The organism is Pseudoalteromonas lipolytica, from assembly GCF_900116435.1.
In the GTDB taxonomy this organism is placed as follows: Bacteria; Pseudomonadota; Gammaproteobacteria; order Enterobacterales; family Alteromonadaceae; genus Pseudoalteromonas; species Pseudoalteromonas lipolytica.
This window is the reverse complement of the sequence record NZ_FPAZ01000002.1, coordinates 1-57,671: the sequence shown is the minus strand read 5'-3', so window position 1 is coordinate 57,671 and position 57,671 is coordinate 1. Positions and strand designations below refer to the sequence as shown.

53 protein-coding genes (1 of these 53 running past the window's edge) are annotated in these 57,671 nt (G+C 39.9%); 17 read left to right on the top strand and 36 right to left on the bottom strand.

Annotated features, from left to right (window positions below; all coding sequences use genetic code 11):
* The 5 genes from ggt to BM378_RS01805 all read right to left on the bottom strand — a co-directional run.
* Positions 1-1,281: the 5' portion of a gamma-glutamyltransferase gene (gene ggt, locus BM378_RS01825; protein WP_065979213.1), read on the bottom strand. The gene continues 417 nt to the left of window position 1, outside the view; the window shows 1,281 of its 1,698 coding nt (coding positions 1-1,281); it begins with the start codon at positions 1,279-1,281; its stop codon lies off the left edge, out of view.
* A gap of 115 nt (positions 1,282-1,396) precedes the next feature.
* Positions 1,397-2,209, bottom strand: a complete 813-nt coding sequence (locus BM378_RS01820; protein ID WP_074988428.1) for a substrate-binding periplasmic protein — start codon at positions 2,207-2,209, stop codon at positions 1,397-1,399.
* Between the two features lie 29 nt (positions 2,210-2,238).
* Entirely contained in the window at positions 2,239-2,607 is a 369-nt protein-coding gene (locus BM378_RS01815) for a response regulator (protein WP_036972586.1), read from the bottom strand.
* A gap of 74 nt (positions 2,608-2,681) precedes the next feature.
* Entirely contained in the window at positions 2,682-3,221 is a 540-nt protein-coding gene (locus BM378_RS01810; protein ID WP_036972587.1) for a DUF6942 family protein, read from the bottom strand.
* Complete coding sequence (locus BM378_RS01805) at positions 3,218-3,670, bottom strand: YaiI/YqxD family protein (protein ID WP_036972589.1); 453 nt, start codon at positions 3,668-3,670, stop codon at positions 3,218-3,220. The genes BM378_RS01810 and BM378_RS01805 overlap by 4 nt, the downstream gene beginning before the upstream one ends.
* A 104-nt stretch (positions 3,671-3,774) precedes the next feature.
* Here BM378_RS01805 and BM378_RS01800 point away from each other — a divergent pair, with 104 nt between their 5' ends.
* Positions 3,775-4,308 (top strand): lipocalin family protein, encoded by a 534-nt coding sequence (locus BM378_RS01800; RefSeq protein ID WP_227006870.1) that lies wholly within the window; start codon positions 3,775-3,777, stop codon positions 4,306-4,308.
* 172 nt (positions 4,309-4,480) lie between these two features.
* On the opposite strand, the gene BM378_RS01795 is transcribed toward BM378_RS01800, so the two are convergent.
* Genes BM378_RS01795 through BM378_RS01785 form a run of 3 tightly spaced genes read right to left on the bottom strand, consistent with a single transcriptional unit; the run spans position 4,481 to position 6,752 of the window.
* Positions 4,481-4,816 carry a DUF3325 domain-containing protein gene (locus tag BM378_RS01795; RefSeq protein ID WP_036972590.1) on the bottom strand — a complete coding sequence of 112 codons (336 nt, stop codon included), beginning with the start codon at positions 4,814-4,816 and terminating at the stop codon, positions 4,481-4,483.
* Entirely contained in the window at positions 4,813-6,414 is a 1,602-nt protein-coding gene (locus BM378_RS01790; protein WP_074988427.1) for a PepSY-associated TM helix domain-containing protein, read from the bottom strand. Before BM378_RS01790 ends, BM378_RS01795 begins: the two co-directional genes overlap by 4 nt.
* Positions 6,411-6,752: a hypothetical protein gene (locus tag BM378_RS01785; protein WP_036972593.1), complete on the bottom strand. Its 342-nt coding sequence runs from the start codon at positions 6,750-6,752 to the stop codon at positions 6,411-6,413. The genes BM378_RS01790 and BM378_RS01785 overlap by 4 nt, the downstream gene beginning before the upstream one ends.
* Before the next feature lie 206 nt (positions 6,753-6,958).
* Between BM378_RS01785 and BM378_RS01780 the strand changes: the two genes are divergently transcribed.
* Genes BM378_RS01780 through BM378_RS01765 form a run of 4 tightly spaced genes read left to right on the top strand, consistent with a single transcriptional unit; the run spans position 6,959 to position 9,363 of the window.
* Positions 6,959-7,651, top strand: a complete 693-nt coding sequence (locus tag BM378_RS01780; RefSeq protein ID WP_065979210.1) for an aspartate/glutamate racemase family protein — start codon at positions 6,959-6,961, stop codon at positions 7,649-7,651.
* A 9-nt stretch (positions 7,652-7,660) separates the two neighbouring features.
* Complete coding sequence (locus BM378_RS01775) at positions 7,661-8,023, top strand: VOC family protein (protein ID WP_036972597.1); 363 nt, start codon at positions 7,661-7,663, stop codon at positions 8,021-8,023.
* Positions 8,024-8,042: 19 nt separating this feature from the next.
* Positions 8,043-8,624 (top strand): uracil-DNA glycosylase family protein, encoded by a 582-nt coding sequence (locus tag BM378_RS01770; protein ID WP_074988426.1) that lies wholly within the window; start codon positions 8,043-8,045, stop codon positions 8,622-8,624.
* A 4-nt stretch (positions 8,625-8,628) separates the two neighbouring features.
* Positions 8,629-9,363 (top strand): phytanoyl-CoA dioxygenase family protein, encoded by a 735-nt coding sequence (locus BM378_RS01765; protein ID WP_074988424.1) that lies wholly within the window; start codon positions 8,629-8,631, stop codon positions 9,361-9,363.
* 45 nt (positions 9,364-9,408) lie between these two features.
* Here the strand turns inward: BM378_RS01765 and BM378_RS01760 are convergent, their stop codons facing one another.
* Complete coding sequence (locus BM378_RS01760) at positions 9,409-9,969, bottom strand: short-chain dehydrogenase (RefSeq protein ID WP_074988422.1); 561 nt, start codon at positions 9,967-9,969, stop codon at positions 9,409-9,411.
* Positions 9,970-10,080: 111 nt separating this feature from the next.
* Between BM378_RS01760 and arfB the strand changes: the two genes are divergently transcribed.
* Together arfB and BM378_RS01750 are read left to right on the top strand one after the other, a co-directional pair.
* Positions 10,081-10,494, top strand: coding sequence for an alternative ribosome rescue aminoacyl-tRNA hydrolase ArfB (gene arfB, locus BM378_RS01755; protein ID WP_065979207.1), 414 nt, complete (start codon positions 10,081-10,083; stop codon positions 10,492-10,494).
* A 133-nt stretch (positions 10,495-10,627) separates the two neighbouring features.
* The gene (locus BM378_RS01750) at positions 10,628-10,951 is read left to right on the top strand and encodes a hypothetical protein (RefSeq protein ID WP_036972603.1); all 324 of its coding nucleotides are present in this window, start codon (positions 10,628-10,630) and stop codon (positions 10,949-10,951) included.
* A 30-nt stretch (positions 10,952-10,981) separates the two neighbouring features.
* On the opposite strand, the gene BM378_RS01745 is transcribed toward BM378_RS01750, so the two are convergent.
* The 6 genes from BM378_RS01745 to BM378_RS01720 all read right to left on the bottom strand — a co-directional run bounded on the left by BM378_RS01745 (position 10,982) and on the right by BM378_RS01720 (position 15,675).
* Entirely contained in the window at positions 10,982-12,016 is a 1,035-nt protein-coding gene (locus BM378_RS01745) for a DUF2955 domain-containing protein (RefSeq protein ID WP_065979206.1), read from the bottom strand.
* Between the two features lie 13 nt (positions 12,017-12,029).
* Positions 12,030-13,091 carry an HlyD family secretion protein gene (locus tag BM378_RS01740; RefSeq protein WP_074988420.1) on the bottom strand — a complete coding sequence of 354 codons (1,062 nt, stop codon included), beginning with the start codon at positions 13,089-13,091 and terminating at the stop codon, positions 12,030-12,032.
* Between the two features lie 4 nt (positions 13,092-13,095).
* Complete coding sequence (locus BM378_RS01735; RefSeq protein WP_074988419.1) at positions 13,096-13,572, bottom strand: MarR family winged helix-turn-helix transcriptional regulator; 477 nt, start codon at positions 13,570-13,572, stop codon at positions 13,096-13,098.
* A gap of 131 nt (positions 13,573-13,703) precedes the next feature.
* Positions 13,704-14,180 (bottom strand): TlpA disulfide reductase family protein, encoded by a 477-nt coding sequence (locus BM378_RS01730; RefSeq protein ID WP_074988417.1) that lies wholly within the window; start codon positions 14,178-14,180, stop codon positions 13,704-13,706.
* Entirely contained in the window at positions 14,177-15,064 is an 888-nt protein-coding gene (locus BM378_RS01725) for a spermidine synthase (RefSeq protein WP_074988416.1), read from the bottom strand. The genes BM378_RS01730 and BM378_RS01725 overlap by 4 nt, the downstream gene beginning before the upstream one ends.
* Complete coding sequence (locus BM378_RS01720) at positions 15,049-15,675, bottom strand: fused MFS/spermidine synthase (protein ID WP_036972611.1); 627 nt, start codon at positions 15,673-15,675, stop codon at positions 15,049-15,051. The genes BM378_RS01725 and BM378_RS01720 overlap by 16 nt, the downstream gene beginning before the upstream one ends.
* Positions 15,676-15,865: 190 nt before the next feature.
* Between BM378_RS01720 and BM378_RS01715 the strand changes: the two genes are divergently transcribed.
* Complete coding sequence (locus BM378_RS01715; protein ID WP_227006868.1) at positions 15,866-16,324, top strand: GyrI-like domain-containing protein; 459 nt, start codon at positions 15,866-15,868, stop codon at positions 16,322-16,324.
* 70 nt (positions 16,325-16,394) lie between these two features.
* Here the strand turns inward: BM378_RS01715 and BM378_RS01710 are convergent, their stop codons facing one another.
* Positions 16,395-17,057, bottom strand: a complete 663-nt coding sequence (locus BM378_RS01710) for an FMN-dependent NADH-azoreductase (RefSeq protein WP_074988571.1) — start codon at positions 17,055-17,057, stop codon at positions 16,395-16,397.
* 118 nt (positions 17,058-17,175) lie between these two features.
* Between BM378_RS01710 and BM378_RS01705 the strand changes: the two genes are divergently transcribed.
* Complete coding sequence (locus BM378_RS01705; protein ID WP_074988414.1) at positions 17,176-18,030, top strand: LysR family transcriptional regulator; 855 nt, start codon at positions 17,176-17,178, stop codon at positions 18,028-18,030.
* A 242-nt stretch (positions 18,031-18,272) separates the two neighbouring features.
* Here the strand turns inward: BM378_RS01705 and BM378_RS01700 are convergent, their stop codons facing one another.
* On the bottom strand, positions 18,273-19,973 hold the full coding sequence (locus tag BM378_RS01700) for a bifunctional protein-serine/threonine kinase/phosphatase (RefSeq protein ID WP_074988570.1): 1,701 nt from the start codon (positions 19,971-19,973) through the stop codon (positions 18,273-18,275).
* 41 nt (positions 19,974-20,014) lie between these two features.
* The gene (locus BM378_RS01695) at positions 20,015-20,866 is read right to left on the bottom strand and encodes a formate/nitrite transporter family protein (protein WP_065979195.1); all 852 of its coding nucleotides are present in this window, start codon (positions 20,864-20,866) and stop codon (positions 20,015-20,017) included.
* 626 nt (positions 20,867-21,492) lie between these two features.
* Here BM378_RS01695 and BM378_RS01690 point away from each other — a divergent pair.
* Positions 21,493-22,680: a nitrate regulatory protein gene (locus BM378_RS01690; RefSeq protein ID WP_177222564.1), complete on the top strand. Its 1,188-nt coding sequence runs from the start codon at positions 21,493-21,495 to the stop codon at positions 22,678-22,680.
* A gap of 130 nt (positions 22,681-22,810) precedes the next feature.
* Here the strand turns inward: BM378_RS01690 and cobA are convergent, their stop codons facing one another.
* The 8 genes from cobA to BM378_RS01650 all read right to left on the bottom strand — a co-directional run bounded on the left by cobA (position 22,811) and on the right by BM378_RS01650 (position 32,927).
* Entirely contained in the window at positions 22,811-23,731 is a 921-nt protein-coding gene (gene cobA, locus BM378_RS01685) for a uroporphyrinogen-III C-methyltransferase (RefSeq protein ID WP_074988410.1), read from the bottom strand.
* A 36-nt stretch (positions 23,732-23,767) separates the two neighbouring features.
* Complete coding sequence (gene nirD / locus BM378_RS01680; protein WP_065979192.1) at positions 23,768-24,130, bottom strand: nitrite reductase small subunit NirD; 363 nt, start codon at positions 24,128-24,130, stop codon at positions 23,768-23,770.
* Between the two features lie 9 nt (positions 24,131-24,139).
* Positions 24,140-26,671, bottom strand: coding sequence for a nitrite reductase large subunit NirB (nirB, locus tag BM378_RS01675; RefSeq protein WP_074988409.1), 2,532 nt, complete (start codon positions 26,669-26,671; stop codon positions 24,140-24,142).
* Positions 26,672-26,707: 36 nt separating this feature from the next.
* Positions 26,708-27,886, bottom strand: a complete 1,179-nt coding sequence (locus BM378_RS01670) for an alginate export family protein (RefSeq protein WP_074988408.1) — start codon at positions 27,884-27,886, stop codon at positions 26,708-26,710.
* Between the two features lie 581 nt (positions 27,887-28,467).
* On the bottom strand, positions 28,468-30,795 hold the full coding sequence (locus BM378_RS01665) for a S9 family peptidase (RefSeq protein ID WP_074988406.1): 2,328 nt from the start codon (positions 30,793-30,795) through the stop codon (positions 28,468-28,470).
* 88 nt (positions 30,796-30,883) lie between these two features.
* Positions 30,884-31,684, bottom strand: a complete 801-nt coding sequence (locus BM378_RS01660; protein ID WP_074988404.1) for a DODA-type extradiol aromatic ring-opening family dioxygenase — start codon at positions 31,682-31,684, stop codon at positions 30,884-30,886.
* A 112-nt stretch (positions 31,685-31,796) separates the two neighbouring features.
* Positions 31,797-32,429: a thiopurine S-methyltransferase gene (gene tmpT / locus BM378_RS01655; protein WP_074988403.1), complete on the bottom strand. Its 633-nt coding sequence runs from the start codon at positions 32,427-32,429 to the stop codon at positions 31,797-31,799.
* A 9-nt stretch (positions 32,430-32,438) separates the two neighbouring features.
* The gene (locus tag BM378_RS01650; protein WP_074988401.1) at positions 32,439-32,927 is read right to left on the bottom strand and encodes a DUF2938 domain-containing protein; all 489 of its coding nucleotides are present in this window, start codon (positions 32,925-32,927) and stop codon (positions 32,439-32,441) included.
* A gap of 94 nt (positions 32,928-33,021) precedes the next feature.
* Between BM378_RS01650 and BM378_RS01645 the strand changes: the two genes are divergently transcribed.
* A complete protein-coding gene (locus tag BM378_RS01645) occupies positions 33,022-33,906 on the top strand; it encodes a LysR family transcriptional regulator (RefSeq protein WP_083422850.1) in 885 nt (294 codons plus the stop codon).
* On the opposite strand, the gene BM378_RS01640 is transcribed toward BM378_RS01645, so the two are convergent.
* Positions 33,901-34,470, bottom strand: a complete 570-nt coding sequence (locus BM378_RS01640; protein WP_074988397.1) for a DJ-1/PfpI family protein — start codon at positions 34,468-34,470, stop codon at positions 33,901-33,903. The two genes, BM378_RS01645 and BM378_RS01640, sit on opposite strands and share 6 nt — an antisense overlap.
* Positions 34,471-34,595: 125 nt before the next feature.
* Between BM378_RS01640 and BM378_RS01635 the strand changes: the two genes are divergently transcribed.
* Entirely contained in the window at positions 34,596-35,300 is a 705-nt protein-coding gene (locus BM378_RS01635; RefSeq protein WP_074988395.1) for a hypothetical protein, read from the top strand.
* A 59-nt stretch (positions 35,301-35,359) separates the two neighbouring features.
* On the opposite strand, the gene BM378_RS01630 is transcribed toward BM378_RS01635, so the two are convergent.
* The 4 genes from BM378_RS01630 to BM378_RS01615 form a co-directional block, all read right to left on the bottom strand.
* Positions 35,360-36,826 (bottom strand): DNA recombination protein RmuC, encoded by a 1,467-nt coding sequence (locus tag BM378_RS01630; RefSeq protein ID WP_074988393.1) that lies wholly within the window; start codon positions 36,824-36,826, stop codon positions 35,360-35,362.
* A gap of 226 nt (positions 36,827-37,052) precedes the next feature.
* On the bottom strand, positions 37,053-40,193 hold the full coding sequence (locus tag BM378_RS01625) for a DEAD/DEAH box helicase (protein ID WP_036972623.1): 3,141 nt from the start codon (positions 40,191-40,193) through the stop codon (positions 37,053-37,055).
* Between the two features lie 416 nt (positions 40,194-40,609).
* Positions 40,610-41,572, bottom strand: a complete 963-nt coding sequence (locus BM378_RS01620) for a transcriptional regulator (RefSeq protein ID WP_036972625.1) — start codon at positions 41,570-41,572, stop codon at positions 40,610-40,612.
* Between the two features lie 14 nt (positions 41,573-41,586).
* Complete coding sequence (locus BM378_RS01615; RefSeq protein ID WP_036972627.1) at positions 41,587-42,825, bottom strand: AAA family ATPase; 1,239 nt, start codon at positions 42,823-42,825, stop codon at positions 41,587-41,589.
* A gap of 770 nt (positions 42,826-43,595) precedes the next feature.
* On the opposite strand from BM378_RS01615, the gene BM378_RS01610 reads away from it, so the two are divergent.
* Complete coding sequence (locus tag BM378_RS01610; protein ID WP_036972628.1) at positions 43,596-44,810, top strand: hypothetical protein; 1,215 nt, start codon at positions 43,596-43,598, stop codon at positions 44,808-44,810.
* 66 nt (positions 44,811-44,876) lie between these two features.
* Here the strand turns inward: BM378_RS01610 and BM378_RS01605 are convergent, their stop codons facing one another.
* A complete protein-coding gene (locus BM378_RS01605; RefSeq protein WP_036972629.1) occupies positions 44,877-45,752 on the bottom strand; it encodes a DNA replication terminus site-binding protein in 876 nt (291 codons plus the stop codon).
* A 433-nt stretch (positions 45,753-46,185) separates the two neighbouring features.
* On the opposite strand from BM378_RS01605, the gene BM378_RS01600 reads away from it, so the two are divergent.
* Positions 46,186-47,535, top strand: coding sequence for a class II 3-deoxy-7-phosphoheptulonate synthase (locus tag BM378_RS01600; RefSeq protein WP_036972631.1), 1,350 nt, complete (start codon positions 46,186-46,188; stop codon positions 47,533-47,535).
* Positions 47,536-47,616: 81 nt separating this feature from the next.
* Here BM378_RS01600 and ppsR read toward each other — a convergent pair whose 3' ends face one another.
* Positions 47,617-48,426 (bottom strand): posphoenolpyruvate synthetase regulatory kinase/phosphorylase PpsR, encoded by an 810-nt coding sequence (gene ppsR / locus BM378_RS01595; RefSeq protein ID WP_036972633.1) that lies wholly within the window; start codon positions 48,424-48,426, stop codon positions 47,617-47,619.
* Positions 48,427-48,579: 153 nt separating this feature from the next.
* Between ppsR and ppsA the strand changes: the two genes are divergently transcribed.
* Entirely contained in the window at positions 48,580-50,955 is a 2,376-nt protein-coding gene (gene ppsA, locus BM378_RS01590; RefSeq protein WP_065979183.1) for a phosphoenolpyruvate synthase, read from the top strand.
* Positions 50,956-51,054: 99 nt separating this feature from the next.
* Here ppsA and BM378_RS01585 read toward each other — a convergent pair whose 3' ends face one another.
* Positions 51,055-51,264: a PGPGW domain-containing protein gene (locus tag BM378_RS01585; protein ID WP_036972636.1), complete on the bottom strand. Its 210-nt coding sequence runs from the start codon at positions 51,262-51,264 to the stop codon at positions 51,055-51,057.
* 147 nt (positions 51,265-51,411) lie between these two features.
* Here BM378_RS01585 and ydiJ point away from each other — a divergent pair, with 147 nt between their 5' ends.
* Positions 51,412-54,456, top strand: coding sequence for a D-2-hydroxyglutarate dehydrogenase YdiJ (gene ydiJ, locus BM378_RS01580; RefSeq protein ID WP_074988392.1), 3,045 nt, complete (start codon positions 51,412-51,414; stop codon positions 54,454-54,456).
* A 22-nt stretch (positions 54,457-54,478) separates the two neighbouring features.
* Here ydiJ and BM378_RS01575 read toward each other — a convergent pair whose 3' ends face one another.
* Positions 54,479-55,666: a cation:proton antiporter gene (locus BM378_RS01575; protein WP_074988390.1), complete on the bottom strand. Its 1,188-nt coding sequence runs from the start codon at positions 55,664-55,666 to the stop codon at positions 54,479-54,481.
* A complete protein-coding gene (locus BM378_RS01570; RefSeq protein ID WP_036972641.1) occupies positions 55,666-56,877 on the bottom strand; it encodes a tyrosine-type recombinase/integrase in 1,212 nt (403 codons plus the stop codon). Before BM378_RS01570 ends, BM378_RS01575 begins: the two co-directional genes overlap by 1 nt.
* Before the next feature lie 139 nt (positions 56,878-57,016).
* Between BM378_RS01570 and BM378_RS01565 the strand changes: the two genes are divergently transcribed.
* Positions 57,017-57,583 carry a lipid-binding SYLF domain-containing protein gene (locus BM378_RS01565; protein WP_036972643.1) on the top strand — a complete coding sequence of 189 codons (567 nt, stop codon included), beginning with the start codon at positions 57,017-57,019 and terminating at the stop codon, positions 57,581-57,583.
* Positions 57,584-57,671 lie beyond the last annotated feature (88 nt).

Here is a 57,671-nt window from a genome sequence, read left to right as displayed (position 1 = left end):
TTGGTTCATATGGCCTTTTTTAAGTGCAAACATTTCTCCTCGGTTTTGCAATACAAAGCCCAGTTTAGCGGGGGTCATACCTGAGCCCATACCACGATAATTACTTTGAATTAATGACACCATGTTGCCGTCTTTATCGGCCGTCGTCAGGTAAATAGTATCGCCTTCTACTGGGCCCGCATGATCACGTTTTGCCGCTTTATTTGGGTCAATCAGCTTGCGTCTTTCATCGGCATATTGCTGAGAAATCAAGGTCTGCACGGGAATAGTATTAAACGCAGGATCGGCGTAATATTTAGCGCGGTCTGCAAAGGCCAGTTTTTTTGCCTCGACAAACGTGTGAACATACTCAGGGCTATCAAAACCCATACCTTTAATATCGTATCCTTCTAATATATTTAGAATTTGCTGAGCGGCGATGCCTTGGCCGTTGGGCGGTAATTCCCATAACGTATAACCGCGGTAATCTGCACTGACAGGTTTAACCCATTCACTGTGGTGTGAAGCTAAGTCGTCATACGATAAATAACCGCCATTTTCTTTCATATAACGGCTAATTTCTTTTGCTATATCCCCTTTGTAAAAAGCATCACGTCCTTCCTTCGCTATTTTACGATAGGTATTTGCAAGGGCAGGATTTTTAAAAATATCGCCTTTTTCTGGCATCGCCCCATTTGGCATGTATACGTCTTTAAACCCAGGGTATTTTCCACGCGCATCAACACTTTTTTGCATGTAATAGGCAATCAATTCAGAAACGGGAAAGCCTTTTTCAGCATAATCAATTGCTGGCTGAAGTAAGGTTTTCATCGGTGTTTTACCGAACTTATTATGTAATTCAAACCAGCCATCCACAGCGCCTGGCACAGAAACAGGTAACGGGCCATAGGCGGGGATCATATCGCCTTGTGCCTTTAAGGTGTCAAATGTCAGGCTTTTCGGTGAGCGGCCAGATGCATTCAAGCCATATAACTGTTTGCTTTTATTGTCCCAAACAATGGCAAACAAGTCGCCACCTATACCACACCCTGTCGGCTCTACAAGCCCGAGTACGGCGTTGGCTGCAATTGCTGCATCAATGGCATTGCCCCCGTCTTTTAACACTTGTAAGCCAACCTGTGTGGCTAATGGCTGCGACGTTGCAACCATACCTGATTGCGCAATAACTTCTGAGCGACTGGCAAAGTTATGCCCTGTGATACGGTCGTAAGCCTGTGTCGTGCCAGCAGCGCCTAAGCATACCGCTAACACAAGCCCTTTTAGTAGTGGCGTTGGATTCATGGTTATTTCTCATTTTATTGTTTTATTCACTATAAAAAGCAAAGTCACTGTAAACAATGGTTTTGCTACCGAGGGCAAAAAAAACGCGATTGAATTCGTAAACAGCACCCGATTATTAATAAACAGCCGTACCGTAAAAACACCTATCAACCGTAGGAGAGGTTTGCACATGAGGGTACTTATTAGCAGGGACAAACTTTTCAACAATGGGGGCTATTTGCCCATTTTCTTTCATGGTATCGAGTGCGCGCTGAAGTGCGCTGACCACACTAGCTGGAGCAGATTTGTTTAAAGCCAAATAGTTTCCCCCTAAAGCAGGGTGGTTAAGTTCAAGCACAGGTATCACTTGATCAGGGTTTAAAGCCACTTTTTGTAATTGTGTTGCAAGCGTCATGGAAGAGCCAATTAATAAATCATGCTTACCACGTTTAAACATATTTAACTCTTCAAATTTACCTGAGTAGGTTAAAAAATGATGCCCTTCAACTAACTGTAAGTCTGTAAGTACGGCTTGATAAACATCGCCGCGTGATACGCCGATTGTGTAATTAGTTAATAAGCGTGAACTTGTCAGCTCAATGTCTGTGCGCTCACTTAACCTATATAAACAAGATTGCCCCGACACCAGTGGACCAACCCATTGAAACTGAGCTTCTCTTTGTGCTGTTCGAGACGTTGAAAAAATACCAGAATACGGCTGCTCAAGCGTTTTTGACATCGCTCGTCTCCAAGGCAACACCTGTATCACACATTTTAATTTTGCGTGCTTACAAAGCGTCTCAACTATTTCAGTATTAATACCCGTCGGTTGATTATGTTCCTCAAAATTATAAGGAGGAAATGATTCGGTATACAAGGTTAATGGCTGTGATTCAGCCAGTGCTGCCCATGTGAAAAATAAACAGAGTGTGGCTGGCCAGTTCTTCATCGTAATTAACTCCAGGCTTATTCGGTTTATTACGCAGGTTTAACGATTCTACTTAGCTGTTTTTGCAGCGTGTTGAGACAAAATGGCTTAATGATAAAACCACTGACTTTAGCGGCAATCATGTCAGTGACTGTTTGCTTGCTATCCTCACACGTCACCATAAGAACGGGTAAATCGTCAAACTCGGGGGTTTCGCGAATGTGATTAAGTAAACACTTTCCATCCATTTTAGGCATATGTAAATCAGTGATAACTAAATCAAAATGCTGCTTTTTTAACAACTCTAACGCTTGCGAACCATCCGTTGCTTCTGTTATGTCGTTGTAATCAAGGCTACGTAGCATGTTTATCAAAACATGACGCATTAAGGGCATATCATCAACGACAAGGATTTTCATATAAAGTGTAGTCCGTTTTACATTACCTTAAAGCTTAGTTTGCAAGCCAAATAACGCAATGATAAGGCAGACTTTTACGCGAAAATATCTGCAACCAACTGACTAAGCCGCGCAATTTTAATATTACTTAATTGCCTATAATCAAAATAGGGGCACACAATCACCTTATCTTGCTTATTAAAGGCAAACTCTTCATCAAGCCAAGTGAGCTGGCTAGATAATAAACCTAATTGAACAAGGCTTTTTGCATACGTGCGCCCAGCGATAATGTGTAATTTATCCGTGTTGTCAAATACAGGAGGGCTAAACAGCAACGCTGTGTGACTGTGTGCTTGGAGTAAGCGCGTATCACGATAGGTTTGCCAATTGGCAGAACATTTAGCAAACTGAAAATATTCGCTCGGCAGCGCAAACAGCACTTTTGCATACACATTAAAGACTTTTCGCCAACCATTTCCACAAGCCTGATTAATGTCATCTATTTGACCAATTTGCATAGCATGTAAATGATCAATATTGTGCCAAGGCACCATCGGCGGACGTTTTTCTATGTACACAGCAACGTTAAATGCACTGTCACCAAAGCCCTGTAAAGAGTGTTGTTGCTGAATCATGATGATTTTTGAGCAAGAATTCGATCTAAGTTATTAGCAAAATTCTGACGGTCAGCTTGGCTCAACGGTGGCGGCCCACCCGACATTTCGATACCACTTGAGCGCATTGTGTCCATAAAATCACGCACATTAAGGCGAGAACGTATATTTTCTGTTGTATACAGCTCACCGCGGGGATTTAACGCCTGTGCATTTTTTTCAATCACTTCGGCTGCCAACGGGATATCACCCGTGATAACCAAATCACCGGCTTCGACTCGCTTAACAATTTCGTTATCGGCGATATCAAAACCAGACGATACTTGCTGACGAAAAATGTACTTAGACGGCGGAACACGCATAGCATGATTAGCCACTAATGTAGTGACTGTTTGCGTTCGTTCTGCAGCACGAAATAAAATTTCTTTAATAACAACGGGGCAGGCATCTGCATCAACCCAAATCTTCATGGTTTTCTCTATTTAACTATTCTAAGCTTAGGTAGTTTAACGTAATTAAACTTATTTACCGCTATTAACGTATTAAATTCTTTAATTTTAAAAGGAGTGAGCATGTGCAAAACAGCATAAAATTTATATTTCTACTTTTCTTTACGACCCTGTTATCGGCTTGTACAGGAGTGCCTGACAACATACAACCCGTTAATGATTTTGAACTAAATAAGTACACCGGAACATGGTACGAAATAGCGCGCCTTGATCATTCATTTGAACGCGGTTTAGAAGGGATAACCGCACAGTACTCAGTCAACTCTGATGGCACTGTTAAAGTTATTAATAGAGGCTATAACACCTCTGATAAAAAGTGGGAACAAGCAGAAGGCAAGGCTAAATTTGCCGGTAAAAATGACATTGGTCATTTAGAAGTCTCATTTTTTGGCCCATTCTACAGCTCCTATGTCATTTTTGAGCTCGATAAGCAAAACTACCAATACGCGTATATTACTGGCTATAACAAAGAGTATTTATGGTTTTTATCAAGAACCCCGACAGTCACCAAAGAGCAGCTAGACGACTTTAAAAATACCGCCAGACAATATGGCTTTAAAACAGACGAGCTTATTTTTGTTGAGCATGAAGGGATGTAAAGGGGCTTTACACGCGTCTTTAAACTATCACGAATGTGCAACACAATTGTCATGGAAAAGAGGCACACTGTGCGACATTAAATTGAACATGACATGTGATCCCCAATTTAATCCCCTGCTCGGGTAGGCATTGCCTACCCTTTTTTTTGAGATCAGTTTTTTACTAACTTAACTAGAAAATCATCACTGAAAGCCCACTTAAAACCAAAACAGACACATTTATTGCGCTGATGTGTTTTACCCACGAGACCGTAAAACTATATAAAATCATAAGCATAAGAACACTTAGCGCCATATAACCACAAAATAATAATGCGCCGTATCCGCCTTCACTCATCACACTCAGTCCTAAACTTAGTAAAATAGTGATCCAGCCAATCGTTAAAAATCTATATCGCTGTTTTTCAGTAAGTTTCTTTTTAAATACATCGCGAAAATGATTAAACTTTGCAAGTGCAAAACAATTAAACGCTAAAAAGCAGAGACTAAATTGCAGTAATTCCATCATCCTTGTTGCTCCTTTAACTGCCTGTTTTTAAATAAATTGCCTTTTTCTTTTACGTTGTCATGGCTAGGTATTTTTCTGCTTTGAACAATAAACATCAAACCAGCGCAGATAAACGCACTATCAATGCCAAACAGCGCCCATTGCTGAGTTAGTAAATAGCTGATCCAATTTCCCTCTGTTGTAAATGCATTAATTAAAGGGATTGAAAAACATGCCACCGCATTTAACCACGCAGCTAAGCGCCAATGTGACTGAGTACGTCCAAACAAAGCCAAAACAGCAATGAATAACCACGCTAAGAAAAAGGCTAGAACCTCTTTATCGGCACGTGCGGCTAACTCTATAGGTAGTAATCGGTTCGCGATAAAAAATGCACACGTTGCAAAGGGCAAGCCCATTAATGTAGCTAAATTTAACGTTTCAACAAGCTTCAAGCCACGGTGTGCTGATTGTTCAGGCTTCATGCGCTCTCTTAAACGCTTCGCCCACATCATGCAACCAGTCGCAATCATGGCACAGCCAGCAACCCCACATAAAAAGTACAGCCATCGTAGTAATGGCTCAGCTAATCGCCCACTGTGAAGCGCGGTCATTGAGTCGTAAAATTGTGCCGATGCACTCCAGTCTTCACCTGATTGCGCGTCTATTTGCCCTGTTACACCATTAAATAAATAACGAGGACCATTATCGACCACCTCTTTAGCTGTCGCCAGATAGACAACGATTTGTGATGACGCCGTATTGGCATTACGAACGAATACATGGCTTATATCGGCATTAGGGTACTTAGTATAAATCTGATCTAAAACCTGATTTATTGCCACCATGGGGCGGTGTTCATCGGTTGGCGCCGCGCGCTTATTGACCGGTAAGGCTTCATTAAACATCTGACTTAATCCCTCTTCATACACGGTTTCTGCGGGGTAAGGGAACAACATAAAAATCAGTGTGATGATACCTGTGTAAGTAATCATAATATGAAAAGGAAGCGCCAAAACAGACGACACGTTATGCGCATCTAACCAGCTTCTACTGCCTTTATTACGACGAAAAGAAAACATATCTTTAAAAATACGCTTATGAATTACGACCCCCGTGACAAGCGCAACCAACATAAACATTGAAGCTAAACAAACAAGAATACGCGCAGTAAACACATCTATATAATGCAAATCAAAATGCAGACGATAAAAAAAACCGCCGCCTTTAGTATCACGTGGCTCAGGAACTGGTTCCAGTGTATTTGGGTCTATATGAGTGTAATTAAACGGAGCACGACGTTGACCTGGTTGCTTAGGTTCTGCATAGCCATAACTTAAAACGGGGTTTCGCGAGTCGGGCATGTTTATACGCCACGAAAGAGAGTTAGGTGCTTTTTGCTGTAAATCTGCAAACACATCGTTAATTTGCTTTGCTTGTGAAGCAACACGGTGATCTTGATGACGTATTTGATGGATTTCAGGCTTAGCCCAAAAACTAATTTCGTCTTTAAAGAAGCTCAACGTGCCTGCGAAAAAAATTAAAAATAAAAGCCAGCAAACTAATAAACCTACCCACGTGTGTAACCACGTCATTGAACGGAAGAAATTCTCTTTCATAGCCATCCCTTAATCAAAGCCAGTACGAATAATTGCAGACTTGTCGTTAGTAAAATGGTGATCCAAACGACCTTCAGTGACTTAACTGCAAACACCCATATGAACACGCAGCAATAAAAAAAGACCGATAAGGTTGTGGTCAACAACACACTGTCGAGTTTATTTAGCGGCAATAAGACCGCCAGTAATGAGATAAATACACTGGTAAAAACATAACCCCCTAAGATGGCAGCAACAAAACGAAAAAACACAGCAACACGATATGACAGGCTCTGTGAACGTTTTTTAGCGCCTCTTGGTTCTTTAGCTTGCCCAGCTTGTAAGGACTGAGAGTGCATGATAATCCCTTAAAAAAAAGTTAAACGAGAAGAAAACGCATTATTATATAGTGACAAAACCAAAAAGATAGTGATTATCATTTGCGTAACCGTATTTTATAAAGGAACGATTTAAAACCCGATTTCATAGTTAGTAAAATAATGATCTGCTAGCTTTGTTTTACACAATAGCCTAAGGTGTTATGCACACAGCAGAAGGAGTTATAATGCAAACAATCGGATTAATTGGCGGTATGAGTTGGGAGTCGACACAGAGCTACTATCAACTTTTAAATCAGGGAGTTAAAGATAAGCTTGGTGGTTTACATTCAGCAAAAATTGCCTTAGTTAGCCTTGACTTTGCCGAAATAGCAACGCTTCAACAACAGCAAAACTGGCCTAAAATGGCAGAAATATTAATAAATGCGGCTCAGCAAGTTGAGGCTGCGGGTGCTGATTGTTTGCTTATCTGTACTAACACCATGCATAAGCTTGCAGAGCAAGTTCAAGCAGCTATCTCGATTCCTCTTTTACACATTGCCGATGCCGTTGGAGAGCAGCTTACAGCGAGTAAACACAAAAAAGTCGCATTACTAGGTACGTCATTTACCATGGAGCAAGATTTTTATACACAGCGCCTCAGTGACAAATTTGGAATTGAAGTGCTAATTCCTGAGCCAGACGAACGCGCGGTGATCCATGAAATTATTTATACAGAGCTCTGCATAGGTATCATAAACCCAGACTCTAAAGCCGCTTATTTGAGAATTATCAATCAACTATACCAACAAGGTGCAGAAGCAATCATTTTAGGTTGTACCGAAATAGCCTTGCTAATTCAACACACTGATACCGCCATTCCGTTATTTGATAGCACCGCATTGCATTGTTCAATGGCGCTTAAGCACAGCATAAACTAGGAGACTATTATGTCGAATCACCACAGTCTAAATTATGTAGAATTCGCCGCTAAAGATTTAACCGCTACCAAAACTTTTTTCCAGCAGGTATTTAAATGGAAATTTACTGACTATGGCCCCGAATATACAGCCTTCAGCTGTGAATCAGCAGGGCTTGATGGCGGCTTTTATCAAGCACCCTTAACCAGTTTAACGAGCAATGGCGGGGCTTTATTGGTACTTTACTCTAACAATATTAAAGAAACCCAAGCTCAAGTTGAGAACCACGGCGGGGTTATTATTAAACCATTATTTGATTTCCCAGGAGGTTGCCGCTTCCACTTTACAGAACCCAGTGGCAACGAGCTTGCCGTGTGGTCAAAACAAGCATAGATCAGATTTTTACTAAGTAATGAAACATCAAACACTCTTAGAACAAGTTAGTAGATGCGTGATCTGCGAACCTGAGTTACCGTTAGGAGCCCGTCCCGTTATTCAATTTAATGCCAATGCGCGCATTTTAATAGCGGGGCAAGCACCCGGGGTTAAAGTTCACGAAACAGGTGTGCCCTTTAATGATGCCAGCGGAAAACGATTACGAAATTGGCTAGGTGTCAGTGATGACGAGTTTTACGATGCCCAAAACTTCGCTATTTTACCAATGGGCTTTTGCTATCCGGGTAAAGGTAAGTCTGGCGACCGACCACCGCGCAAGGAATGCGCTATTGCTTGGCGAGAAAAGCTCCTCGCCCAATTAAACAACGTTGAGCTGACTATCATTTTAGGTAAGTATGCACAGGCGTATCATTTACCTCATACCAAACAGTTGCCGTTAACAGAGTTAGTAAAATCGTGGCGTGATTATTGGCCTAAGTATTTACCTTTGCCACACCCAAGCCCACGCAATAATATTTGGTTAAAGAAAAATCCATGGTTTGAAGAACAAGTGCTTCCTGAACTGAGTAGCCAAATACGTTCATTACTTAATAGATAACACAATGGAAAATACTTTTTTTAAGCAACACGGTTACATGCATGTAAAGGGGCTTTACAATGATTCTGCTTTATCTGCTATTCGCCCCATTTTAGATAAATTTCATAATAATTGGCTTCGCGAAAATTCTCTTTTTTATAAAACTAAAGCTATTAATAGTTCCGGGCTCACAGCGTCTCCATGGTTAACAGAAGATGAAAAACTGAGCTTATTCCATTTTATAAACTCAACGCAATTGCTCAATCAGGTTACCTCAATCATCGCGAGACCACGGTTTTTAAATAGCCAATTATTTTTTAATCCTTACAACCCAGAACAACATAATTATTGGCACCGAGATTCGCAGTATCATTTAGATATCAATGCACAGCAATCAGCTCTAACAGGTCCTGAAGTACTGCATTGCCGTATTGCATTTGAAGATGAACATGGGATTGAGTTAATACCAGCGAGTCATAAAAATTGGGATTCTGAAGAAGAATTAGCGGTAAGGCTAGAGCTGCAAGGGGCTCACAATTATGATTCTTTAAGCCGTGGTAAAACTATCTCACTACAAAAAGGTGATCTATTGATTTTTTCGGCCAATATGATTCACCGAGGATTGTATGGGCTCAATAGGTTTTCACTCGATATTCTGTTTTTTGAACGCCATGAGAGCGTGGAGCAATTTATATACACGGACTTTTTACCAACAGATGCTCAGCTTAAGAAATTGGAAAATCCTGCGGTTTTTATTTAATAAAAAAGCGGCTTAATAAGCCGCTTTCTCGCATTGCATTTAACACTATTGCAGCAGCGCAAATAACTGCTTTAATTGCGGCATATATTCTTTAACCAAGTTAACGTTGTTTTCGCTAACATCAACGGGGGCATTACTCGCTTCTTTCACGCCCTCTAAGGCGCCAGTCATTGAACGTGTTCCAGAACTTGCAGAAGACGCAGTTAAACTTTGTAAGCCACTCATTGCTTGATTAACTCGCGCTTGGTTTTCTGGTGACAGTGTTGCCTTCACATTTTCAAGATAGGCCATAGAAACTTCAGAACCCACAGTAACAAGCTGCTCTGGCGTAAAGCCATACTGCTGTGTTAAGGCGGCAAATTCAGTGTAAAGCTCATGTTCTTTAATGTGACCCAGTGCGCTCATTACCACAGAAGTATCTACCCCGTCTGTGCTACCCAGCATGTTACCAAGATCTACACTTTCAAGCTCAGGTTGACTTTTTGACCAGTTCACAACTGCGGGGAGTGCTTTAATATAACTTTGTAGTTGGTTTTCGGTAATATCTTGTGCGAAGCTAGAAAAACTCATCGCGAGTAAACTCATTGAAATAATTAGTGCTTTCATCATGATTTCCTTTCTTTTCCAGTTTATAACAACCGACTTGCTTAGCGAGTTATTATGATCAGCTAATTACAAGTGTTACAATACAGTTTTTAGCACAACTAACTGAACCTAATGTTAATTATTTCTAATACTGTAACAATTGATGAATGGGAGCTCGACTTTAGTGCAATCCGCTCTCAGGGGGCAGGCGGACAAAATGTAAATAAAGTGGCCAGTGCAATTCATCTACGCTTTGATATAAAGCGTTCAAAGCTGCCTGACTTTTACAAACAAAGATTACTCAATTTAAATGACTCTCGGTTGACCAAAGAGGGAGTTATTGTCATTAAATCGCAAAGTCATCGTACACAAGAACTGAATAAAGAAGAAGCACTCAATCGTTTGAAAGAGTTAATTATCAGTGCAACACAGGTTCAAAAAAAGCGTCGTGCAACCAAGCCATCAAGAAATTCACAACGCAAGCGCATGGATAGCAAAACGAAGAGGGGTCAAACTAAAGCATTAAGAAAAAATATAAGCCTATAACCTTATCACCACCCAATAGTGTCAATAATAAGCATAACTGTAAAGAAGTGTAACTTGTTAACAAAGTTAATTGATGGTTAATCCTACCAAGACTATAATAATCATACTATCTCACTTTTGAAAGGAGCCGCAAATGGGCCAAAAAATATGCTTAATCGGCGTTGCTATGATAACGCTGTCAGTTTTGCCTATGACCAGCTTTGCCGTTGATTCTTGGCAAGCCGGAAGCGCTTATCCGCAAGGAAGTGAAACCTGTTATAACGAGATACTCTATAAAGCCAGATGGTGGGCAACCCCAGGAGAAGAACCCGGTAGTTCACAATGGGGGGCATGGGTTGCCGATGTTGCATCAAAAACCTGTGTAGAGAGTATGAGTATGGCTAAGCAAGATGAGTTATTAAAGTCGCTGCCAACCATCTTCGAAACAAATAATAATAAAAAAGGGAGTTCTGATTAACTCCCTTTTTTGTCATCAGGCCCGCATGCACTAGTCAAATGTATGGTGGCGTGTCATTTCAAATCGATTGAGTGTGTGATGCATAATATAGACAGCACACAAGCTTAATAGTATTGCAACCGACACCGATGAAAAGCGATATAAAGCGCTATACACCAGATCTTGACCCGGCCCTAATGATTGACCAAACAAGATGCCAAAGGTCGTAATAATACCAAAACCAACCCCTGGAATGCCGCCAGATAAAATATGATAGCGACTAAATATAAAGGTCAAAATCCATAAAATCAGTGCAGGAAAAATTAATATATCAGTGTGATTGTATAAAAATAACTGCGCCACAAGTGCTAAATTGCAGCCAATTAATGTACCAATAGCACGCTGCCATGCAGCCATTCCCGCCGCTTTCCAGCATAAAGAAAACAAAATCAATACCGACGCCGCCTGTGCAGAAATAGAGTCTTGTAAATCAAATACCTGAAAAACAATAAAAGAAAGAGTCGCAACGGTTGAACATAACAAGACTTCGTGCCGAACACTTTCTTTGGCTTTTTCAGGCATTACGCGAGCTTGGCGGGGTGAAACATCAGGAAAAATTCCATGCATCAGTACCGAAAAAACAACGGTTACAATAACAGCGACTGCATTGCTGATGATCAACGGATAAATACTGATTCCTGCCCCTGTGTAGGTTGAAAAGTGCAATTGAATCGAGAGGCTGACTACCGTTGTTGCACCAAATAAAAAGTTAGCGCCACGACTCATTTGGTAAAACAAAAAAGCAAATGCCAAAAAACTTACCATCGTCATGACCACAGGCAAATGTGCAAGCAAACCTTGAACGACAAGTACAAACAATGCACTGAATACTGCACCCGCATAAAACTGACGAATAATATGCATATTAAGTACAGGTACTAGGCCAAGCAACAACATAGGATACACAGTAAAAAAGATCCCATTTGGCCAATTCATCAACTTTGCAAGCGCAAACCCTAATGCTGAGCCCGTAGCAATACGCAATGCTTGACGCAAACCATTCCCATCGAGTTGCAGTGTTGACATAACTTACTTAACCTTAATATATGAAGTGCAAAACACTGATCAAACGGATTTGCATGCCCGCAAACCAGCTACCGATGCTTGACTCAGGCAATAGTTGCACCGTTGCTCGTGCGCCACTTGGAAACTTAGCCAGCATGTCGTGTTGCTCTAATTGCAGATGAATACGCTGACGCTGTGCATCACGGACCCAGCGATTGCTACTTTCAGTGGCACTTAATAAGCCATTAGCATTAAGTTGACCATCACTCACACCGGCCTCAAAGCTGATAATTTTTGCATTGAAAACCTTGCCGGGTAGGGCATCAAAACTGACTTTTGCACGGCTGCCAACCTGCACATGAACGAGTGATTTTTCGCGAAAATCAGCGACAAGATCCGCTTTATTAGCCACAACCGCCATTAATGGCTGGCCTTTATTCGCATAAGTACCTGGCGTAACTTGCAAGTTCGCCACTTTACCATCGGTCTCTGCTGTAACACTTGTATAAGACAAATTAAGCTTTGCTTGCTCTAGTTGGTTCAAGGCGTGACGAAGCGCTAGGTTGTCATCGCCCATTTTACCACGCGCTAATTTAGCTTCGCTCAGCTGCGCTTCAATCGCTGCCACATTCGCTTTACTCGACTGATAATTCGCATTAATCGTTTCGTATTCCTGCTCTGATATAGAGCGCTTTTTAAGAAGTGATTCGCCGCGTTCAAACAACAAGGTTTGCTCATGAAACTTGGCCTCTGCCGCTGCTAATTGTGCTTCAATCGCTTTAACACTGCTATCTAAGCGTTGGTTTTGCAACTTTGCATCATCGTAAGCAAGTTCGGCTTGCTGTACGGCAAGCTTAAAAGGCTCATCATTAATATGAAATAATGGTTGTTGCTTCACAACCGACTGGTTATTGGTTACGAACACATCCGTTACACGCCCACTGACTTGTGGCGTTACCTGTACAACAGGGTGATACACGCGTGCCTGCGGAGTTACAGGCATGAATAAATCAGCAACCACAAAATAAAGAAATAAAACAATAAAACCCGCTAAGGAGATTTTTACATAACGGGCAAATTTTTGATCCGGTGTCATAAACTTACTTATCTCCTGAATATTGCTTGATGCACTGGCGCGCGTTTATTTCCATTTGCACAAGACCATGCGCCATGGTATCGAGCTGCTCAGTGGTTAAATTTGCATACAAGTGTTGTTTCACATCAGCAATAATAACGCGCAAGGTGTCTAATAATTGTAGACCTTGTTCGGTGAAATGAAGGCGTTTACTGCGTTTATCCTCGGTATCTGACTTGCGTACAATAATCTCTTGCTGCTCAAGCTGCTTAATAGTGCGTGTTAGTGACGGCATTTCAATGCCTAAACTACTCGCCAATTGCTGCTGTGTGCAGCCTTGATTCAAGTGAAATAAATGAATCATTACCGTCCAGCGCGATTGCGTTAAACCTAAAGGCTCAACCGCAAATGTAACGGCATCGCGGCATAAACGATGTACACGCCCCATGCTTCCGCACAAGGTTAGATCAAGGGTTTCATGAAAGGGGATAGAAGAGGACATAATGCACTCCATTTACTTAGCATGCTAACTATTTTAGTGTAGTTAGCATGCTAAGTAAATATTAATGCATTTTATAAAACAGATAGAACTAATCGAAAAAACCGAAACAACGAAAATAATAACCTGTCAGTTCACAAAGGTGCGATTAACGTTTTAATATGCTGCTCATATTGGTCTAACTTATCAATTACAAAGCCCGTATGTTGGTAGCGGACTATCCCTTCTTTATCAATTAAAAAGCTGCTGGGCATCCCTTTGAGTTGATATTGCCTGCCTATGACAGCATCGGGGTCATAAATGATATTAAAATTAACCGCAAAATCAGTTAAAAACTTCTCAGCATCTGCGCGCTCTACATCAATGTTAACCGCAATAACCGTCAACCCTTGTTCACGATACGTATTTTGCATTTCAATAAGCCACGGAAACGAGCGACGACAAGGGCTGCACCACGACGCCCAAAAATCTAATAGCACCACTTTTCCTTTATTTTGACTGAGTAACGCTGCGAGTTGTTGCTGGCTAGGTGAAACTGTTGTCGATGCAGGTTGCTCTGCTATCACAGCAGAGCTAACAAAAAGAAATAGAGAGAAGATGAGTTTGATCATTGATAATTTAACAAGTTTGCTGGTGAATATTGATCCGTTAAGACCTTGGTGTCTTTTGGCCAGTCTTGGTTGCCTTTAGTATAAAACAAGTGCTCACTAAGCAACTGCATATCGACATCATAAGGGGCTAATTTTGGCGTTAAACGCTTTACCCGCTCAGCAATTTGTTGCTCTGTGGGCATGGCATGAAAACCCGCTAAAATTATCCGGTTAGAATCTTTATCTGTCACTACATTTACAAAATCACCAAAGACATCAAAATAGGTTGCAGACTCGTGCTGATAAAGCTTACTTGATGAAAAGGTGTTTGCGGCAACAACGCCATTGTTGGTCAGAACACTTTTTACTTCAGCAAAAAACTCTTTTGTAAGTAAGTGCTCAGGAATGTAGTCGCCGTTAAAGGCATCGAGAATAATCCAGTCGTACTTTTGTTTTTTTAATGCCGCACGTTTTATAAAAATGCGTCCATCTTGCACTTTTGATGTCACGCTGTCGGTTTCAACAAAATCAAAATAATCGCGTGCAACTTTAATCACCGCAGGGTCAATTTCTACATTTTCTATATGTGCATTGGGGTAGAGTTCATGAATGGTGTTAGAAAGTGTGCCACCCCCCAATCCAATAATGAGCACATTCTTTGGATTATCAATAAATAATAAACTTGCGAAGGTCATTTTAGTGTAATTAAACACTAACTTTTTAGGGTCACTTTGGTACATACAACTTTGCGTACTTTTACGGGTTTTTTCATTAAATTTTAAACACAGTAAGTCAGCATTTTTCTCAACCAAAATGTTGCGATACAAAGAGCGTTCTTTGTGTATTACCTTGCTTTGTGCAATGAATGGCATGATTAACACTAACCATATTAAGACTCTAAGCATACAGCACGCTCCTTAACCGAAAGCTGACTCACAACAATAGCAAGTAATCCCAAAGCACCGAGTACAGCAGCAAATGTTTTAATAATGTCATTAACATCAAATGCCAGCACCATATAAAACGAAGTGATAATAGTGCCCAGCGCACTGCCTAATGTACTCACAAAATATAACCCGCCAGCCACTTGTCCACTTTTTTCATGATCGGTAACCAATAACCGCACCGAATATGGCGAGATCATGCCTAAAATAATAGTTGGAATGAAAAACAATGCCATTGAGGCAAGCAGAGAACCGTAACGACTGTCTTCGATATGGCTGAAAATAAAAGCCATAATTGGCTCAGCAAACATAACAATTGGTATCACCATAATACTGGCAATAAAAAAGATAGCGCCATATTTGGTTAATGTAGGGTTGCGAGTAGAAAGTTTACCGCCAAGCAAATAACCAATTGATAAGCTCAACATAAACACAGTAATAATACTGCCCCAAATATGCACACTACTACCAAAAAATGGGGCTAAAATTCGCCCACCGAGTAATTCAATCCCCATTATACAAAAGCCACTACTGAATGCTAAAAAGTAGATAAGCGCATTGATTTTATTCATTAAACACCTGCTGATTTCGTTATAGTTTTAATCCATCTTAACCTGATGATGAACTCGATGCTATGACTGTTTTTTGTTCATAAAAGGGGCAATGATAAAAATACCTTTTTAAATAACCTTTATAAAAAAAGAGGCTAATTAGGTCATCGTCTGGTATTTTATCGGGAGCAATTAAAAATGGATTCAAGCGATGGAACAGCACATTACCTCAATAAACGTTAGCGAAATAAAATCACTTTCAGGTTTTAAAGTGCGCACGTGTAACGCGAATGAAATGAGTGGCGAGGGCGCTCAAATAGGGCATTTATGGCAACGTTTTTATAGCGAAATAGCACCAGAACTGACCTCAACAAGCCAGGTTTACGGTGTGTATACACATTACGAATCAGATGTCACCGGTGACTTTGATGTATATGCCTGTACTAATACCCCGATAAACACGGTAGAAACAGAGTCCGTTGATCTGGCTGCAGGGCATTATCTTCGCTTTAATGGTCAAGGAAGTATGCCACACGCAGTGATTGATGTATGGGGTCAAGTTTGGCAATACTTTAGTAATGAGCAGTGCCCACACATTCGCGCTTATAAAACTGACTACGAGTTTTATAAAAGTAGCGATGAGGTTGAGGTGTTTATTTCTGTTGGATAGCAATGCACTAAACAACGCGTGTAAACCCCCATTACAAATTGACTAAATACGCCGCTTAATGCGGCGCTGGCTATTTATAGAAACTCAGTGCTATTTGTTCAGCTTTTGCATAGGCGTTAGTGAGTGAACGCTGATGCCTTTCATCATTAAACTCTTGGTATTCACTGGCAATTTCGTCGATTTTCTCAACGCCTAAATACAGACTCATCGTGCGTAGATGAGGCACTAAATGGCTCATATGCTCGCGTATCCCACCTTGCTCGAAGCCAAACTCGCCTGTAGAGGTAATGATCACTAAGCGTTTACCATTTAGCAGCGGTTTTAAAGGAAAATCACCACGTCCTAAGTCAAAATCAAAAGTTTTGTTAATGCGAACTATTTGATCAAACCATGCTTTTAGTTGCGCGGGCATACCGTAGTTATACATAGGAGTTGAGATCACGATAGTGTCGGCCTTAGCGACTTCATTAATAAGTTCATCTGACTCAGCAAGCAGCGCTTGTTGTTCTATGGTTTGCTTATTAGCCGGTGTGAACACGGCACCTATCCACGCTTGAGTAATAAAAGAAGGCGGGTGAATCCCTACATCACGATAGATATACTCAGCTATTGCATTAGTATTTTGTAAGCAGCTTATAAAATGTTTAGCAATATTCTTTGAAATTGAATCATGGCTTGAATTATCATTTTTTGCCGCACGTACGCTAGCATCAATATGTAGAAGGGTAGTCATAAGTAAAACCTCATTAGTTAATGTATGGGTATCATCAATAAATTGAGGCGTTTTAACAAACGAGTTAAAATTCACTATAAGTAAGTTATACTCAGCTATAAATCTGCGAGAGTTTTTTATGCAAGTATCATTACAATCCTTAAAAGCCTTTGAGTCGGCTGCGCGCTTGGGCAGTTTTAAAGCTGCAGCTGCAGAACTTGCGATTACGCCTACCGCAGTTTCACATCATATAAGTAACCTCGAAAGTCGTTTAAACACCGATTTATTTCATCGTGAAGTAAGAAAAATCACCTTAACTGAAACGGGTGAATACTTGAGCCTGAGCACTTCAAAAGGGTTTAAACTAATTTTTGATGCGCTAGACACGCTAAGCCAAGCAAATAACCACATTCGGATAACAACCACCTCATCGCTTGCCGCAATGAGGCTAATACCTGCTTTACATACGCTAAACACACAGTATCCACAATTAACGCTCGATATATCAACCAGTGAAGCGCTGGATAAACAATTGCATACTTTACCCGTTAGACTTGGGAATAAAGAAGAAATCAACGAAGCTGATATCATAAAATATGAGGCTTTTAATGTCTTTGCTGCAAGCACGCACCAGCGCGCGCCTTGGCTAAATGGGCACGTTACTTTGTACACTAGTCAATGGAAAAACAACGCATTAGCTGCGCCCCCTCTCACTGAGTGGCTGACTAAAAACAACCAAAGCCCATCGCAGTTCGAGATTAAGTCGTTTGATCAGGAGTTATTTGGTATTCAACAAGCATTGGCAAATAATGGCGCTGTATTTTGCTCAAACACGTTGGTCAAACCCTATGTTGATGCAGGGTTACTCACACACTTTAAGAGCCATGCTGTAGAATCACAGCTTTGTTATTACATACCCGATAAGTCTCGCTTTGAGACGCGATTTCAACGTATTGCTATAGAGTGGGTAACCACTCTTTTAAATCAAAAATAAGGTCGCTGAGATGGCATTTAAAATAACCGTCTAACCCCCCCTGACTGATTGTTCTGTATTCTCGGTGTGGTCGGCATCGCTATTCACAGCCTGTACTTTTCAGATGCATGCTTTTCAAGCTTTATAACCAAGCCATTAAACGTGCTTGTATTGATAGGGCTCCACCATTAAAGTGGAATTCACGTATCGTGATACGGACGCTTTGGTAAAGCATCAGCCTTCATTACTTTTTAATACCCATCTCAATTTACCCAATGAGCAATTAAAACGAACGCTAGAAATAATGAGACCAGTTGCCAAAATAGCACTGGATTTCGCTCAAGTAGTGGTAATTTTCTACTGTAGATTGGGTTAGGGTTATGCATATCAAATAGGAACTCAGATAAGCTTTGATACCTTTTTTGCATATCAGGGCGACATGCTTTATTAATTGCAGCATCGACCCAAACCGGAATTTTTAAGTTCTTTTGAATCAGAGGCTTGTATTGAAGTTTTGCCAATTGTCTTGTACTAGATAATTTTGCAACAGAAACACCGTAAGGGTAGTCACCACTTAACATATGGTAGGTAATGACAGCAAGAGCAAACAAATCACTCGTTGAATCAGGCCAATCACCTAAAAAGTACTCAGGAGCACTATACAACATGTCACCCGGTACATGCCCCTCAATTTGATTAAACTGTAACCCATGCAGACTTGCAGAACCTAAATCTAATAAAGTGAGATTGCCATGACAATCGATTATTATATTTTCGGGCCGAATGTCTTGATGCAATATGCCTTTACTATGTAATGCGCCCACGGCCGATACAAGCTGAGTTAACCAACCACGCACCTGTTGCAAGTTTGCCCGACCATTATCGTTAAGCCATTGCCGAAGGGTAATACCTTCAACTAGCTCGGTTAAAGTATAAAAAAAGTGTCGTTTAGAGGGCGACACTGCTTTAACAACGCTAGGGTGGTTAACCTTGGCAATTAACCACTCCTCTTTGGCGAGTTCATCTAAGTAATTAATATCTGATTGCAAAGACACCGATGGAACTTTCATGACAACGTTTAATCCTGTGCCAATGTCTTGAACTTTAAATAAAGAGCTCCTATCGCTCTTATGCAACTGTTTAATAAGCTTAAAATTGTCTACGACATCACCCACTTTCAGATCGTTTACCACAGGTAAAAACCCTTCGTCTGAGTAATCTGAGCTCTCTACTTGCTGGTGTTTTAATAGTTTAATAACTTGGATAGTAAGATTATCGTCACTGCCGTTAGCTTGAGCAAACGCCGTGACTTTTTCACATGCGTATTGCAGTTGCTTTTCTGTGCAACAGCCTTTAAAGAAATTTAGTAACATCTGCGGAGAAACAAATTCTGTCACTCCATCCGTTGCGAGTAAAACGTAATCGCCAACACTGAGCGCGATATGTTGAATATCTAACTGCAAATTAGACCTAATGCCCAGTGCATTACTTAAATATTGATGATCAAACTCATCGGCAGCACGGTGCTGTTTGCTGCAACAAACAATCTCATTACCTTGAATATGGAATATACTTGAATCACCGCAGTTAAATAGGCAAGCACTCGTTTCGGTTATGATCACTCCAGAAAAGGTGCATACAAATCCGTGATCAAAATTATCCCTATACCGACTATATTGTGTCTTTGCTAGCAGCTGCAGATTAATGACTTCAAGTACTTTTCTGCCAGCCCTTGCAGGTGACCATACATCACTAGTTCGTAAATATTCATCACAGAAAAGCGTAACAGCCAAGTCACTCGCATACTGACTAACCTGGCTGCTACTTATACCGTCTGCAATAGCAGCAATTACACCTTTCGAACGTTTACCATCTAACGTAGGGATGTAACATTTTACGCTGTCCTGATTGACCAGTTTCAACCCTTTCAATGAATGGGATTTTGCTATTACATGCGAAGTCATTGTTAACTTTTCTTGCCTATTTTTACGCATTATTGGTTTAACTATTTTGCAATGACATTGTCGCCCATCGGTGCAGCTGTTTCCGTTAACTTGCGTTTTGGTTTTGTGCGATAGTGCGTCGTATACAAAGTGAGTCCAGTGAAAGCGAGACCACCAACTAGATTTCCAAGCGCGGTTGGAATTTCGTTCCAAATTAAATAATCAACAACGGAAAAATCCCCCCCCATAATTAGGCTGAACGGAAATAAAAACATATTTACAACGGAATGTTCAAACGCCATGAAAAAGAACAGCATAATCGGCATCCACATCGCGATGACTTTACCACTGACATGCGTAGACACCATTGCTCCTACAACCCCCATTGACACCATCCAATTACACAGCATGCCGCGTATAAAGATGGTCATCCAGCCTTCAAAACCATATTTCGCATAGCCTAGAGTACGTGCTTCACCGATGCTGGATACCTTAGCGGCAATTGCACCACCATCAGTGTTAAAACCCATAGTGAAAACAAACGACATCATAATTGCCACAGTTAAAGCACCTGCAAAGTTACCTACAAAAACAAGCCCCCAGTTTCTCAGTATTTGCGGCCAAGTAACCCCAGGGCGCCGCGCAAGCCAAGCTAATGGAGTCAACATAAAGACACCCGTTAGAAGATCGAACCCCATTAAATAAAGCATACAAAAACCGACCGGAAAAAGAATTGCTCCAATCAGAAAGACCCCCGTTTGCACCGCAACAGTAATTGCAAAGACAGCAGCTAATGCCAAAATAGCACCTGCCATATAGGCACGGATAATCGTGTCACGCGTGGACATATAAATTTTTGATTCGCCAGCATCCACCATCTTTGTAACGAAATCACTTGGTAACAAGTAAGCCATGTTATTCACCTTTGATAGTTAATTTTTATGTTAATTTCACAGTTAAAATGTGACTATTTTCCAGGCAAAAAAAAACGCCCGCATCGACTCTTTTAGAAGAGCAGATTGCGGACGCCATTGTCCTTTACATTTCCAATTGTCACAGTCAGTGCAACTGTTCACAACTAATTAAACAAGTTATATGCCAACAATAGAAAACCAATAAAAGCCATTAAATTTCAAATATATAAATTAGTAAAAGTCAAAGACACAAAATTAAAAATTAACACTTGCTTTACTTTGGAGCATAAAACGCATCAATTTGGGGCGAATGGGTGATTATGAGCACTACAGTGATAAGCCTAAGCCGTGACTATAATAAATAATTGCCTCGCTTTTTCTTGAACTGTAAACCCCATTTACAGGCGAGGTAGTTGCGTTTAATAAAAATCCAAATAACACAGAGCAAACTCTCAAAAGGCGTATTTTTACACAGGGAATAATAATTGCTTATAACAAAACTATTCTATCTATGTAGTCCCTAATATATGTCGACACCATCAAATAGTACGAAACAATTTCTACTCGCAGCGAAACATGCCGAGCTCAATAGTTTGTATGCATTAGCATCAAATTGCAGGATTGTCATGGCTGCTACATGTATGATTCATCAACTTCAAAGAGAACGAGGAACAGCAAACGTCTATTTAGGGTCCAAAGGTACAGCGTATAAAGCACACTTACCTCTACAATTTAAGCACACCTCAGATGCAGAGGAGGCGCTAAGAGCACGCTTAAAATCAAAGTTCTTAAGTAGTGATTCAATGCATACTCAGGTAAGGCTTTTAACATCGATTACATTAGCGTCTCAATGCCTTGATCAGTTGCCAACATTGCGCAAACAAATTCAAAAACAAGATGTCACGCCACTCAAATCAACTGATGCGTATTGCCGTTTAATTGGCAAAATAATAAACCTTATTTTTGAGGCGGCTGATGTATCTAATGATGCGTCAATCACAAAAACGTTAGTGGCATTATTCAACTTTATTCAGGGCAAAGAATTAGCGGGACAAGAGCGCGCGCTGGGTGCAATTGGATTTTCACAGCAACAGAAAGATCAAAATATTTTATCTAAAATGCAAGAGCTGGAACGTGCGCAACACGATATTTTTGAGCGGTTCCTAGAGTTTGCAGCAGCCGATGAGCAATCTGTATGGAAAACATTAAAACAATCTGAACTGACAAGTGATATCAATAAACTTCGAACAATGTTCAAAGCGCTATCCGAAACGAATAGCTATACTCCCGAGCTTGGTGAAGTGTGGTATGAAGTTGCTACGAAACGAATTGATGGATTACAAAACATTGAAAATATGCTGACCTCTCGACTCATGGAGCAGGTTCAAGTCCGTATAGAAGAAGCAAAAGGAGAAATATCAAATCATAATGTATTAATGGAAAAAATCGCGGAGGATAACACGGTTGATTCAAGTTTTAATATGCTATTTGATCACCAGTTTTCTGGATTACATGGTATAGAGATGGGTGTCTTAGAACAACAAGAGAGAGAGGTTAGAACTGGTCACAAATCGTTTTACGATTTAATTTGTGAACAAGCAAACCATATTAATCACATGACGAACGAGCTAGAGAATGTAAAGCGAGCACTGCATGAGCAAAAGGTCATTGGCAGAGCCAAAATACTCTTAATGCAAAGTTCTAAAATAGGCGAGCAACAAGCGCATCAGTTGTTACAAAAAACAGCGATGTCTCAAAACCAAACTTTAATAGAAGTCGCCAATAACATCGTTGCCAAGGTCGCTAACATTTAGCGTTGATTTAGAGTACTCAATCAACACTGAAATTATCCGAAAATTTAGCTCTTCCAGCTTATACTTCTTCGAGGAGCAATTGATTGCGACAGCATTTTTAATGCTGTCGCGCAAAATTTAAAAAAGCGAATTAAAATGGCAGTTGCCACGGCACTCTTTCTTTAACAAAGTAGTCTGCCTTTAACATTGCTAAATTTACATCTTTACGCTGATTTACTACGTCACCAATGATGACTAAAGCAGGCCCTGTAAAGTCTTTAAGTGCGTGTTCAACATTAATTTTTGCCAGTGTTTGGCAACATATTTTTTGTTCTGCTAACGTTCCTTTATCAACTATTGCTATCGGTGTATTAGGTTTCATACCGTGTTCAATCAGCTGCTTCACGATACTGTCAACACGCGTTAACCCCATATAAAACACTAAGGTTTGTTTTGCAGCAACAAGCTGGGACCAATTTGCTTGTTGTTGTTCATCTTTGAAGTGGGCGGTAACAAACTGCACCGATTGCGAACATGTTCTATCAGTTAAGGGGATCCCGGTATAAGCACTACAAGCACTCGCAGCTGTCACACCCGGTACAATCGCAAATGGAATATGGTGTTCAGCAAGCGCATTTGTTTCTTCTGATAAGCGCCCAAAAATAGAAGGATCCCCACCTTTTAGACGAACAACTATTTTATTTTCTTGTGCTTTTTCAACTAATAAACGACTAATACTAGCTTGTGGCATGCTATGGCAACCTTGCCTCTTACCTACAAATATAACCTCCACATTTGACGGGAAATACTGCTGTAACTCGCTACTGACTAAACAATCAACCAAAATCACATCAGCATGTTGAAGTATGCGATGTGCTTTCATGGTCAACAGCTCTGGATCGCCAGAGCCTGCACCAATCAAATAAACTTGTCCCTTTTTACAACCCTGGATGTTTAAACGTTTTGTTTGAGTATGTGAAGCGGCCAACTTAACTTTGTTAAGAAGTTCATTATGTACATTCATTACCCTTTTAAATGCCGTATTGGTAAAGGTAAACATGTGAGAAACCATCTCATTCTCCTAGGTGCTTCTGAAAACTGTTTTCAGTTAAAGCAACACTTCAATTTTATTGCCATTAATACGTGCGTCATATACTGGCAACTTGATACTGTCATCATCTAAACAGCGGCCATCACTGAGCAAGTACCGTTGCTTATAAAGCGGTGATGCGACAAAAATTTGCTCATCAGTACACCCAACTAAACCACGATAAAGTACATTTGCTTTACCAATCGGATCATAATTACCAACAGCATAGACCTGCTTTTTCTGCATTTCACAATGCATATAAAACAGCGCGATTTGTTGTTCTTGTAGATTACTATCGCGCACGAGAGCACACACGCCTGAATCCATAACCAGATCTGAAACCTCACAAACAGGTTGCCAATTTTGATTGCTATTACTCATAATTATTTCCTATGCTAACTCGCGTTTTTCTTCTAATTTCGCTGGACGAATTTGCCCTCGCTCTTCGACAAATTGAATATTTACATCTTGTTTATCGCTATTTACGAACTGACGAAAACGTTTTAATGATTCAGGGTTTTCGAGTGTCGTTTTCCATTCACACTGGTAGGTATTAACAACTCGTGCCATTTGTGCTTCAAGCTCATCTGCAACTAATAATTCATCATCAATTACCACTTTTTTTAGATAACATAAACCGCCCTCCATATTTTCTAGCCATACAGAGGTACGTTGCAGTCGATCGGCTGTTTTAATATAAAACATCAAAATGCGGTCGATGTATTTGACTAACGTGACACTGTCTAAATCGGTGGCAAACAGATCTGCATGACGTGGCTTCATTCCACCATTACCGCATACATAAAGGTTCCAGCCTTTTTCAGTTGCTATAACACCAATGTCTTTACTTTGCGCTTCTGCACACTCGCGAGTACAGCCAGAAACCGCAAATTTAATTTTATGTGGCGCTCGTAACCCTTTGTAACGATTCTCAAGGTTTATCGCCATTGTGACGCTATCTTGCTGACCATAACGACACCATGTGCTACCAACACAAGATTTAACGGTTCTGAGCGACTTACCATAGGCATGTCCTGTTTCTAAGCCTGCGTCGATTAATTGCTGCCAAATAAGAGGAAGTTGATCAACCCGAGCACCAAATAAGTCAATTCGTTGTCCCCCGGTTATTTTGGTATAAAGACCAAATTGTTTAGCGACTTGACCGATTACAATTAACTTATCAGCTGTTATTTCCCCGCCAGGAATTCTTGGTACAACCGAGTAAGTGCCATCTTTTTGCATATTGGCAAGGTAGGTGTCATTGGTATCTTGCAGCGCTACATGTTGTGGGTTTAGGACGTAGTCATTCCAGACAGAAGCCAGAATAGAGCCGACCGTTGGTTTACAAATTTCACAGCCTTTACCTTTTCCATACTCAGCTAATAAGTCAGAAAAACTCTTAATACCTTGTACTTTTATAATGTCGAATAATGCTTGGCGACTGTACGCAAAGTGCTCACAAATATCTGTCTTGATTTCAACGCCTCGTGCAGCAAGCTCACTATCAACCACATTTTTTAAAAGATTCGCACACCCCCCACAACCTGAGGCAGCTTTAGTACACGACTTCACCGATGTAATATTTGTCGCACCAGTATCAATCGCGCTGATAATATCGCCTTTAGTTACATTCAAACACGAGCAAATAGAGGCTGAAGCAGGTAAGGCATCTGCACCTAAACGCGGCTTTTCTCCAGATGAAGGTAAAATAAGTGATTCGGGGCTCTTCGGTAACTCAATATCATTAAGCATGTACTGCGATAGACTGTCGTAGTCTGATGTATCACCAATCAGCACCGCTCCCAACAAACGTGACTTATCAGCACTAACAACCATTTTTTTGTACACACCAAGAGGCTGATTTTCATAGGTATAAGTTAATGCCCCGGGGGTACGTCCGTGGGCATCACCAATTGAACCTACATCAACGCCCATCAGTTTTAACTTTGTACTCATGTCTGCGCCTGTAAAATACTCATCAGACTCATCACCAAGCACAATGTGGTTCGCAACAACTCGAGCCATTGTGTAACCTGGAGCTACTAGGCCAAATATAAAGTTATTCCAAAGCGCACATTCGCCAATTGCATAAATATTCTTATCTCTCGTTTGGCATTGGTTATTAATTACGATACCGCCACGTTCACCTACCTCTAAAGCACACTCTCTGGCTAACGTGTCGTAGGGTCTAATGCCAGCAGAAAATAAAATAAGATCAGTTTCAAGTACGTCACCATCGCTAAAGTAAAGTTGATACCGACGTTCTTTACCCGCTTGAATTTCTTGCGTTGCTTTAGAGGTATGCACATGCACGCCAAGCTCTTCTATTTTTTCTTTAAGTAATTTTCCGCCTCCAGCATCAACTTGCACCGCCATTAATTGAGAAGCAAATTCGACAACATGAGTTTCTAAGCCTAGTTGCTTTAACGCGTTTGCAGCTTCAAGACCAAGCAACCCACCCCCAATCACCACACCAACTTTACTCACTTTTGCTGACGCTGAAATAGCGTCTAAGTCATCGATAGTACGATATACCAGACAGTGTTCTTTATCTTTACCAGGAATAGGCGGTACAAATGGGTACGAACCTGTAGCAAGTACTAACTTATCATAACTATAGATGTCACCTGATACTGTAGTCACCGTTTGTTTATGACTATCAATTTGAGTAACTTTTGCACCTAAGTGAAAGTTTATACCCCAGTGTCGATAAATATTTTCGCTGGTCATCGCTAAGTCATCAGCTGTTTTTCCCGCAAAATACTCAGATAAATGCACGCGATCATAAGCAAGTCGGTTTTCACCGCTGAGTACTGTGATTTCAACAGGTTGAGCTTCACTGTTTAAGCTATGTAATTGCTCGACAAAGTGATGCCCAACCATTCCATTGCCAACAACAACTATCTTTTTTGGTGTAGACATAAATTTTCCTCAATCATCTCGTGTTAGTAGGGTTTGCTAGAACGTTGCTGCAACCCACACCCAAAACTTATTTGTATCGACTTTCGCAAAAATCTCGTCACCGGCCATATAAGTTGCATACTTAACGCCGACACTATATTGCTTACTGAAAGACGTGCTATACATGACATCAAATTCTGAGCCTAGGTCGTCATAGCCAACGATTGATTCATCTGAAGAGTAGGCGTGATAAATAAGGCTCCATTTACCATTAAGTGCGTTACCAGACACACTGGCATAAAAATCTTGCAGCCCTATTGATGGTGTCACTAAGAATTGATCTGTCCAGCCATTAAATTTATGCAAGGTAGCAAGGGGAGTTTGAAATGCTTGTTCGCCGTTATCCGAACCTAACGACTCATAACCAAGTTTGTAAGTGATATCACTTATTTTTACACCGCTCTCAAGGAGTAAATAAGTCGTATCAACACTATTTGCGCCACTTTCATTAGTTTGCAACGCATATTCTGCCGCATAAGAAACAGGGAGTTTTGCTAACATCTTTTTACCGACTAAGCGCACACCGTATGTATCCAGTGCATTATCAGTATTATTATCACTCTCTAGCAAATACCCATAAGCCGTTAATTTACCGAGCTCTGTTTTTAATGATGCATTGAGCAGATGATCTTTCGAATCAACATCTTTTTCATCCGCAAAAATACGGTTGCGTTTATTTATATATGCATAGCTGACGTTGATAGCGTCTTTTTCGTATTTAGCACTTAGCGCATCAAATGTTTGCTTATCTTGCCGCCAGCCTACATGGCCAACAAATCGATGGTTATCTAAGGTAATAACTTGTCGACCGAACTTAGCTGCAAATTGCTCGCTATTATATGCCAAGTATACTTGATCAATTTCTGTTGATTCTGGGTCCGCAATCACTGAATATTCAGTGCCTTCACCAATCCCATTATTGTAATCATCAATGAGGGCAAGTGTATTCTCCAACTCAATAAAAGCGGATATGCCACTCACCGCTTTGCTTTTAAAATTAGCTAAACTGCGCAGCGTAAGTGCTGATGAATCCTTTAAGGCGTTGTCTTGATTAACCGATTCGTAGCGTAACCTAAAGTCTGTGCTCAGAGTGCCCACTTCGGTTTCAACAGCTGCGTAAGTTTGGTTTGCAAACACGGCGACTAAAACAGGCAACGTTAATTGCTTTAGTTTCATTTTTATTACTCTTGTTGTTATAAATTAATCACAAAGCCGCCTAAAAAAGACGAACCAATCCGTTGCCTTACCGAGCTTTAAGCAAAAAAAAACCCACTCAATAACAGAATGTTCGTTTCTGTTATTGAGTGGGCTTCTTTGCCGTAGCGCTATTTAATGAATGTTAAATAGCCGGATTTTGTATTTCATGTTCATTAATACATATTGTGTGCCAAAAAAAATAACCAATATAAATCAGCAAGATAAATTAAAACATCGATTTTAGTGTTATCTAATTCACCATTGCGGTGCAATCAGTTCACAAAAATAGGGCAGGGTGTACGGTGTGAGCTAAAAGTATGCTCATTGGGTTTTAATGGTATGTTTTAATCAAACTCATAGGCTATTGCCAATTCACTCTTAACGCGTTGAAACACCTTATACTGTAGGCGAAAAATAATAACCAACGTTATTAATAGTGGCTTGAGCCTAGGCTTTCATCTATAGCAACTCGAACCTCGTAACCTGTAACGGGGGTTTACAGCTTGCATAAAAAAGCCGCAGTTTAAGTTATTAAGCTGCGGCTTTTACTAAAAGCTGAATTACGGCTTGAGTAAATGCTTTTCAAAGAAGTTAGCCATCATCGTGTGATAATGCAGAGTCGTGCCTTCACCTTCACGCAGGCTGTGAGACCGGTTCGGGTATGAGAAAAACTCGAACTGTTTATTGTGCTTAACTAATTCGTTAATTAAACGTTCTGAACCTTGGTAATGCACGTTGTCATCGCCAGTGCCGTGGATCAGCAACAATTTACCTTGCAAGTCTTTGGCAAAAGTAATTGGCGAGGTATTGTCGTAACTTTCAGGATCCGTATTTGGATTACCAGCATAACGCTCTTGATAGATAGTGTCGTACAAGCGAATATCAGGGACTGGGGCTGAAGCAATGCCCACTTTGTACTTGTCGCCATGGCGGAATAACAAGTTAAGTGTTGAGCTGCCGCCTCCTGAGTGACCCCATACGCCAACACGGTCGGTATCAATTACATCCCAGCGCTTTGCCATTGCATCAAGTGCATCCACTTGGTCACGCACAGTGATTGAGCCAATTTTTTTGTAGATTGATTTACGCCAATCTCGGCCTTTCGGCGCACGTGTACCGCGATTATCAACCGAGGCAACAATAAAGCCTTGTTGTGTTAAGTACGACTTATACAAGTAACTGTTGCCTTCCCAGCGGTCTTGAACTGTAGAACCCCATGGCTCACCGTATACATAAAATACGATAGGGTACTTTTTGCTGTTATCCATATTAGCAGGGAACATAATGTAACCATCAAGCTCAACACCATCACGGGCATTTACTGTAAAGAACTCGTGTGTTGGTAATTGTTCAGTTGTAAGCTTTTCTTTTAGCGCTTTATTCTCAACTAAGGTTTTCACATTGCTGTGATCACTTACTTTGATGATTTCTTTCATGGGGGGTGTGCCAAACTTAGAGTAGGTATGCATTGCCCATGATGTGTCTTTCGACATGTAGTAGCTATTAGAGCCATCAAATGACTCTGGCGTTACACGCATCGGTTTTGTGCTTCCATCAAGCGATGTACGAAATAAATAACGCTGGCCCGGATCATCAGGTGAAGCTGTGAAATACATCACATTTTTATCTTCGTTTAACGCCAACATATCAATAATGTCGTATTCGCCCGGCGTTAAATCAATGATACTTTTGCCATCACGTGAAACACGATAAAGATGACGCCATCCATCTCGCTCACTGTGCCAAATAAAGAATGTGCCATCTTTTGACCAGTTAGCTTTATAGAACCACTCGATGAATGCATCGTCTTTGTCTTCAAGAATTTTAGTTAGCTGTTGCTTTTTCCAATCAAATAACCACACTTTGTTGTGGCTTTGCGGGCGATTAAGATCTTGGATCATTAATGACTCTCCCGTGCCAGCCCAGCTAATACGTGGGATATAACGGTCACGGTTATCGCCACCCAGTTCTGCCCAACGCGTTTTTTTATCACTTAAGCTTACCACACCGACTTTTACGGCAGAGTTCATTTCGCCCGCTTTTGGATACGGAAACTCTTTGAGTGTCGGATAAAGCTCGTCGGTGTTATTGATCATAGTGAAATATTTCACACCACTGGTATCAAGCTGCCAATAGGCGATAGATTTATTGTCAGGGCTCCAACGGAATCCATCTCGAATAGTAAACTCTTCTTCGTATACCCAGTCAAAGTTACCGTTAACGAGGGTGTCATTGCCATCGGTAGTTAATGCAGTAACCGCTTTGCTGCCTACTTTTTCCATGTAGATATTGTTGTCGCGCACATAGGCCACTTTAGAGCTATCTGGTGAGAACTTTGCGAACATTAATTTTTTAGCTTCAACGTTTTCACCACCTAATTGATACAGCGAGTCTGTCTCTAGGTTTAAAAGCCAAAAGTCACCACGGCTACGTGAACGCCAAACTTGCTCACCATTCGTAAACACCATCAGCCACTTGCCATCTTTTGACCACTGATAACTTTCAACGGTTAACGGCTCTTTTTCGCCTTCTGGGATCAGTTTTTCGTAGCTAACAAGCACTTTTCGATTTGTACCATCGGCATTATAAAAAACAATGTCGTTGCCTTTTACACCATGTTCATCGTCTTTGGCTTTATCGTCTTGTTTGTTTTTATCGCTTTCACGCTCTTCAAGCACTGTGTAACCCGTGCCGTCGTCGAGCCATGTGAAATAGGTGCTACGTTGTGCTTTAAAGTCTTTGTCTTTGTATATTTGCTCAAGCGAAAGAGGATTAGAGTTTGCGCTCACTGTTGTGGTTGTATTGGCTTGCTCAGTACTTGAGCATGCTTGTAGTCCCAAACCTGCAACAACGGCAAACGCGAGGGCTGATGTTTTTATTAAGTTCATTTTGTTATCCCTTGGTTTTAACTAACCTAGCGTAGCAAAATAAGTTAATAAAATCTGAGTTTTTATCGTATAAACAGGGGGGTTGAACTTAATCATCCCACAAAAACATACTGGCATGTTTATTAGCAATACGCAGTTCATATATATCACTACATGGTCGACTAGCGGCTCCGTAACACACATGCAGTGGTAACAAATGCTCCTCACGAGGATGATTAAAGCGTGCTGCTGGCGCCATTTGCCATTCTAATAACTTAGCGTGACGCTGTTGTTCTGTAAGCGATGTATTACCGCACACATCAACAAGCCACTGCTCAAAAGCGAGATTTTGCATTTTGATTTCGGCTGTTTCCGGTGTAAAAAAAGCGCGCATATTATGGAAAGTAAACCCTGAGCCTATAATCAATAGGTTGTCGTAATGCAGGTTTTGCAGCGCTTCGCCTATTGCTAGATGCACGTTTGGTAATAGGCTAGGGTGCAACGACAACTGCACGCAAGGTATATCTGCGTCTGGGTACATTATCTTCAAAGGGACATACATGCCATGGTCGAAGCCTCGAGTGGAGTTCAACTCACTGTCAATATGTGCAGTTGTGAGTGCTTGATGAACTTGCTCAGCAAGCACTGGCTCACCGAGACATGGGTATTCTATAGAATATGCAGAATCCGAAAATCCATAATAATCATATATAAGCTCAGGCGCAGCGGAAGAGGTAATATTTATTGGGTTGGCTTCCCAATGGGCACTGATCATCAAAATAGCTGATGGCTTTTTAATTTTTGCTGCAACAGATTGCAAACAGGTAACCATATCAGCATGACTGGCATCGCCTAATAGTGGCATTGGGCCGCCACCATGAGAAACAAAAAAGACGCGTGGCTTTTGCATAAACGGGCTCCTTACTTACGTTGTTATGTATAGTGCACGCACAGAGGTTCAATAACCAGCCACATAAATGCACAGCTTAGGTGTGATTTTACACACCAAAAGTTTGTAAGTACTAACTTAACAACCATGCAGCATTCATTGCGGGTATTTTCCCTTTAAGCCCCCCTTCTAATCGCTCTCGACAAAGTAAGGTTAATTGATAATACGCGTCGTAATGCTGATGAAGCTCGTTGGCAGTAACGTTAAATGGAGGACCTGAAAACTCACTCTGTTGATACTCAAACAACACAACCAATTGCTGCGCTTTATTGGCTAACTGTAAAATGTGTTGCGTGTAACGTACTCGCATTGATAATGGCAATGCCACTAATGCCGCTCTATCATACACAGCGTTTACCGTACCAAGTTGTTCAGGAGTCAATGTAAATATATCTCCCACCCACACAGTTAAATTAGCGCTCTGATAACACGTTAGTGTGCCATGGTTAGTAATCTCTGGTGTGAGGTTTAATTCTTGAAAAAGCTGCTTAATTGCAATTTCACTTAACTCAGCGCCCACAACTTTCATGCCGCTGGCTAACAAAAAATGAATATCGTGCGTTTTGCCACATAGAGGCACAAATACGGTATCGCCAGGTTGCAAACTCAAGTTGGTAAAATACTGATCCAGGTAACGATTAACATCCCCTTCATGAAATCCTATTTCATTATTTTCCCAACGATTATGCCAATGTTTTGCGTCCATCAATAACTCCTAAATAAACAACACAAATTGAGCTGATAAATATAACCCTACACCAAATAATAAATGGGTGGTGAGAGTTTTCAAACGTGCTTGGTTTGGCTTAGCTGTATTAACAGCCATAACTCCTAATCCTAAAGCAGGTTGCATAACAAAAAATGGCATGACCGTGCTGAACAATCCGAATAAACAGGCAGGTAAAAATAGCGGTGAAGTCATCCATTCCTTACCAATTAATAACACAAAAAACAGAGAAAATAGGGCGCCGATGATGTAATGCAAAATCCAACCAACAACACATTCGCGTTCTTTAGCTTCACTGGCAGCAATATCGACATGTTTAAATTGCCCCGATGCCATAGTAAGGGCCCAACGCCCAACAAAGCAAAAGTTTAATGTAGTCTGGTTAAAGCACTTTTTTAAAAAATAACTCCATATATCAATTAAAAGCGTGGCAACAAGGCCAATAACTATCGCCTGAATAAATTGAAGGAAGGTCATATTTATACCAAGTAGTGAATCATAAAAAACATGATAAACAATTACAAAAATGCTAAAAACAACAATATAAACAAACTATGATTGCATAAATGAAATGATGATTGATGACATTGCACTGTTCATACATATCGTTAAACAAGGCGGAGTTACAGCAGCAGCCGATTACCTATCTGTACCAGCAGCAACAGTTTCAAGGCGATTACAACGGCTTGAACAGCGCGTTGGTGAAAAACTATTAAATCGTACTGCAAGGCAATGCACATTAACTCACGTTGGCGAAGTGTACTTTCAAAGCTACGTAGAGTTAGTGGAGCAATTTGAGCAAATTCACCATCAATTAAACGATCAAAAAGCGAAATTAACGGGCAAGCTAAAAGTACTCGCCCCCCTGAATATTAGCCATGGATTTTTAAAACCTATGTGGCTTGCCTTCACGAAACACTACCCAGAAATTCAACTTGAGTTACTGCTAAACAACCAACGTGACGATCTCAGTAAAAACCAAGCAGATATCGCTATTCGTATTGGTCCGCAAACTGATTCACACTACCAACAAAAGAAACTAGGCAGTGTCGATACATTATTTGTCTCGACAGAGCGCTATTTAAGTGACGCTCCCTCACTCAGTACCCCAGCAGATTTAAGGCAACACCGGCTTATAGGCACGACGCTCAGAAATAAATGGCAACTAAACAACCTAAAAACAGGCGAAACACAGACTTACATGTGCCGGTTTGCTAGCACATTTAACGACGCCGGGTTTGTGAAATACTTAGTCTGTGATGGCCAAGGTGTGGCGTTGTTACCACGCTTTGAGATTATAGATGAGCTTAAAAGTGGACAACTCAAGCAAGTGCTCCCTTTATGGCGTGGTGAAAGCAGAGAGATATATGCAATTTGGCCAAGCGGGCGATTACTTAGTAAAAAAGCGGTTTGTCTAAAACAGTTCGTGACACAGTTTATTTCTGAAACACTATAGCCATGCGTATTCCATTTGTTTTGCTGTTAATAAAGCGTGCTCTTTATTTATCAGCTCTGCCACTAACGCTAAGCTCATATCAATGCCTGCAGAAATACCACCAGACGTGGTAAATTTTCCATCGGTTACCCAACGTTTATTGGCAATCACTGTCAAGTCTTTAAACATAGCAGCGAGATCACTTTGATCCTGCCAATGAGTTGTGACATTTTTTTTGCATAACAGCCCTGTTTTAGCTAACAAAAATGCGCCTGTGCAGACACTCGCAACCCGTTTTGTTGTGGATGCGGTGTGGGTTAACCACTCAATCACTGCGCTTTTTTCAAGCTCATGCGTATGGTCGCCACCAACCACTATAAACACATCAAGTTCTGGGCAATCAGCAAAGTTGTAATGGGGGTTTACACTGAATCCGCCACGCGCATTCACAGGGCCGTTAGTCTGTGCTATTAAACTTACTTGCCAATCATTGTTAGCTAAACGCTTTGCGGTGCTGAACACTTCAAACGGACCCGAAAAATCAAGCACTTCAGCATCATCATAAATGTAGATCCCAATATTCATACAATTGTTCCTATTATGTGGATTTATTTCTCAAGTAAAAAATCGTACTATGCCATTTTTGCAGAGCGTTAATAACATATTATTAAATTAGTACTGTATACAAATAAATCTTTAAGGCATTGTTAATGCGTTTATTATTATTACTGTGTGGCCTGCTTGTTGGGTGTAAATCAACAGAGCAAACCGTCACTGAAATCAGTGAAATATCGCCAGGTACAGTTTTGTATCAAGGCGAGACATCAAGACAAAATGTTGAAATGTTCGAAAGCGTGCTTGTGAATAGCAAAAACAAAATCGATACCCTAGTGATCAACAGTGAGGGCGGCGATGTTATGGCTGGTCTCCATTTAGGCGGCTTAGTTCACGAGTATCAATTAAAAGTGATCGTACGCGAATTGTGCGCCTCATCATGTGCAAACTATGTGATAACGGCAAGCCCAGATGTTCGCGTTGAAGAGCAGGGGATCATTGGCTGGCATGGAGGAGCTTTGCAACCGTTATATGTGCCAATGGAAAAAAATACGCAAATAACAAATTACATTGCAAAGTGGCAAGAAGCAGAAAAACAATTTTTTGAAACGATTAATGTAGAACAGGCGATAACCATTATTGGGATGATGCCTGGCATAACCGAAAAACGTGATGCCCCGATATACAGTTATGATGTAAACACATTAAAACGCCTCGGTTTGCATATACAGTTTGAGGGGGAGCAAACTGGGCTATCTACCAAGGGTGAAAAAGTAGTGCAGATCTTTGAGCTTGAAGAGGCTGTGCTTAGCCATTTTTTAATGCTGAACAGAATCGTCTCGGCAGAGCTAATCAACTAACTAAAAAGCCAACATGTTGTTGGCTTTCACAAACGTATACGTGCGGGATATTTACGGGATTAATCAAGCTCTAACTGCGCTCTCTCGACACTGTCACTCGGGAGCTCTTTTTGCACAGATACACCCAACTCTTTAAACTCCGACGCTTGCTTAATTAAGTTTCCTTTTCCGCGATAAAGTTGTGAAAAGGCCTTATCATAGCTTTCTTTAGCTCGATCGAGCTGTTTACCAACGCCTTCCATACTGGTTAAAAAGCCATTAAGTTTATTGTAAAAGCGCTCAGCACGGGCGGCCAATTCTTTTGAGTATTTTGTTTGCTCTTCAAATCGCCATAGTTGCTTCACAATATTTAAACTGGTTAGCAGGGTCGTTGGTGTCGCCACCAAAATATTCTTTTCGATCGCTTGCTGATATATATCACTCTGATATTTAAGCGCTTCAACAAATGCAGACTCAATGGGGACAAACATAACGACCACCTCAGGGGAGTTAATTCCTGGGAGTCTGTCGTATGCCTTACTGGCCAATTCATTGATACGCGATTGCACCGCAGTCACATGCTCTTTAAGTGCTTGTTGTGCTTCAAGCTCATTGTCGGCATTAACGTAGCGTGTATACGCATTGAGCGAGGTTTTAGCGTCGATCACTAAATGTCGTTCTTGAGGTAAATAAACCACAACGTCGGGGCGCAGACGCCCGTCTTCAGTATTAAATGACACTTCTCGCTCATAATCGATTCCTGCGCGAAGCCCTGCACTGTCTAAGACGTTTTCGAGCATTAACTCGCCCCAATTACCTTGTGTTTTCTTTTGCCCCTGCAAAGCGGTACTGAGCCTGTCTGCTTGTTCTGTTATGGCCTGGCTTTTTGCCTGTAAATGTAAAAGCTCGGTTTTTAATGCGGCACGTTGTTTTAAGTCTTCAACATGAATTAGCTCCATTTTATCGCGGAAGCCTTTTAACTCACCTTGAACGGGCTTTAATAACTGTTCAATACTTTCTTGGTTGAGCGTTTTAAACCGTTGTGATTTTTCTTCAAGAATTTGATTTGCTAGGTTTTCAAACTCTTTTTTGAGCTGTTCTTTACTGTCTTTTATATGATTAAGTTGTTCTTTAAAGTGCAGTTCTTTTTGTTCTAAGGTGCTGCGTAAAGTACTTAAATCGACATCGCGTTGATTTAGCATTGCTTTGGTGTCAGCGAGTTCTGCTTCAACTCGTCGCCAAAATTGATTAAATTGCTGCGCTTGCTTTTCTTGCTCGACAAAGCGGGTTTTAAAGTGTTGAGATTCATCACGTTGCTCTGCGTAATCTTGCTGTAACTGCGACAGTGTTAACTGACTTTCTTGTAACTGTTGTAGCTTCTGCTCTAATTGATTCTGCTGCAACTGATAGCTATTTTCCAGTGCGACTAACTGGCTTTTTAAGCGACTCTTTTGCAACGAGAGCACAGTACCTGAAGCCAATACTCCTAGTACACAACCGCTTGCAATCTGAAGCCAATCAATGTGGCCTAATAGCTCTGTAATCATAATGAAAACTCAATAACTTAAAGACACTTCATCATAACGAATTACATGACAGCAGAGTAGGGGAGTAGGCATAAAAAAAGCCAGCTCAAGGTGAGCTGGCTCTAACATTACTAAATTTAGTAACCAAATGGGAAATCAACATAATGCTCATGTAAACTGCAATTTAACAACAAGCATAATAATAGACGCCACTAAATTTGATTAGTTCAAAAAAAGTTTAAAAAATTTAATTTTTTATCAGCGCCAACATCTGCTCTTCATCAAACTGAGTAAAACTCATTGATTTATCAGTAAATAATGCATCAACTAACGCTTGTTTATGCTGCTGCATTTTAAATACTTTTTGTTCAACAGAGTTGGCCATAATCAATTTATACACAAACACAGGGTTGGTTTGACCTATTCGATATGCCCGATCGGTTGCCTGTTTTTCAACTGCAGGGTTCCACCATGGGTCAAAGTGAATCACGGTATCTGCTTGGGTTAAATTTAACCCGGTGCCACCGGCTTTTAGGCTTATTAAAAAGACTGACGATTCACCTTCGGTAAACTCTTCAATAACACGACTGCGATGTCGAGTTTGACCGGTCAACATACTAAAAGTAATTCCTAACTCACCTAAACGTTCTGCAATCACATCTAAAGCGGTCGTAAACTGGCTAAATATAATAACTTTACGACCTTCACTTAACATAACGGGTAAATGCTTAGAGAGCCATTCAAGCTTTGCACTACCCGCCTGAGTTGTTGGATCAATAAGTTTGGGATGACAACAAATTTGTCTTAATTTTAGTAACGCGTCCAAAAACGCAAGCTTACTCTTTTGCACACCTTGTTGGGCAAACAAGTCAACCAGCTTTTGCTCTAGCGATTGCGTTATACCGGTGTAAATTTCTTTTTGTTTCGCTTCGAACTCAAACTCTTTAACCAGCTCTGTTTTCTCGGGAAGTTCTTGCGTTACCTGCGCTTTTGTTCGGCGTAAAATAAAAGGCATGATCAGCGATTTAAGTTCATCGGCTCGTTTAACATCGTTATCGCGCTCAATAGGTGTTTGAAAATATGTTTTAAAGTGCGCTTGCGAGCCCAGGAGTGAGGGCATTGCAAAGTCGAGCAACGACTTAAGCTCAAACAGGTTATTTTCGATAGGCGTGCCACTTAAGCACAATTTAAAATCGGCATTAAGGCGCTTAACCAAACGCGATACCTGCGCGGCATCATTTTTAATGTACTGGGCTTCATCCAGAATGATGTTTTCAAAATACAGTGGCGAGTAATATGCAATATCACGTTTTAACAAAGGGTACGTTGTTAAAATGCAATCGGCCTGCGATAACTGCTGGAGTTGCTCGTTTCGTAACGAACCAAATACGGTGGTGATTTTAAGGTTACACGCAAACTTATTAATTTCATTTTGCCAATTTCCTACCAAGCTGGTCGGGCAAACAATTAAAGTAGGGCCAGCTTGAGGCCGTTGTTTGGCATTCGCTAAAAAGGCAATAACTTGTAAGGTTTTACCCAATCCCATGTCATCAGCCAAAATACCCCCCAACTGATGACGTTTTAAAAAGTTAAGCCAATCAACACCATGTTGCTGATACTCTCGAAGTTGTACACCGTCATTCAATCCCTGAATATCGGACTTTTTAACCACCGGACGGGTGTTCGTTAATTCAGTTAAATATGCATCAAGGGCATCATCAACAATACTGACTTTAATTGCTTTTTGGGCGATTAACTGGGGTAAAAATGACAATGGCATGAGTATTTCATCACGCGTTTTTATATGCTCAAAACGTTCGCGGTATTCATTAAGCTGAGTAATCGCTAACTTATCAACAACAGCAAAACGTTTACCTACGCTGAAATAATAATAACGTTCACTTTGACGATTGAGAGACTGAAAATTGTTATCCGCTGTAAAAAGTTGCTGCGTTTTTACACCAGAGATCACGATTTTACTAACTATTTGATGACCTTTTCCTCGCTCAACTTGAAGCGATATTTGCTTTAATGCTTTGCTAACATCAAGTTCATCATTAATTTTCCAGCCGCGTTTAAGCAGGGTAGGGATAATTTCGAATTTCAACCAGTGTGCATGTATAACTGATTGTTTATTAAATACAAACTCGGTTTGTAAAGCCCCTTTACAAAATTCAAACCCTAAGTTCGTTAGCTCATTAACAACGGTATTCTCAAGCGATTGATTAATAATCCCCTCGGGGGCTTGGCTTAGTTCGTAAAGTGAATTTTGATAGTTAAATTGAAGCGATAGACCAATGTTTCCCTCATCGTTGCGTATGCTTATAACGGGAAAGACAGAACGTGATTGATTCTTTTTACTTTGCTTAAATGCATGCGGAATAACACCCTCACCAAAATTGTCATTGAGTTGTTGGTATACACGATCAAAGTTTTCGTTGTGTATCGCAGGCATGTTAGCCAATAACGCAATTTCATCTGCAGTCAAAGGAGTTCGGATACGGCCAATTTTAAGTGTGTCTGGATCTAGGTAAGTCGGGGGTGTCGTTTTGAGTAACAACCAATTATCTTGCCCTGCTAGTGACAAAGATAATGAGGTTAAATCACTATTTTGCTGCCAGCTAAATTCTAAGGCTTGCATGGTATCTGCTTTAATAGCCTGGCGAGAACGGCCTAAAAATAATCGTTGTGTCGCTATAAGTTGTTGTAATGCCGCAAAGCCCCATGAGCCTTTCAACTCAAGCTTACCGAGCGCGTTTTGAGAGCGGATCCAACTATATAATCTAAAGTCAGTTTCGAGTAAATCAGTCGGTGTAACAAAGCTATTTAATTGTTGTTCTGTTAAATTACGGCCCAATGTGTAGTTATGCTCAGGATCATAATTAGCAATTTTAGGGGTAAGGGTAACAGCCGATTTTTCAACATCTAAAACAAATAATAATACATGTTTTGCTGTGTCGGTTGTTGATTGCTTTAGCGTCTTTAGCTCACTAAACCAATCATTAATAATATAGTCCTCACCATAATCGCCTGAATGCTCAATTTTTAATTTAAGCAAAACCGCAGCAATATGACGGCACTTTGTTTTTGAACCACACGTACAATGTGAATCAACTGAAAATCCGGTTGGTAATTTACTGATCTCGATATGCTGGGTAAAAGTATTCCCTTCGTTACCAAACATAGAAGCATCAATCACACTAAAGTCACTACTATGCTCAAGCCAATTGATTTGGCCGTTCTGATGGTACTCTTTTGCTTTACTTAGCACATGCGGCTTAAATAGCTGCTTGATGAATCGCTCTGACAGCGGAAACTGTGTTTCTTGCTCTTGTTTGATTTCTTCAAAGATAGCTAATAAGTCATTTTTGGATAAGTTAGCAGACATAACGCTTTTAACAGTAAAAACAAAAAATAATTCTGCCAGTATATGATCTATCAGCGCCCAGCTAAAGCACTATTCCTTTATTTCGGACTGGTTGGAGCTGATTAGTTGGTAAAATTATGTTTTTGTCTAAAAAAATACAGCCAAAGAAGAGGGCTCGACTATTTAACGAACAACAAACGCACAAGATATAAACAACTTAATAACAAGGCAGGGCCTTTACAGATCACTTTTTTACTAAGGAAAGAGTGAAAAGGCTTAAATAGCCTGTAAAGGGGCAGATAGTTAGTAAAAATCTGATCTATGGATGCGAATTGAGCAAATTTTAAGATATTTAGATCAGTATTTTACTAACAAAATAGGGTAAGAGATCACGCTTTTACTAACAATAAAAGCGTGACAGATCGCTATTTTACTAACTAATTAAAGCTATTTAATAACTTAGTAAGCTGCTCTAAACGCTTGTCAGTCATCACTTTATTATCGATTTTTACCGATAAATCACCGCTTTTAATGTTTCTCTGTACGGTCACAAATTCACTTTCTATGAGTGATTCACGACGGCTTGGCGTAGCGGGTTCGACTGTTAAGTACTTAGTAATGGCTAGCGCACGCTTATCATCACTGCTTATGGCGTTTATTTCGCTGTCAGTGCTGATTTCACTTACAAGGCGAGTGAATGCCTGCTCGTCACGCTCTTTCGCCGCAATAAGCTTTTTAGCCACTTCTCGGCCAACATGATTCGCTGTTGGGTAGAGGCTCAGTACAGAAGCGGGTAAATTTTCATAGGCTTTAATGGCATCCGCTATTGCTGTATGTGATACCCCTTCAATTGCTGCAATCTCACGGTACGAGCCCTTTTTGCCTTCTGCAATTAATTCATCACGGGTTTGCTGATAAGCTTGTCCAAGCTCCCACAGACTGGGGGCAATGTATTGATCAGAAGAGACCGCAAGTATTTTTGCATCTTGTTCAGTGAAATCTTCTGAACTTAGCACTAAATAGTCCGAACCACTTAAAATACACGCTTTGCGACGACGCGAGCCGGCTAAAACAAGCATTTCAGTGCCTTTATCCCAGCAAAGGGCAGGGTGTTGGTTTCGTCCGTCTTCAGCGATAGCCGGTAAAATATCAGCCACCGATTTTTCATTCAGTAACGACTGAACTCGACGGTTCTTGCCATACACTTTAGTTTTAGATTCGATTTCAGAACTTGGAATGACTTTACATACCAGGGTAATTTGGCGCGTAGGATCACTTGGCGCGGGCATGCTAATAACATCGCCAGCATTGGCTTGTTCAAGTAAAGCATCTAGACTGCTGCTTTCAATTGACGTTGAAAAAGGATCTAAGCTGGTATCATTTTTACGTTTTTTAGCCATCTTAATCATTTACCTTACTTAGCTGTATTCAATTTTGATTGGGTTGATTGCCAGTTAGAACGAATCAACATTTCAAGCTCATCAACCACATCTTTAATATTCTCTTGAGCACGTAGTAATGATTCTCTACTTGCGAGACTGTCAGACGTTTTTTGGTCAAATATGGTATTAAAAGACGATGAACTCGCCGTGATAGCGGAGCTATGGTTTATTGGGTAACTCATAACTTGACGTCCAAAGGCACTGCGCACGTCTTTAACAATATCGCGTTGTGAATGATTGCCTTTCACGTAATTTGTAACGAGAAACTGCATAAAATCCCATCCTTGATGCCCTAAAGCAGCAACCGTGTGATAGATCTCGCCTAAACGTTTTAAGTATTTATTGTTTGCATCAAAATCAACAGCTTCAGGATGAACAGGAATAAGCATCGATGTTGAAGCCATTAAAGCGTTATAAAACATAAAGTTAAGTGATGGAGCTGTATCGATTAAAATAATATCAAATTGATCTTTTACAGGCTCAATCACTTTTTCTAATAATTTATGATAGTGACGTGTTTTATCGTAACTTGAACTATCTTTTAACAGTGTGGCTGTTTCATGTTCAAAATAAAAATCATCCATACCAGAAGGTAAAATACGAATATTGGGAATGTGAGTCGGTAAAAATGAATTAGTAACAAGTTCGTCCCACGTTTCATTTTCTTCAAGCTCAATGCAATCACGCATTAAGTCACCCACAGTAATTGGATCTGGTTCACTTGGCGGGAAGAAACTCGATGATGAGCCTTGTGGATCTAAGTCAATAATACCAATTCGATACCGTTTAATATTGGTTGTAGCGAGGGCCGCTGCAATATTAACCATGCTGGTTGTTTTACCACAGCCACCTTTCAAAGAGTTAATGACAATAACTTGTAGTTTGTCATCTGTTGTGCGGTGATCTGGCTTGATATCCATGATATCTGCCATAGCGAAAATATTGACTAGCGTATAGGCATAATGTCCATTTGCACCTCGTTTGATGTTTAATTCATCAAAGTCACCATTATCATGACGTCGCTTTAACGTTCTGTTATTACAGCCTAAAAGATCTGCTGCGGCTTTTTGAGTATAGGTGCGAAGTTCTTTTTCTTCCGATTTAAGATGAGCACGATAATGTTGGATACGTCCTTCTAGCGATTTTTCAGCAACTTCAGCTGTTGCTTTTAGTAACCGGTAAGTGGCTAGCGCATTATTATTAATAGACATACTTTCTTCCTCAAAGTTATGCTTTAAGTATAATGTCCATTCAAATTGCTGTAAACAACTATTTTGTACGACATGCCTTTTATTAATAAGACATTTAAGAAAAATTTGTAATCTAATTGAAGCTAAGTATAAATAAGTAAGATTAGAATTGGTTAAAGATATAGGTATATAAGTTTAACGTGCTAAAATAGCAATCTATGTTACTGATTAACCAGAATATTATTTAAAAAAGCAGATCATGTTTTTACTTGGTTAAGATCAGATCTCTTATAACTCGCAGATCAGCTTAATACTAACTAAAAAACCAGCTGCTTAGTTATGCACAGGTTAGTCACTAGTTTATGCACATTTTTACTGCTGTAGATCACGATTTTACTAACTAAATTAGAGAGTTATGCACTGAAGCAAAATCAGAATAGTGCATTTTGTTAGTATAGATCTGATCTATAGTTGGTACAGATCAGATCTATGCTAACTCAGTAAGCATTTATCCACATGCTTTTGTAAAAATGGGTTTATGTGTCGTGTTTTTTGACCTGAAAATGAATTTTAACATGACATAATATTCACTGAGTTAGTAAAATTTTGACCCATACACTATAACTTAGTAAAAATCTGATCTGAAAAGTTCTAGAATTAATCTAGTTAGTATAAAACTGATCTCAAGAAAATATTTCAGATCGGATCAAGTTTATACTAACTTAAACATTTAACTTTTTAAGTTTTATGTGTTGTTATTAACTGTCGAAGAAAAATTGGAAATAAGAACAATGAGCCGAAAGGTCAACATCTCAGTGGATAACCTCCCCGATACATTACGCGGGCAAATCCATGGGGTGGAAAGTGCAATCGATAATGAAAGTCTTGCACTGTTTACAGACAACAAAGATGTGCGCGTTTCAATTGAAAATGCAGCACATGGTTTGAGAGCTTACTCAAATACCTTTAATCATTATGATTTGTGGGGACGTTTTGTTCGTTCAGGTCATAAAAAGCTTCCGGTTGAAGAAGCACCAAAAAAGACAATTGTTACAAGAAGAATTTCAGAAAAAGTTGATGGGATTCTCTATGATGGCGAAATTAAAATTACCCCAGCAGTTGTCAGCACACGGAAAGATGGTGAAGACATTGAGTATTTAGTATGGCCATCCGATCGTGAAGAAAAAGTTGAACGTGCATTAATACGTTTGGCCTCTAAAGGTAAAATTGTAAAAATTAATTTTAAATCGGGTATTCAATACGCGGTTGTTTTTTCAATGAATGAGTTGGCACAAGAATTAAAAGCGGTTGGTCAATCAATGCCGTATCCGCAGATTAAAGAATCGCTTGAAGCTCTTCAAGGTTCTAAGTTGTCATTTAAATATTCTGCAACTGACACGCGCAACTCTGATATTGATGATTCATTTTACGAGTCGAACATGAACTTTTTATCGTCGCTTCACTTTAGCGGTAAAAAAGGACAGGGCGGTAATGTAAAATGTGTGGCATGTTTAAATGCGTTTGTTCATAACATGATCGATAACCTTGAGTACAAAGGCTATTATTTTAATAGTGCTCAAGAACTGAAACGCGGTTTATCTCGCTGGATGATGTTACGTTTGTATCATCTTTGGCGTTATGCTGCGCCAGGTAAGACATATCATTTTAGATTGTTATCAATCATGGAAAAGTACGGCTCAATTTATTCGACAGATGAAATCACTGAGAATAAATTAAAAGCGTTACGTCGTGATATGACCACAACGATGAAAGATTTAATAGAAAAAGGCGCGATATCAGAATACAACATCACAAATGTGAAAGATGATAAAACGGGTAATATTATTGATTACACATACGAAATGCATCCGTCTGATCAATTTTGTGATGAAATTTTAGCGCTCAATAAACACAATAAACGAATTGAAATTCAAGGCGGTAAACGTATCGTTGAGAATGCTGTGTTAATTGATGAAGATAAAATAGAAGAAATAGTCGAAGATTAAATTTATATTTCTTATCTCCAATACTGTTACATGTTAAAGGCCACTAAAGTGGCCTTTTTAACATAATCAATCTGTTACTTGTTCCAAATAAAGTCGATCTACTAAAAAGTCATATTCTTTTTTACGTGGATGACTCTCAGGTTTTTGATAATCATTTAGTGCACCAAGTTTTACATCCGGTTCTGGATTTATAAGAATGAATGGTAATGCGGCACTCACATGATATCGGTTTTGAGCAGTGTATCGCACATTAACTTGTGGACTAACACGGGTAGGTCTTCGAATTCTTAATTTATCTTTATCATTTAAACTCGCAACACGGCTTTGTTCTTGTGCAACAAGAGATTGCCAAGTATGTTGATCTATCATTCTAGGGTTAGAGTAACTCGCCGATTTATCAAGCATGGCCAATGCCATTTTTTTGGATAAAGTTTTAGTTGCATGTTTGTGCATCCATGTGAACCTGACCGAGTAGGGTGATTCAGTTTCAAAATGAATTTTACGATATGCTGCAAGCGTAATTAAATTTGGTACAGCGTTATGCACTGCTTCAAATCGAGCATCATTATTATCGATAGCGAGTATACAGTTTTTAAAGTCAGCTTTTGCTTTGTTCAATTGTTGAATACGGGCTGTAAGTTGATTTTTATCAACATCATGAAGTACCAATAACCCAGGATGACGTTTTAAAACCCGACTACTAATCCCAGGTTTTTTATAAAGGTCTAAATACGAGTTAATAATTAATTTGTGCGCTTCATCACCTTCGAACTTTTTGACAGGAATCAGTGAGGGTATTTTTTTCTCATCGTTAATATCCGTTTCTGGTAATTGATAATAAAACGCTTTTTTAAAACCAACTTGTTTTAGATCATCGCAAAATAATTGGGTTAATTCGCTGACTAAATCAAATTGACTACGAATTTCTAATTTAGAAGCCATAAGAACACATCTTACTTTAACATGAGTTAATATTACCTCAGCATCTTTGATATTTAAAGGATAAATATTTCTTATATGCTGACCTAACTCTTACATTTAAATAAGTATGATGTGTTCTTTATGATATCCCCTAGCATGCTTTTCTAATATTTCAATCTGCTGTTTATTTTTATCTAAATTCAGTGTAAAGCTGAGGTTACACTGTGTCTTATTAAAGGTAAGATGTGTTCTTTTTTTATTGCTCACTCATATTATGCAAATCTAACTTAAGCTTTTGTTTTAATTAGCTATGATATAGTTGGTGTCTAGTCAATCGATGCTTTGGTTTATCAAATAACTAAATAATTGAAAATAGGTGAATATAGTCCTTGAACTTACCCTGTGCATTAAGTTAGTTTTCATTAACGGTCTATGTTAGGAATGAGGAAAGAACATGCAATCGTGGAACCCAGATAGCTGGAGAAATCTGCCGATACTTCAGCAGCCAGAGTACCCAGATAAAGAAGCCCTTAAACAAGTTGAAGGGCAATTAAAAAGCGCACCGCCTTTAGTGTTTGCCGAAGAAACGCGTAGCTTATTTAAACAATTAGAAGATGTATGTGAAGGACGTGCCTTTTTACTTCAAGGTGGTGATTGTGCTGAATCATTCAGTGATTTTAATGCCGCCAATATTCGCGATACATTTAAAACTCTATTACAGATGGCTGTTGTCTTAACCTATGGCGGTAAATGCCCTGTTGTTAAGATTGCACGCATGGCAGGTCAATACGCAAAGCCACGTTCGTCAGATTACGAAACCATTGATGGGGTTTCATTACCTTCATATCGTGGTGATATTGTAAATAATTTTGAATTCACCGAACAAGCACGAATACCCGATCCACAACGTTTAATGACTGCTTATCACCACAGTGCGGCTACGTTAAACTTATTACGAGCATTTGCACAAGGTGGCCTTGCTGATTTGCATCAGGTAAATCGTTGGAATATGGGCTTTGTTGCTGCAAATCCATTAAAAGAGAAGTACCAACAACTTGCAGATCGCATTCAAGATGCGCTTGAGTTTATGGAAGTATGTGGTATTGACTCTACGGTTGCACCAAGTTTAAAAGAAACAGATTTATTTACATCGCACGAGGCGCTATTACTTGGCTACGAAGAAGCACTAACACGTCGAGACCATTTATCAGGTGATTGGTATGACTGTTCTGCGCACTTTGTGTGGATTGGTGAACGAACTCGTCAATTAGATCATGCTCATATCGAGTTCTTTAAAGGTATTAAGAACCCAATCGGTGTAAAAGTAGGTCCTGGCATGGACCCTGACGAGTTGATTAAGTTAATAGATGCAATTAACCCAGATAATATCCCTGGTCGCTTAACATTAATCACACGCATGGGTGCAGACATTCTACCAGAAAAACTGCCAGCGCTTGTTCGTAAAGTACAGCAAGAAGGACGCAAGGTTATCTGGAGCTCAGACCCGATGCACGGTAATACTGAAAAAGCGAGCTCAGGATATAAAACACGAAGCTTTAATAATATACTTCGTGAAATTAGCCAGTTCTTTGCAGTCCATAAAGCCGAAGGCTCATACCCTGGTGGTGTTCACCTTGAGATGACCGGCCAACATGTAACTGAATGTACAGGTGGGGCATATGGGCTGTCAGATGAAGATTTAGCTCAACGTTACCGCACGCAGTGTGACCCACGTTTAAATGCAGATCAGGTATTAGAGTTAGGCTTCCTTGTTGCAGACTTATTAAAGGATGCGCGCAAGTAATCTCGCTTTACTTATTAAGTATTAAAAGGCTGCATAGTGCAGCCTTTTTTATGTCCGATACTAATTATGAAGAAAAGTTGGTTAGTACTTACGACGCTCAAGCCCTGTATCAGATATAATTTTGGCTGATATTTCTTCAACAGAGTGATGTGTAGAATTCAAATATTGAATTTTTTGCTTTTTATAAAGCATTTCAACTTCGCGGACTTCGATTCGACATTGTTTTAATGATGCATATTTTGAGTTCGCCATGCGTCGCTGTCGTATATCGGCAAGTCTGACAGGGTCGATTGTTAAACCAAATAGTTTATGTTTATACGACTTCAAACATTCAGGTAGGCTGCCACGCTCTAGGTCATCTTCAGTCAATGGATAGTTTGCTGCTTTTATTCCATATTGTAATGCTAAATAGAGGCTAGTAGGGGTTTTACCACTGCGACTTACGCCCACCAAAATGATATCAGCTTCAGCATAGTTTTTTATATTAGCGCCATCATCGTTTGTTAGCGCGTAGTTAACGGCATCAATTCTAAAATCGTAGCTTTTTTCATGCATAGAGTGTGTACGGTGAACTTTAGGCACAGGCGCAACTTTGAGCTCTTTTGCTATTTGGTCACTGTACTGAGATAAGAAATCGTAACACACCGCACACGAAGATTTAATAATTTCACTTAGCTCATGATTCACAAAAGTGAAAAATACCAAAGGCTGTTCGCCGTCGCGCTGGGCTGTTGAGTTGATTAAATTTTTAACTTCGTTGGCTTTTTTTTCTGTCTCAACGAATGGAATTGTTTTGTGATTAAAATCGACAGGGAACATCGACAATGTAGCATGGCCAAACACTTCAGAGGTGATAGCTGTTCCGTCAGAAATATAGAATGCAGTTCTCATAATTAACCTTTTTATTACCTTTATCTGCAAAATAGGGGCTTCACGGTTTACGTGAGGTCTGTTGCCAGTGTAGAATGATGGCGACCTTTTTAGAAGGTTTTCTTTCTTAACTCTCACAGTTAGTACTACAATTTGTTTTATGGAGAAAGATCCGTGCAAGAATACGTTCTCTGGTATCAAGAGCTTGGTATGCAAGATGTTCCACGTGTTGGCGGTAAAAATGCCTCACTGGGTGAAATGATCTCAAACCTAGCTAACGCTGGTGTACAAGTGCCAGGTGGTTTCGCTACAACTGCCGATGCATTTAACGAGTTCCTTGAGCAATCAGGGCTAAACTCAAAAATCCACGATATTTTAGACACATTGGATGTGGATGATGTAAATACACTCGCTAAAGTCGGTGCCGAAATCCGCCAATGGATTATCGACACACCATTCCAACCTAACCTAGACCAAGCCATCCGCGACGCATATAGCCAATTACATGGCGACGCATCTCAAGATGTATCATTTGCAGTTCGCTCATCTGCTACAGCAGAAGACATGCCAGACGCTTCATTCGCAGGACAACAAGAAACGTTTTTAAACGTACGTGGTATTGATTCAGTTATGACTGCAATCAAACACGTGTTTGCCTCATTATTCAATGACCGCGCTATCTCTTACCGAGTTCACCAAGGCTATGATCACCGTGGTGTTGCTTTATCGGCTGGTATTCAACGCATGGTACGTTCAGACAAAGCATCGTCAGGTGTTATGTTCAGTATCGATACTGAATCTGGTTTCGAAGACGTTGTGTTTGTCACATCAAGCTACGGTCTTGGTGAAATGGTTGTACAGGGTGCAGTAAACCCAGATGAATTTTATGTACATAAACCAACGCTTGCGAGCGGCAAGCCTGCAGTAGTTCGTCGTAACATCGGTTCAAAAGCAATCCAAATGATTTACTCAAGTGATGAATCACATGGTAAGCAAGTTGAAATCGTAGATGTAGATACTGCATTATCAAACAAATTCTCAATCACAGATGCCGAAGTTCAAGAACTGGCTAAGCAAGCTGTGATCATCGAAAAACATTACGGTCGTCCAATGGACATCGAATGGGCTAAAGATGGCAACGACGGTAAGCTTTACATTGTTCAAGCACGTCCAGAAACCGTTCGCTCAAATGAAGATGCCAACGTAATGGAACGTTTCCAATTAAATGGCTCGAGCAATGTTGTTGTCGAAGGGCGTGCTATTGGTCACAAAATTGGTGCTGGTACGGTACGAGTTCTTAACTCTATAGACGAGATGGACAAAGTACAGCAAGGCGATATCCTTGTTACCGATATGACCGACCCAGATTGGGAACCAATCATGAAACGTGCAGCGGCGATTGTTACCAATCGTGGTGGCCGTACATGTCACGCAGCTATTATTGCTCGTGAACTAGGTATACCTGCTGTTGTGGGTTGTGGCAACGCAACTGATTTAATTAAAGCAGGCCAAGATGTAACCGTTTCGTGTGCTGAAGGTGATACAGGTTATATCTACGAAGGCATTCTAGATTACGAAGTACTTACTTCGCGCGTTGATGAAATGCCAGAACTACCAATGAAAATTATGATGAACGTTGGTAACCCAGACCGTGCTTTCGATTTTGCCCGTTTACCTCATGCAGGTGTTGGCCTTGCACGTGTTGAGTTCGTTATCAACCGTATGATCGGTGTTCACCCTAAAGCACTATTAAACTTTGATGCGCAATCAGATGAGTTAAAAGCAGAAATTTCAGACATGATGGCTGGCTATGAGTCACCGGTTGAGTTCTACATTTCTAAGCTTGTTGAAGGTATTGCGACATTAGGGTGTGCGTTTGCACCAGAGCGTGTCATTGTTCGTATGTCTGATTTCAAATCAAACGAATACGCAAACCTAGTTGGGGGCCAGCAATATGAGCCGGAAGAAGAAAACCCAATGATTGGTTTCCGCGGTGCTGCTCGCTACATTTCTGAAGATTTCCGTGATTGTTTCGCGCTAGAGTGTGAAGCAATTAAACGCGTTCGCAACGAAATGGGTATGACGAACATCGAAATCATGATTCCATTCGTACGTACCCTTGAAGAAGGTAAGCGTGTTATCGAACTTCTTGAAGAACATGGCTTAAAACGTGGCGAAAATGGTCTTAAAGTGATCATGATGTGTGAATTACCATCAAATGCGCTATTAGCTGAAGAGTTCTTAGAATACTTCGATGGTTTCTCTATTGGCTCAAACGATTTGACTCAGCTAACACTTGGTCTTGACCGTGACTCAGGTTTAATTGCACATCTTTTTGATGAGCGTAATCCTGCGATTAAAAAGCTGCTTTCAATGGCAATCCAAACTGCAAAAGCAAAAGGCAAATACGTAGGTATTTGTGGTCAAGGTCCATCAGATCATGAAGATTTTGCAGCATGGCTAGTTGAGCAAGGGATTGATTCTGTATCTCTTAATCCAGATACAGTATTAGAAACTTGGTTATACTTAGCTAAAAAGCTAGCAGACTAACTAGTGTTTATTAAAAAAATGCCAGCGATTATGCTGGCATTTTTGTTTACTCAATTAGAAAGAATAACGATGCACTTAAGTGTTATCGTAGATTGGCAATTATCTCGCTAGTTTTTTATCTAAATAAGCACATGATTTAGTGAGTGCTTTTTGACAATAAACCAAATAGCGACGTGCCAGTGGGTAATAAAACGAAAAGCACAGTAATCCCACTATAAAAAATAGTAATGATGGGCCGGGCACAATGACAAATATCAACCCAAGTAGCATACTTAAAATACCTAAGCTTACTAATAAAATCTTTTTCATATCCCTTACTCATTTGATGCTTTAATAAACAGTATAAAAGTATTGAGACTTAAATCGATTAAAAGAGTGTTACAAACTGTAAAATCTTCAATTTAACTTAGCTATTAGCATGATATAATTTACGAAATGCCTTAATTTATCACCGTCATGATAGCAACAATAAGTCAACAACAAGTCGCTTCTGAGTTAGTCGCTAACTACCTAGAAACTATTGTAAAACAAGGTTTTTCGGGTGACACAGACGCAAGTTATTCTACGCGATTAAGCTTATCGACCGATAACAGTGTTTATCAGCAAGTACCGCAAGGAGTTATTTTTCCAAAAACGGCGAAAGATATTCAACTTGCAATGCAAATCGCCTCACGAGATCCATTTCTGTCACTGACTTTTGGTCCTCGCGGCGGTGGCACAGGGACAAATGGTCAGTCTCTTACTCCTGGTATCGTTGTTGATTTATCTCGCTACATGCGTGAAATATTAGAAATAAATGTTGAGGAAAACTGGGTAAGAGTGCAAACAGGTGTCATTAAAGATCAGCTTAATGACTTTTTACGCCCTTATGGATTTTTCTTCGCACCTGATTTATCAACCAGTAACCGAGCAACAATTGGTGGGATGATAAATACCGATGCATCAGGGCAGGGCTCGCTTGTCTACGGTAAAACCAGTGATCATGTTTTAGGTCTGACAACATACCTAATCGATGGAACTGAAATGTCTACCTCACCCATGCCTATCGAAAAAGCACAGTTAGTTGCTGAGCAAAACTCAACAGTCGGCAAGTTGTATAAAACGGTAATGGATATTGGACTCAATAATCGTGATGCAATTTTGCAAAAATTCCCACGATTAAATCGTTTTTTAACCGGTTATGACTTAGAACATATTTTTTCTGACGACTTACAAACTTTTGATATGAGTCGTTTAATTACGGGATCTGAAGGTTCTTTAGGTATAGTTACCGAAGCCAAACTTAATATTACCCCAATTGCTGAGTTTAAAACCTTAATCAATATTAAATACGATAGTTTTGATTCAGCATTGCGTCATTCACCTTTTTTGGTCGCCGCAAATGCAACGTCTGTTGAAACAGTCGACAGTAAAGTGCTTAACTTGGCACGGGAAGATATCATTTGGCATTCAGTATCGGACTTAATAACCGATGTTGATAATAAAGATATGCAAGGCCTCAACATGGTTGAGTTTAATGCCGTATCACCGGATGATATTAAAGAAAAAGTAGACACGCTATGTAGATTATTAGATGACTGCGTTAAAAACGAAACGCATGGTGTGATCGGTTACCAACTTACAAATGATAAAGCCGATATTCTAAAAATTTATGCCATGCGTAAAAAGTCTGTTGGTTTACTAGGCAATGTTAAAGGTAGTCAAAAGCCGCTCGCATTTGCAGAAGATACTGCCGTACCTCCAGAAAATTTGGCAGATTTTATTGTTGAGTTTCGTCAACTTCTTGATAGTCACCATCTTCAGTATGGTATGTTTGGCCACGTTGATGCGGGTGTTTTACATGTGCGTCCAGCCTTAGATATGTGTGATCCTGAGCAAGAAAAATTACTTCGCCATATTTCAGATGAAGTTGTAAAACTTACCGCTAAATATGGTGGTTTAATGTGGGGCGAGCACGGTAAAGGTTATCGTAGTGAGTATGGACCAGAATTCTTTGGTGAGCATTTATTTACTCAACTACGAAAAATTAAATCAGCTTTCGATCCAGACAATCGCATAAATCCCGGTAAAATATGTACACCGCTTGAAAGTAAAGACTCCCTCGTTTCTGTTGATGATCAAAAGCGAGCTTGGTTTGATAAAGAAATTTCTATTGACGTTAAAACAGAATTTAATAACGCCATGACTTGTAATGGTAATGGTCTTTGTTTTAACTATGATCAAAATTCTCCAATGTGCCCTTCGTACAAAGTAACGGGTGACAGACGCTACTCACCTAAAGGACGTGCAGGTTTAATGCGCGAATGGTTGCGTCTTCAAGAATCAGAAAATATTGATTTAATACATGTTGAAAAAGAACTCATCAATGGAGAAGTAATCACGTGGTGGGAACGTTTTCAGCATAGCCGAGATAAGAAAAAAGGCATTTATGATTTTTCGCATGAAGTGAAAGAGTCAATGGACGAATGTTTAGCATGCAAAGCATGTACAACAGCCTGTCCTATAAAAGTAGATGTGCCAACATTTAGATCGCAGTTTTTAAATTTCTATCACAGTTACTACGCGCGGCCATTAAAAGATTATTTAGTGGCAGGTATCGAACAAACGGCACCTGTCATGGCTAAATTTGCAAAGGTAGTGAATCCAATTGTAAATACAAAACTGGTTTCTAGTTTAATAAAAAATACAATTGGCTATGTTGATACACCAACGTTAAGTGTTCCTCAACTTTCGAAACGCGTAAACAAAAGTGACATGTTCAATTTTGAATTACTTAAATCACTTACCAGTGATGAACAAGCTGAGTATGTTCTTATTGTTCAAGATCCATTTACCAGTTTTTACGAGGCAGAATTGGTTGAGAGTTTTATAAAAGTAATAAAAGCGCTGGGTAAAAAACCAATGCTGTTACCCTTTAAACCAAATGGAAAAGCCCAGCACGTAAAAGGTTTTTTAAATGAATTTAAAATTACAGCAAAAAATGCGGCTGAGTTTTTAAATTCACTTTCTGAAATAAACTCTCCACTGGTTGGTCTCGATGCGTCACTTGTTATGTGTTACCGCGATGAGTATGTATCAATACTAAAAGAAACGCGTGGTGATTTTAAAGTTGAACTTGCTCATGAGTGGTTACAAACACAAAACTTTAAAAACGTATCACTGTCGGCAAAAAGTGCTGTGCCATTTAAATTATTAAGCCACTGCACTGAAACGACAGCGATGCCAAATGCCTCAAAAGTTTGGCAAAATATTTTCTCTGATTTAGGTTTATCTTTGAGTACAACAAGTACAGGTTGTTGTGGTATGGCTGGCACTTATGGTCATGAAAAACAAAATCAAGAAAACTCACGCGCATTGTACGAAATGAGTTGGAAACCACTTATTGAAAATAGTGAACCCGAAACTATTTTGGCTACTGGATTTTCTTGCCGTAGCCAAGTAAAGCGTTACGAAAAATATAAACCAAAACATCCACTGCAATTAATAGCAGAACTGTTATAAAAAAGGCGCTTTAAGCGTCTTTTTATTTATAGCTATTCGCAATAGGCTTGGTACTCATGCCATGAATAAAAACACTGAATAGAATTGTTGTTAACGTTACTGTCGCAATTTGTTCTTTGTTAGCAATTGTTGTATCCATAACCATTAGTGTAAATACAATTGACGCAAGACCTCTTGGTCCAAACCAGGCAAACGTCAATTTATCTTTTCTATTTAAGTCTGTGAAAAATAAAGAAAGTAATACAGGTATGATTCTAAATAAGGTCACGCTAAGTAATGCATAAAAAACAATAGGCCAAGTAATATCATTAATTATTAAATGTCCACAAACAAACCCAAACAAACACCAAATGAGTAATGCTATAAATTCTGCGATATGCTCCGAGTCTTTAACTAAAGTAAGACGAATTTTTCTTGGTGAAAAATAGTCAAACAATAACCCAGCGACAAATACGGCAATAAATCCACTACCATGAAAGTTTTGTGTTAACGAGAAGATCGCCATTACTAAACCAATCAATAAAAATGGACTGCTATTATTTGCAAAATAATGACGCGCCAAAGCGACCTTAAGGAGTGGAATAAATATCGCTGTTGCAACTGCGGCAACCAAAAACGCAACACCCAATTCTCTAATAAAAACAACGAGAGTATCTGTTGTTGTCACAGCACTATCTGGATTCTGAACTAGCAATAATAAAACTAAAAATATTGGCACACATAATCCATCATTTAACCCACTTTCAGTATTGATCCCTTCTCGAATTTTTTCAGGAACCGACGAGCATTCTAAAATACCTTTGCTTAACGCCGCGTCCGTCGGAGTTAAAATAATTGCAATAAGTGCAGATTGAAATAGTGATAGCTCAGAAAATATAAATAAACCACCGGCAACCCCTGCAAGTAATGTGAGTGGTAATGCTACAAATAAAAGCAGGCTAGGGTACTGAAAACTATGCTGCAATACACTTAACTTTGATTTAGCTGCATCGGTAAATAAAAAAATACTTAGCGTTAACTCAACTAAAGGTAAAATTTCATTGAGTCCATTTTCACCAAGCTTAAATTCACTGGGTAATAAGTAAGACATTGCAATCCCGACCAATACAAAGAACATTGGTCCGGTGATTTCGGTGCGCTCAAGTTGGCGGATTGTCATTGAGTAAAATAGCAACGCACAACCAACAATGGCCAATATGGTGTATTCCATTATACTTTCCTTTTCATCCCTGACTTTGCTCTTTCTTTAATATTAGTTTGAATATAAATTTGATCTGTTGTGGCTATTTTTGCATGACCAAGATCTTCAGATAAATGTTTTAAAGGGCGAGTTTGTGCATCGTGTGTTGCCCCCGTATGTCGAAGCCAATGTGCTGTGGCAGCTTCAAGTTGTTCTGCATCATCTTTAAAACCATCATCAAGTAATGATTTTTTCGCCAAGTCAAAACTTTGTTGAACTAAACGTCTAATTTGTCTAACCGTCATACCACCTTTTCCACGAATTTTGTGAACTAAAGGTTCGGCTTCATCAACTCGGGGCAGGGCGGGTAACCCACGGTATAATCGGTAACGTTTTAGGTAAGTAATAAAATCCTCACTTAATGTTACATCCCGTAATTTATTGCCTTTACCCATTATACGTAAAAACCAGAACCCATCATTATCTTGCCAAAAATGTGACATTACCGGTGACCATTGCGGCCGTTCCGACAATTCAGAAATCCGTAGATACAATCCTTTTAAGCATGCAAGCGTAAATAAGTTTCGCTCAAGATCAGGTTGTTCTTCACATAAATCACGCGTTACACCGAATACATATTCCCACTGAATATCACTTAATGTATCTGGAATTTTAATTTGAGATTGCACAACCAAATATGGGCTATTCTTTTTTACAACAGGTACAAAGTTAGCGAATGTTTTTTCTTCTAGAATGGCGAATTTATAAAATACATTTAATGCAGTAAACATTGCAGCTAACGTTTGTTGACTAGCAATATTTTCTCTTCCGATAAAAGGGCGCCAATTAGAATTTAATCGTCGAATACCTTGTTCATCTTTATATCGCCATTGAACTGAATTTGATAACCACGCTGATTCTGGCTCAACCATAAAATCAACATAAGCTTCAATATCTTCACGTTTTAGTTCAAAAACTGATTTTTCAGCTATGAGCCAAGACCATAAACAAAAACGTTCAAGTTCATTTCTAAATCGATTAAATGTCGCTTCGGATTTTCGACCATACACATAAAGAAACTGATACAAAAAAGCCAAGTCATTTTTTGATTCAGCAACAGTCAATCCAACCTGGTGTATAAATGTATCAAGTTCTGGATATTCTGTTGCTAGAGTATCATCTTCTAGGTGGGCAATTTGGTAACGAAGTTGTTTTATAGTATCGACTAGAGCAACGAGCATAATGTATAAATATCTTGTAAAATAACTAGTTATAAGAGTAACACAAAGTCCGATACTGTCTAGTATTGGACTTAAGATATCCTTAAATTAACGAGTATTTTAATTACTATCTTGCCATACAATTATTCAAGGAATATGTATGAAAAAGTTTATTGCAATCAGTTTAATCATATTATCAACCGTTTTGTCGGGTTGTGCTACTACCGGCAGTGCCTCTCCGAGTGAAAAACGGGCGCTAGTTCAGAGTATGAAAACAAACACTCTAAACACATTATATGCAGAAAAACCTGATGTGAAACAACAAATTGCTAACTCAGCTGGCTATGCTGTTTTCGATAATGCCAATGTAAATGTAGTTTTGGCAAGTTTTGGCGGTGGCTACGGTGTTGTTAAAAACAACCTAACAGGTAAATCAACTTACATGAACATGGGCGAAGCAGGTTTAGGCCTCGGTTTAGGTGTTAAAGATTTCAATGTTGTTATGGTTTTTCATAATCAGGCTGCTGTAAACCGTTTCATCGAGCATGGATGGGCGTTTGGTGGCAACGCAGATGCAGCCGCTAAATATGAAGATAAAGGTGGCGCTTTAGTTGCCGAAGCGATAGCCGATCAAGTTACCGTATATTCTTTAACCGAAAATGGCTTGGCGCTTCAAGCTGTTCTTAAAGGCACTAAATTTTGGGTAGATTCTGAGCTAAATCAGTAAATAAAAACCCTTCTATAAGTGGGCTAGTGAGTAACATAACGCCCACTTTTATTTATTGCACTATATTTAACATAACGTAATTTATGGG

Excerpts from the sequence above, each read along its gene's own strand:
- BM378_RS01820 (WP_074988428.1), bottom strand. The coding sequence starts at position 2,209 with ATGAAGAACTGGCCAGCCACACTCTGTTTATTTTTCACATGGGCAGCA.
- BM378_RS01815 (WP_036972586.1), bottom strand. The coding sequence starts at position 2,607 with ATGAAAATCCTTGTCGTTGATGATATGCCCTTAATGCGTCATGTTTTG.
- BM378_RS01810 (WP_036972587.1), bottom strand. The coding sequence starts at position 3,221 with ATGATTCAGCAACAACACTCTTTACAGGGCTTTGGTGACAGTGCATTT.
- BM378_RS01805 (WP_036972589.1), bottom strand. The coding sequence starts at position 3,670 with ATGAAGATTTGGGTTGATGCAGATGCCTGCCCCGTTGTTATTAAAGAA.
- BM378_RS01795 (WP_036972590.1), bottom strand. The coding sequence starts at position 4,816 with ATGATGGAATTACTGCAATTTAGTCTCTGCTTTTTAGCGTTTAATTGT.
- BM378_RS01790 (WP_074988427.1), bottom strand. The coding sequence starts at position 6,414 with ATGAAAGAGAATTTCTTCCGTTCAATGACGTGGTTACACACGTGGGTA.
- BM378_RS01785 (WP_036972593.1), bottom strand. The coding sequence starts at position 6,752 with ATGCACTCTCAGTCCTTACAAGCTGGGCAAGCTAAAGAACCAAGAGGC.
- BM378_RS01780 (WP_065979210.1), top strand. The coding sequence starts at position 6,959 with ATGCAAACAATCGGATTAATTGGCGGTATGAGTTGGGAGTCGACACAG.
- BM378_RS01775 (WP_036972597.1), top strand. The coding sequence starts at position 7,661 with ATGTCGAATCACCACAGTCTAAATTATGTAGAATTCGCCGCTAAAGAT.
- BM378_RS01770 (WP_074988426.1), top strand. The coding sequence starts at position 8,043 with ATGAAACATCAAACACTCTTAGAACAAGTTAGTAGATGCGTGATCTGC.
- BM378_RS01765 (WP_074988424.1), top strand. The coding sequence starts at position 8,629 with ATGGAAAATACTTTTTTTAAGCAACACGGTTACATGCATGTAAAGGGG.
- BM378_RS01760 (WP_074988422.1), bottom strand. The coding sequence starts at position 9,969 with ATGAAAGCACTAATTATTTCAATGAGTTTACTCGCGATGAGTTTTTCT.
- arfB (WP_065979207.1), top strand. The coding sequence starts at position 10,081 with ATGTTAATTATTTCTAATACTGTAACAATTGATGAATGGGAGCTCGAC.
- BM378_RS01750 (WP_036972603.1), top strand. The coding sequence starts at position 10,628 with ATGGGCCAAAAAATATGCTTAATCGGCGTTGCTATGATAACGCTGTCA.
- BM378_RS01745 (WP_065979206.1), bottom strand. The coding sequence starts at position 12,016 with ATGTCAACACTGCAACTCGATGGGAATGGTTTGCGTCAAGCATTGCGT.
- BM378_RS01740 (WP_074988420.1), bottom strand. The coding sequence starts at position 13,091 with ATGACACCGGATCAAAAATTTGCCCGTTATGTAAAAATCTCCTTAGCG.
- BM378_RS01735 (WP_074988419.1), bottom strand. The coding sequence starts at position 13,572 with ATGTCCTCTTCTATCCCCTTTCATGAAACCCTTGATCTAACCTTGTGC.
- BM378_RS01730 (WP_074988417.1), bottom strand. The coding sequence starts at position 14,180 with ATGATCAAACTCATCTTCTCTCTATTTCTTTTTGTTAGCTCTGCTGTG.
- BM378_RS01725 (WP_074988416.1), bottom strand. The coding sequence starts at position 15,064 with ATGCTTAGAGTCTTAATATGGTTAGTGTTAATCATGCCATTCATTGCA.
- BM378_RS01720 (WP_036972611.1), bottom strand. The coding sequence starts at position 15,675 with ATGAATAAAATCAATGCGCTTATCTACTTTTTAGCATTCAGTAGTGGC.
- BM378_RS01715 (WP_227006868.1), top strand. The coding sequence starts at position 15,866 with ATGGAACAGCACATTACCTCAATAAACGTTAGCGAAATAAAATCACTT.
- BM378_RS01710 (WP_074988571.1), bottom strand. The coding sequence starts at position 17,057 with ATGACTACCCTTCTACATATTGATGCTAGCGTACGTGCGGCAAAAAAT.
- BM378_RS01705 (WP_074988414.1), top strand. The coding sequence starts at position 17,176 with ATGCAAGTATCATTACAATCCTTAAAAGCCTTTGAGTCGGCTGCGCGC.
- BM378_RS01700 (WP_074988570.1), bottom strand. The coding sequence starts at position 19,973 with ATGACTTCGCATGTAATAGCAAAATCCCATTCATTGAAAGGGTTGAAA.
- BM378_RS01695 (WP_065979195.1), bottom strand. The coding sequence starts at position 20,866 with ATGGCTTACTTGTTACCAAGTGATTTCGTTACAAAGATGGTGGATGCT.
- BM378_RS01690 (WP_177222564.1), top strand. The coding sequence starts at position 21,493 with ATGGCTGCTACATGTATGATTCATCAACTTCAAAGAGAACGAGGAACA.
- cobA (WP_074988410.1), bottom strand. The coding sequence starts at position 23,731 with ATGGTTTCTCACATGTTTACCTTTACCAATACGGCATTTAAAAGGGTA.
- nirD (WP_065979192.1), bottom strand. The coding sequence starts at position 24,130 with ATGAGTAATAGCAATCAAAATTGGCAACCTGTTTGTGAGGTTTCAGAT.
- nirB (WP_074988409.1), bottom strand. The coding sequence starts at position 26,671 with ATGTCTACACCAAAAAAGATAGTTGTTGTTGGCAATGGAATGGTTGGG.
- BM378_RS01670 (WP_074988408.1), bottom strand. The coding sequence starts at position 27,886 with ATGAAACTAAAGCAATTAACGTTGCCTGTTTTAGTCGCCGTGTTTGCA.
- BM378_RS01665 (WP_074988406.1), bottom strand. The coding sequence starts at position 30,795 with ATGAACTTAATAAAAACATCAGCCCTCGCGTTTGCCGTTGTTGCAGGT.
- BM378_RS01660 (WP_074988404.1), bottom strand. The coding sequence starts at position 31,684 with ATGCAAAAGCCACGCGTCTTTTTTGTTTCTCATGGTGGCGGCCCAATG.
- tmpT (WP_074988403.1), bottom strand. The coding sequence starts at position 32,429 with ATGGACGCAAAACATTGGCATAATCGTTGGGAAAATAATGAAATAGGA.
- BM378_RS01650 (WP_074988401.1), bottom strand. The coding sequence starts at position 32,927 with ATGACCTTCCTTCAATTTATTCAGGCGATAGTTATTGGCCTTGTTGCC.
- BM378_RS01645 (WP_083422850.1), top strand. The coding sequence starts at position 33,022 with ATGATGATTGATGACATTGCACTGTTCATACATATCGTTAAACAAGGC.
- BM378_RS01640 (WP_074988397.1), bottom strand. The coding sequence starts at position 34,470 with ATGAATATTGGGATCTACATTTATGATGATGCTGAAGTGCTTGATTTT.
- BM378_RS01635 (WP_074988395.1), top strand. The coding sequence starts at position 34,596 with ATGCGTTTATTATTATTACTGTGTGGCCTGCTTGTTGGGTGTAAATCA.
- BM378_RS01630 (WP_074988393.1), bottom strand. The coding sequence starts at position 36,826 with ATGATTACAGAGCTATTAGGCCACATTGATTGGCTTCAGATTGCAAGC.
- BM378_RS01625 (WP_036972623.1), bottom strand. The coding sequence starts at position 40,193 with ATGTCTGCTAACTTATCCAAAAATGACTTATTAGCTATCTTTGAAGAA.
- BM378_RS01620 (WP_036972625.1), bottom strand. The coding sequence starts at position 41,572 with ATGGCTAAAAAACGTAAAAATGATACCAGCTTAGATCCTTTTTCAACG.
- BM378_RS01615 (WP_036972627.1), bottom strand. The coding sequence starts at position 42,825 with ATGTCTATTAATAATAATGCGCTAGCCACTTACCGGTTACTAAAAGCA.
- BM378_RS01610 (WP_036972628.1), top strand. The coding sequence starts at position 43,596 with ATGAGCCGAAAGGTCAACATCTCAGTGGATAACCTCCCCGATACATTA.
- BM378_RS01605 (WP_036972629.1), bottom strand. The coding sequence starts at position 45,752 with ATGGCTTCTAAATTAGAAATTCGTAGTCAATTTGATTTAGTCAGCGAA.
- BM378_RS01600 (WP_036972631.1), top strand. The coding sequence starts at position 46,186 with ATGCAATCGTGGAACCCAGATAGCTGGAGAAATCTGCCGATACTTCAG.
- ppsR (WP_036972633.1), bottom strand. The coding sequence starts at position 48,426 with ATGAGAACTGCATTCTATATTTCTGACGGAACAGCTATCACCTCTGAA.
- BM378_RS01585 (WP_036972636.1), bottom strand. The coding sequence starts at position 51,264 with ATGAAAAAGATTTTATTAGTAAGCTTAGGTATTTTAAGTATGCTACTT.
- ydiJ (WP_074988392.1), top strand. The coding sequence starts at position 51,412 with ATGATAGCAACAATAAGTCAACAACAAGTCGCTTCTGAGTTAGTCGCT.
- BM378_RS01575 (WP_074988390.1), bottom strand. The coding sequence starts at position 55,666 with ATGGAATACACCATATTGGCCATTGTTGGTTGTGCGTTGCTATTTTAC.
- BM378_RS01570 (WP_036972641.1), bottom strand. The coding sequence starts at position 56,877 with ATGCTCGTTGCTCTAGTCGATACTATAAAACAACTTCGTTACCAAATT.
- BM378_RS01565 (WP_036972643.1), top strand. The coding sequence starts at position 57,017 with ATGAAAAAGTTTATTGCAATCAGTTTAATCATATTATCAACCGTTTTG.